Source organism: Bradyrhizobium sp. AS23.2 (assembly GCF_001908185.1).
Taxonomy (GTDB): Bacteria; Pseudomonadota; Alphaproteobacteria; order Rhizobiales; family Xanthobacteraceae; genus Bradyrhizobium.
On sequence record NZ_LGHM01000033.1, the window covers coordinates 57,672 to 105,230 of the forward strand.

Below are 47,559 nucleotides of genomic sequence, written 5' to 3' on the forward strand. Positions count from 1 at the left end.
CTGCTCGGGACTGCGGCCGGCGGTCTCGACCGCCTTGACGCCGCCTTCCTTGATCGCGGCGATATATTCGGGATAGGGCGGCGCGGTGAAGCTCGGCAGGAAGGTCAGATTCACGCCGAACGGCTTGTCGGTCATGTCGCGGCAGCGCGCGATTTCCTTGGCGAGCAGTTCCGGCGTCTTCTGGGTCAGGCCGGTGATGATGCCAAGGCCGCCGGCATTCGATACCGCGGCTGCAAGCTCCGCAAAGCCGACATAGTGCATGCCGCCCTGGATGATCGGATGCTGGATACCGAACAGTTCAGTGATTGCTGTCTTCACGTGTGCTCTCCGCCTTCCGATCAGTGGACGATTTCAAAAAGGCCCGCCGCGCCCATGCCGCCACCGATGCACATGGTCACCACGCCGTATTTGGCCTTGCGACGCCGGCCCTCGATCAGGAGGTGCCCGGTCAAGCGCGATCCAGTCATGCCATAGGGATGGCCGATCGCGATCGAGCCGCCGTTGACGTTCAGCTTGTCCGGATCGATGCCGAGCTTGTCGCGGCAATAGATCACCTGCACCGCGTAGGCCTCGTTGAGCTCCCAGAGATCGATATCGTCGATCCTGAGGTTGTGCCGCTTCAACAGCCGCGGGATCGCAGCGACGGGACCGACACCCATCTCGTCCGGTTCCACCCCGGCGGCGACGAAGCCGCGGAAGATCCCGAGCGGCTTCAGGCCCTTCTGCGCGGCGATCCTGTCGCTCATGATCACGCAAGCCGAGGCGCCGTCCGAGAGCTGGCTGGCATTGCCGGCGCTGATCGTCTTGCCCTCGAACACCGGCTTGATCTTGGCCAGGCCGTCGGCGGTCGTATCGGGACGCGGGCCCTCGTCTTTGGCCAGCGTCACCTGCTGATAGCTGACCGCCTTGGTGTCCTTGTCGACCACGGCCATTTTGGTCGTGATCGGCACGATCTCGTCGTTGAAGCGCCCGCCCTGCAGGGCGGCGCCGACGCGGTGCTGGCATTCGAGACTGTATTCGTCCTGCTTGTCCCGGCCGATCTTGTAGCGCTCGGCGACGACCTCAGCCGTCTCGAGCATCGACATGTACATTTCCGGCTTCATCGCCATCAGCTCTTCGTCGACCGCGTGGAACTTATTCATGTGGTCGTTCTGCACCAGACTGATCGACTCGATGCCGCCGCCGATCGCGATCTCGACGCCGTCGAGCATCACCGAGCGCGCGGCAACCGCGATCGCCTGCAGGCCGGAGGCGCATTGCCGATCGATGGTGGTGCCGGCAACCGTGACGGGGAGACCGGCACGGATCGCGCCCTTGCGGGCGACGTTCATCACCATGGTGCCCTGCTGCATGGCGCAGCCCATCACGACATCCTCGACCTCGCCGGGCGTGATGCCGGCACGCTTCACCGCTTCCGCGATCACATGGCCAGCCATGGTCGGACCGTCGGTGTTATTGAGCGCCCCGCGATAGGCCTTGCCGACGCCGGTGCGCGCGGTGGAAACGATAACTGCATCAATTGTCATGCTTGCCTCTCTGCTTAAGCCGCTGGGTCGAGCCGCGCGTAGCGCAGCAGGTGATAGGCGGGATCGCCGAACTGGATGTTGATGGAGGAAATGCGCTTGAAATAGTGACCAATATTGAGCTCGTCGGTCATGCCCATGCCGCCGTGCAGCTGCACGGCCTGGTCGGCGACGGACCTGCCGGCATAGCCGATCTTAGATTTAGCGCCTGACGCCAGCCGTGAAACGCCGGCCTCGCCCGCGCTGAGACTGAGATTGAGATGTTGCATCAGTGAGAGCGCCTCCTGATGCGCGATGAACATGTCGACCATCCGGTGCTGCAGCACCTGAAACGAGCCGATCGTGGCTCCGAACTGCTTTCGTGTCTTTGAATACTCCAGCGTAGCCGAGTTCAGCTCGCCGATCGCGCCGACGGCTTCGGCACAGAGTGCTCCGATAACTCGATCACGGCAGGCTTCGAGCGCGGCGACGCCCTCGCCGTCCCCGCCAAGCAGCTCACCGCGGACATTCTTGAAACTGACCTCAGCGGCGCGGCGTCCGTCGATGGTCTTGAAGCTTTGCAGATGCAGGTTGGCCGCGTGCCGATCGACCACGAACAGACTGACGCCGTCGCGATCATGGCGATGGTCCGAGGTGCGGGCGGAGACAATGAGATAGTCCGCCCAGGGCGCAGCGATCACCGCCGTCTTCTCGCCTGTGAGCACGTAGTCGTTGCCATCGCGCCGCGCCGTGGTGGTGACGGTGGCGAGATCGAAACGCGAGCCCTTTTCAGTCCAGGCCAGCGCCCAGATATTCTCTCCCGCGATGATGTCCGGAAGGAAGCTCTGCTTCTGTTCCTCGGAGCCCGCCTGCTCGATCAAGCCGCCGGCCAGAACGATCGTCTCGACGAACGGCTCGACCACGAGATGGCGGCCGAACTCCTGCATGATGACCATGGTCGACAGCACCCCGCCGCCGAGCCCGCCAACAGCTTCCGAGAACGGCGCAGCGAGCAGGCCGAGCTCGGCGAAGGCACCCCACTGCTTGCGGCTAAAGCCGCCCTCGCTGGCGACGATCTTGCGTCGCGCGTCGAAATCGTACTGGTCGCGCAGCAGCCGCTGAACGCTGGATCGCAACAATTCCTGCTCTTCCGTGAACTGGATATCCATCCGATCCTCTCGTACCGCCGTTGCTAGAGACCAAGCACTGCTTTCGCGATGATGTTGCGCTGGATCTCGTTCGATCCGCCGTAGATAGAGAGCTTGCGCGAATTGAGATATTTCTCCGACGCCGTGTGGCCATAGTCGGGGCCCGGCATGAAGTGGTTGGCGCTGACCGGATGCTCGCGGATCGCAAGTCCGTAATTGCCTATCGCGCGGTGCGTGAGTTCGGTGATGTTCTGAAAGATCTCGGTGCCGCGGATCTTGAACAGCGAGGCCGCCGGCCCCGGATCGATGCCGCGCGCCATCTGGGCGACGACACGAAGCTCGGTCGCTTCCAGCGCCAGCACGTCGAGCTCAACGCGGGCGATATCCCTGACGAATTCGAGATGGGCCGGGTCGTCCTCTGGGATCTCGGCCTTCACGATCCGCTTCAGTCGCTCGATGTAGCGCGTGGAGCGGCCGATGCCGGCCATGCTGGTGCGCTCATTGCCGAGCAGGAATTTGGCGTAGCTCCAGCCCTTGTTCTCCTCGCCGATCAGGTTCTCGACGGGGACGCGGACGTTTTCCAGGAAGACGTCGTTGACCTCGTGGGAGCCGTCAATGGTGATGATCGGCCGGACCGTGACACCGGGCGACTTCATGTCGATCAGCAGGAATGAGATGCCGGACTGTGGTTTGGCAGTCGGATCGGTCCGCACCAGGCAAAAGATCCAGTCGGCATGCTGGGCCAACGTGGTCCAGGTCTTGTAGCCGTTGACGATGTAATGGTCGCCATCGCGCACCGCCTTGGTGCGGACGGTGGCGAGGTCGGAGCCGGAGCCCGGCTCCGAATAGCCCTGGCACCACCAGTCATCGCCGGAGAGGATGCGCGGCAGAAACTTCTTCTTCTGCGCTTCGTTGCCGAACGTATAGATGACCGGGCCGACCATGGTGACGCTGAACGCCAACGGCGGCATCGTGCCGGCGCGGGTCGTCTCCTGCTCGAAGACGAAGCGGCGCGTGATCGACCAGCCGGGTCCGCCATACTCCTTCGGCCAGAGCGGCGCGATCCAGCCCTTCTTGTGCAGGATGCGATGCCACAGCAGCATCTGCTCCTTGGAGAGATCGGTCTCCGGATTCGGAACGCGCATCTCCGCCGGATAATTCCCGGCGATGAAGGCGCGCACTTCGTCGCGGAAGGCCGCGTCCTCCGGTGACAGCGCGAGCTCCATCGGACCTGCTCCTACCACTTCTCGCCGAAAGGACGGATTTCCAGCTCGAATGTCCAGGCGCTCTTCGGCTGCTGGTAGAGCTGCCAATAGGATGCCGCGACGGACGACGGAGGCATCAGAAGGTCAGGATTGTCGAGCGCGTTCGGGCCGAGTGCCTCGATCCGGCGCTGCCGCACCCACTCGGTGTCGACGCCGGAGTCGATGACGAGATGCGCGACGTGGATGTTCTTCGACCCCAGCTCGCGCGCCATCGCCTGCGCGACGGCACGCAAGCCAAACTTGGCACTGGCGAAAGCGGCATAGCCGCTGCCACCGCGCAAGGAGGCGGTCGCGCCAGTGAAAAAGATATTGCCACCGCCGCGCGGCAGCATCAGACGCGCCGCTTCACGTCCGGCCAGGAAGCCGGAATAGCAGGCCATTTCCCAGACTTTCCGGAACACGCGCTCGGTGGTGTCCAGGATCGGAAAGTTGACGTTGGCGCCGATGTTGAAGATGCAAACCTCAAGCGGCGCGAGCCTGTCGGCATCGCCGAGGAAGGAGATGATCTCCTCCTCCTTGCGCGCGTCGAGCGAGCGGGCGTGAATTTCGCCGCCGGCAGCCTCGATCTCCTGGACTAGCGGCGCCAGCTTGTCGCCATTGCGGCGGCCCGCAAAGATCGTAAAGCCTTCGGAGGCAAATTTCTTGGCGATCTCGCCGCCGATGTAATCGCCGGCACCAATGACAGCGACAGTCGCATTTCTCTTCTGCATGGTATCCTCCGGCCTCTGGTTTGACTGAACTCTTCGCTAATGGTGGCGGGCTGGCCCTCAGACTTGACCACGCAGCGACTCCGCCAGCTTGTGCTTTAGAATCTTGCCTGTCGATGTAGCCGGAAGGGCATCCAGCAGGATGATCTCCGAGGGACGCTTGTAGGAGGTGAGCTGCGGGGCGACGTGCGCCATCAGGTCCTGCACCGTGGCCTTCGAGCCCTTGATCAGCTGCACAAAGGCCACGACCTCCTCATTGCCCTCGACCGGCCGCCCGACCACGGCGCATTGCACCACCGCATCGTGCGTACTCAACACGGCCTCTATCTCGGCCGGATAGACGTTGAATCCGGAGCGGATGATCATCTCCTTGGTCCGCCCGACGATGTAGAGGCAATCGCCCTCGAAGCGAGCGAGGTCACCGGTGTTGAACCAGCCCTCGGCATCGATCGCCTTCGCCGTCAGGTCAGGGGCCCGGTAGTAGCCGCGCATCACATTTGGGCCACGAACGTGGAGCTCGCCGACCTCACCATTGGCGACGGTCTTGCCAGTCCGACCGACGAGCTTTGCCTCAAGGCCCGGAAGAACCGTACCCACTGCGTGGTCGTGCCTGGGGTTATCGGGCCGGACGCCGGAAATCCCCGGCGAGCACTCGGTGATGCCATAGCCGTTGAGCAGCGGCAGGCCGAGCTCCTGCTCGACGCGCGATTTGAGCTCCAGATCGAGCGGCGCTCCCGCCACCGCAATCAGGCGCAGCGCACCGCGCTCGAAGTTCGGCAGACCCGCGTTGCGCCGGTATTCAAGCAGGCGCTGGTAGGTCGCGGGCACGCCATTGAGGATGGTGATGCCCTCCTCCGCCATCGCCTTGACGAGTGCGGCGGGGTCGTACTTCGCGACCAGCCGCACCGTAGCGCCGACCATCAAAGTCATCGTAAGCAGCGAAATGCCGACGATATGCGAGATCGGCAGCACGCAATATTGCACGTCGGCCGATGTCATCTTCCGCCAGCCCGCCGTGCCCCTGGCGCTGAACAGGAGATTGCGGTGAGTCAGCATCACGCCCTTGGGCGTGCCCGTGGTTCCCGACGTGTAGATGAGAACCGCAACCTGGCGCGAACCATCGTTCTCGACCGGCTCCGCGAACGTCTCCTCGTTCAGCGCGGTCACGCCGACGCCACGGAACTGACCGACATCCTGCAAGGAGGCGCCATACCGCGTGGCATGGTCGGCAGCTTCCTGCGACACGGCGGCGGTCAGGAAAACCCGACGAGCCCCGCTGTGATCCCTGATCTGGTCAATCTCGCGAGGCGACAGCCGCGGATTGACGACGATCGCCCACGCGTCGAGGCGGCTCGCGGCGAGCAGCAGACAGGCGAGTGGAATGGAGTTTTCGCTGACGATCATCATGCGGTCGCCGGCCCGGATTCCGAGGGCTTGCAGCGCGGCCGCAACGCCGCTCACGCTCCGATCCAGCTCGCGATAGGTCAACTTTGCCGTGTCGTCGATCAGCGCGAGCCGGTCCGGCGTGGCATCGACGTACCGGTCGATCACGTCGTGGATCCGGTTTGGCAAACCTTCCAAATGCCCTGTCACCGTCTGCGTCACCACTGAAACCTCCCTGCAACGGCCCTTCGGGCTCGTTTCTTGCTTCGTGTGCGGTTCGGATCAGGCGCTCTTGCGCCGTTCCGTCGCCAGCTGCGCGACGATCTCGTCCTCCACCTCGCGCAATTTGTCCTTCCCAAAGAAAATCTCGCTCCCGACATAGAAGGTCGGCGATCCAAACGAGCCCCGCGCCACGGCGTCGCTGGTGTTCTCGATCAGCTTTTTCTTGACGTCGTCCTGCTGGGCGCGCGCGACAATGCGGTCGATATCGAGCCCAGAGGACAAGAACGCGTCGCGGAACACCTGCGGGTCATCCATCTTCTTGGGCTCGACCCACATGTGGTGATAGGCGGCACGGAAATAGGGCTCGAACAGTCCTTCGAACTGGGCCGCGACGACGCCTCGCATCAGCATCAGCGTGTTCACCGGGAAGGACGGGTTCGACTTGAAGTTCGTGATGCTGTGGCGCCGCAGAAAGCGCTCGGTTTCGAGCGCATTGTATTCGGGCTTGTTCTTGATGCCGTGCAGGGACTCGGCCGGTGACATGTTGCCGGTCGCCTTGTAGACGCCGCCGAGCAGCACCGGAACGTACTCGAACTTCACACCGGTCCTGCGCTCGATCTCGGGCAGCACGAGTTCGGCGAGAAAGGCATTGGGACTGCCGAAATCGAAGTGAAACTCGACCTTAAGCGGAGCAGCGGCCATGGAGCGCCCTTCCCTTCGATGGCGGCGCTTGCTTGCCGCCGCTGGTTGATGCGCTTAATCGATAAAGTTCTATTTTAGAACTGTCAATATGATGTTGATCATATAATGCAGCTAGAGGCTGGCCTTACCGGGCATCTCATTGATTTTCCGTTAGTTCTGATTTAGAATTTATTTGTGATGCCGCTGTAGATTCGCTGGAGAGGTCAATGAAATGGGATACCCTCGAGGAGGAGCCGTGCTCGCTGGCCCGCACAGTGGCGGTGATCGGCGACCGCTGGAGCCTGCTCATCCTCCGCGAATGTTTCCTGCGGATCCGCAGGTTCGATGAATTCCAGGCGTCGCTGGGAATTACCCGGCACCTTCTCGCCGACCGGCTCAAGAAGCTGGTGCGCTTTGGCGTGCTGAGACGGATTCCCTACCAGGAATCGCCAAAACGCTACGAATACATCCTGACGCAGAAGGGCCTCGACCTCTATCCAATCATCATGTCGATTGTGCACTGGGGCAACATCCACATGGTCGACTCGCGCGGAAGGCCGATGCTGCATGAGCACAAGAACTGCGGAAAGATGTTCGACCCCGTAATGGTGTGCTCGGAATGCGGAGAGCCTCTGACGGCCAAGGCCGTTCATGTGCATCCGGGCCCCGGCGCGCGGCAATCGTCCCCGGTGCAAGCAAAGGCGCAGGAAAGAGCCCGAAAAAGTTTTGCATCGACCTAGATCCATTTGCGGCAAGGGCCGGCTAAAGTCGCCGGCTTAAATTGCGGTTGCGCGACTGTGTGCCCCCCTAGCACGATCGTGCCGATGAGATCGAATTTCCTTGCCTGATTTACGTGAGATAACCAGAAAGTCCGTCCACAGTAGCTTCAATGCCGTGACGATCAGCAATCCGTAGCAGGCCCGATAGATTTGCCGCTGGGCTCGCAATGAACTAGTTGATTTCGAGCGGCGCGAGACGAATTCCGAAAAAAGGATCGCGACGAGCAGGCGGCAGAGTTGTGGCGTCTTCTGGAGGAGATCAAGATTCACTAGCGCATGCCGGTTACCCGCTACTCTTGCCCAGGCGCCGCCGCTGCAGCCCTCGCGCCCCCCATCCGCCCCACGGCTCCAGCCGACTGGATCGATTTTGCGGGCTCCGGATATGTCCCGCTCGCAGCGGCATTGCCCACGAAGCCACCGTCCTGCACTGGTTTGGGCTTGAGCTCGGCCACCGTTGCGTTGGGGCTGCCCGGCCGATCAACCATATCGGTGGTGACCAGATTGGTCAGTCGCAATTCGTCCCGTGACAATTCATGCAGATCTTCCCAGGGCGGCACATTCAGCGCAAGCGATAACAGATCGCCGGCACCCCCCATGTCGAAGGTGTATTTGGCGAGCCGCCCGATATCGCGTTCCACGATCGTCAGATCATCTGCGCTATAGGTCGCGGCCCTGGCGTCATTGGCGCGGTCCCCCATCCATATCTGATGCACACGAACATGGGCGGCCTCGGGCACGTAACGCGTCTTGCCCGACAGAAGCAGGAACACGCACATCGATTCGCAATAGGCCGCAGGCGCCATATTGATAGGATCGCCCTGCGCCGTATTGGTCTGAACGCCGACATCGACGGTGGTCAGCACCCCAAGATTGCGCCAGCGCCGTCCAAGCGCGATCGCATCGTTGACCGAACCGCCGCTGGAATCCAGCGCGATGGTGACGCCGTCGAGCTGTCGGCCGCGCGCGAATTCATCGAAATCTCTCGGAGTATCCGCAGTCACGATGCCGACAGCACTGATCCAGTCCCGACACTTCGGCTGGCAAGCGACCCAGCTGAACTTCATCGGCAATTTGCGCCCTTCGACCGCAACGCCGGCATGCGCCGAACCGCTCAGCAAGGCCACCAATGCGATGCAAAGCGCGGCGCCAATGAGCAGCATCCAACCTCGGATTTCCGCCCAAGGAGCCCGACCAGACGTTGGATCGAAGATGCGGGCACAATCCAAGGATCCGGCCCTCGAGACGGGCATGGTTCCGTAACCTCAGCTGACTATCGAGTGGGGCGGGCCGCGTCGCGGCGGCGCACATACAGTGGCGACAGCTGGTGCTGCTCGGTCGGCGGCACTGCTCGAGCATCGAATTTCAGCCAGGGTTGATGCTTGGCACGCCATTTCGGACCAGGGCCGCGCATATAGTGCAGCTCGGGCCGGTAACTGTCGCGCACGTCCAGAATCAGGTTGCGAACGACACCGGCGAAATCGCAGGCCGACTCGGCCGCCCTGTGAGCAAGATCCGACAATGCGCCTTCATCCATGATTCTCATCGCTGTGACTCCTCGATTGCCGCGCGATAGATCGGACAATTGACGCTCGGAGCGTAGTCCACGGGAGGAGAACCAAACCATTGCACAGAGGTCGATCGCGTACGGTACATTGGCTAACAAGAGCAAACCTAAGTTTAGGATCTGCCCGAGCCTGAGCCGGCCTTCAAACCGGCACTTACTCTGCCGCGATCCAACACGCCCCAACTCACCTGCCCTGCGGCGATACCGCGTCCTTTCGGCACCGACATAGTGATGCTAGGTACGACGTCGGCAGGAAGTACCTGCTTCCTGCTCCATACCGAACGGGAGAACAACATGGCTGAGAGCGTCTATAAGGTCATTGCTCATCGGGACCAGCGACACATCCGGGGAAAAGGCCGCCGCCAACGCAGTTGAGCAAGCCGCAAAATCCCTGCGAGATCTTCGAGTTGCAGAGGTCGTCAAGCTCGATATGCAACTGGACGCCCAGGGAAAAGTCGAAGTCTATCGTGCCAAACTCAACGTCTCATTCAAATTCGAGGGCTCCTGACCTGAAGTGATCTCGCTTCATGGCCGGATCGTCGACCGCCGATCGGCCTCGCATTGACATTTGAAGCGAGTCCTCCCGAAGTCACTCCTCCGCGAATGTTTTGCAGGTCGTAAGCCGGCCTATATCCGCTTGACCTGTTCGAGCCAGCTCACAAAGCGTGGGTGTCTTGCAAATCTGCTCTCCAAAGCTGCCAATTCTTGTCGAAAAATCGGGAGAGAAAGAGTTCTTTTGATATCGGGCTCTCTTATCTTCCAGACCTCCGACGGGAGGTACCCATGCACTTTGAGCTCATACAGCTCGAAGATCGAGTAGATGATTTCATGTGCTGCTCGACGTTGTTCCGGCGTCATCTCCAAATTGCCAGGCCCGTCCCGTCCATCGAAAGCAGCTATTGGGAGGTTGCGCCTCACGTCAGAGATTCGATCAGAATATTTGAGAAATATCTCGGCTCCCAAACGCCTATTGTTGGTGTAAAGCGCAGTGTAGATGGCAATACTGCCAACGATGACGGTGCCAAGCGTCATGAATCGCAGAATATGATCAAGCACCCGCATTCTCCTTCGCTCGTGCACGTGCGAGAGCCGGATTACATCGTTTGAGAACCTTGGCCATGCCGAGCGCATCACCACCACCGAACCTGCGATGAGCATGGGCGACAGTTCGCCAGGATCCGTCGGGACGCTCCAACATCCTCTCCAGAGCTCGAAGAAACAATTCGCCTTATCAGCCCGCGAACATCGATCCCGCGGGCTGCTGTCATTTGCAACAGCTTTGCGGTGATCCATACGACCTCTCGGCCGATGGCCTCATCACTGCTCCGGAGCGCCACGTCTACTGCGATGTCCGCGGACGGAGCCCTTGGTGTGGTTATCGTCGTAGGCGTAGTCGCCGTCGTAAGGCCTGTCGCCATCGGCGTAATCGCCGTAATTGAGCTGGCCGCCATAGTCGTAGCCGCCACCGTAGTAGGGCTGGCCGACATAGCCGTACCCACCACCGTAGAAAGGCGCACTGCGATAGGCGTAGCTGCGGTAAAAAGACCCGCCGCCATGAGCGTAGCGGTCGTGGGAGAGCCAGCCGCCAACGCGGCGGCCGCCAAGGCTGCCGCGGAGCTGGCCGAGGCGGTAGCCGCCGTTAGTGTGAGCGAGGCCGAAGCCAGGATGGACCAGACCGAAGCCAGGATGAACGAGGCCGAACCCGCCGAGATGGACGAGGCCGAAAGCGGATGCTGAGGTCGACAACGACGTGCACCCGACCGTGAGAACCGCGGTTGCCACAACGATCATGGTTTTGCGCATTCTAAGCTTCCTTTTGTAAACACGTGCGGTGTCCGACGCGATTTCTGAGCACCTATCTTGATGCAGTTTGAGTACATCGTGCTATTGCACCGGCGTATCTGCGAATAAGCTTTGGTAGAGCTGGGTTAAAGCGCACCACCGATGCTACCCTGCGACGGTGTTCACTCTGCCGCGAGCGCGCCGTAACGGAGAGTTAAACCGAGGTGCTCCCAGACGTGGACCAGCGCCTCGGCGAGCGCATTGATGAGAGCGTCATCGTGGTGTGGTGTCGGCGTGATCCGCAGCCGTTCGGTGCCGCGCGGAACGGTCGGATAGTTGATTGGCTGGACATAGATGCCGTGCTCGGTAAGCAGGAGATCGCTTGCCTCCTTGCACTTCTCGGGATCACCGACCATCAACGGCACGATGTGCGTCTCGCTGGGCATGAGCGGCAGACCTGCCTCATTGAGCACGGCCTTCACCCGCGCTGCGCGCTCCTGGTGGCGGTCGCGCTCCCATTGCGAAGTCTTGAGGTGCCGGATCGCCGCAGTGGCAGCGGCGCAGACCGCCGGTGGCAGCGCGGTGGTGAAAATGAATCCCGGCGCGTAAGAGCGCACCGCGTCGATGATGTCGGCACTCGCCGCGATGTAGCCGCCAACACAGCCGAATGCTTTGGCCAGCGTGCCTTCGATTACATCGATACGACGCTCGGCACCTTCCTTCGCGGCAATGCCAGCGCCGCGCGGGCCGTACATGCCCGCCGAGTGGACCTCGTCGATATAGGTCATGGCGCCGTAGCGCTCCGCGAGGTCGCAAATCTGGTTCACCGGCGCGACGTCGCCGTCCATCGAATAGAGCGCTTCGAACACGATCAGCTTCGGTCGCTCGGGCGCCTCCGCCACCAGCAGTTCTTCGAGATGACCGACATCGTTGTGGCGCCAGATCTTCTTGTCAACGCCGGCGCGGCGCACGCCCTCGATCATCGAATTGTGGTTCCAGGCGTCCGATAGAATCACACAGTTGGGCAGCAGCTTCGCAATGGTCGGGATGCCGGTCTCGTTGGAGACATAGCCCGAGGTGAAAACCAGCGCCGCCTCCTTGCCGTGGAGGTCGGCGAGCTCACGCTCCAGCTTCACCAGCGGATGATTGGTGCCGGAAATATTGCGGGTGCCGCCCGCGCCAGCACCCATGCGGGTAGCGGTTTCCACCATGGCGCCGATCACCTTCGGATGCTGGCCCATGCCGAGGTAGTCGTTCGAGCACCAGATCACGACCGGCTGCGGACCGTCCGGTGCATGCCATGTCGCGTGCGGAAAACGACCGGCGATGCGCTCGAGATCGGCAAAGACGCGGTACCGCCGTTCGGCGTGCAGACGGGCAAGCGCGGCCGAAAAGAAATGATCATAGGTCACGGAGCACGATCTCCGTCCGGCTTGCGCTCGACGATTGGAAACTCCCTTCTATGGAGGAGCCGCCGTGCCGACTCGATCCGGCGTCCTCGCATAATCGGGCCTTGTATAGCGGCCGGTCCTCCGGGAGGAAGAGGACCGGCCGCGAGGAGCAGCGGCGAAGGGACAAAACGCCGGGGCGAAGCACTTGGGAGTATCGCCTGCCTCCGCTGACCCAATTGGTACGGCGCGGGGAGCGCCGGGGCGAGTAAAGCAATCCAAATCTCGGCAAATCGGAGCGAATGCGTTAGCCAAGCGCATCGGCCCGGAGCAGCCTAGGAAAAGGCAACCTCGCTGATGTCGATCGATACCATCAGCATATCCAGGATCGGACGCCGGTCGGGGCCGCGCGTATAGGCACGGCGCTTGCTTGGCAGGCGCACGCCATTGGCGTCGGTGTATTCCAGCATCATTTGCGCGGCGGGGAAACCGCCGGCGATATTGACGCTGTAGTCGTGGCGGCGGAGCTCGAACTTCTCGTCAAAGAAGAAATCCTGGACCTGACAATGCGTCTCGATCGCGGCAGGAAAATAGACTCGCAGCACCCGCCATGTCTCCTTCCCTTCCTGCCAGGGCGCAGTCTCCTCGACCCGGAAGCCGTCCATCGCAAAGGCAAAGGGCGTCGCGAGATAGGTCCACAGCGCTTCACCATTGAAGTAGGCGCGATGCAGTGGGTCCCACGGGGTGTGCATCTGGTGCCCGGCAAACGAATCCCTGGGCATGCGCCGCTCGGCAACCACCCTGCCGTCGAGTTTCTCGATGGCGATTCGATCGGGCGTGAACATGGTGCGCTGATCGGGTGCGCCATAAGGCGCAACTGACGACCGCTCCTCATGCAGCCATACGGTCATACGGCGCGGATTTGGATCCTGCAAGACGCCCTTCAGGGGAAAGAAGCCGCCGCCGCTGACAATGGTGGCCTCAACCTTGTTGTAGTTGCGCCAGCGTTCCAGACCACCGTGCGCATCGAGAACCTTCGTCAACAGTTCGTTCATGGCTTTCCTTTCCAATCCTCAAGCGCGATTGCCGGCATCTCGAATCGCTCGCGCGTTCGCGTGTACCAGCCGCCTTCCATGCGGCCGATCAGGTCAAGCTTTTCGGCATCGACATGCTGGCGAGCCGCGTTGGTTACGGCGTCATCCTTGACATGCACCATCAGGATCCTGCCGAGCACCAGACTGAAGCTGCCAAGCGCGATTTCCTGCATGAAGGTGCATTCCATCGAAACCGGCGCTTCGGCGACGCGGGGAACTTCGATCCGCATCGACGGCGCCAGCGACAGGCCGGCCTCTTTCGGCTCTTCGACGCCCTTGGGGAATGCGATTGACGTGACCCGCATCTGCTCGGCCAGCGCGAACGGCACCAGATTGACGACGAATTGCTCGTTGCTGCGGATATTGGCGCGGGTGTCCTTTGGCTCAGCCGGCCCCTTGCTGCCGATGCCAATACCGACTGTCGCGGGGTCACTGCCGAAGACGTTGAAGAACGAGAACGGCGCGGCGTTGATTGCGCCGGCAGCATCACGCGTCGTCACCCATGCGATCGGCCGTGGCAAAACCGTTGCCAGCAGCAATTTGTAGCGCTCGGGCGCGTCCATCTTTTCAAAATCGAACTGCACGGCCTGTCCAATCCTCAGCATGAGTGTCCGGTCGGAGCTGAAGCGCGATGGGATCGCATTACCATCGCGCCTTCGCTCTGTGGCTGCGCACCAGTCGTCAGCTTTGTGGCTTGCTGCCGGGAAGCTGCTTGTGCGCCGTCAAGACCTGGATCTGACTGGGCGAGGCAGGCATGCCACCCAGCGTCAGCGAGGAGACGGAGGGAGCTTCCTCAACATGCGCCGCGCCAATCACGGAAACCTGGTGCGCTGTGATTGGGAAACCCGTTGATTCGTAAATCGGGCGTTCCGCAGCGACAGCCGCATCGATTCCGTTCGCGATTATGAGGGCAGCGGCGGCAAACAGCACCAGACGTTTCATGACACATCTCCTTTGGTTTGACTTTCCTTGGGTCACGGTGGTGATTGGGTTATTTCGCGGACACTCCGGCAGCCTTTGGCGTGCGGGCGTTTGCTCCGACGCTGTATCGAGGCGCCGGTACGGCGCTTGAGAGCTTGCCGGACATTGCTCGGCGCGCGGCCTCGTAGCTGTCCAACTCGGACTTGTCGGCGAGCGAGGGAATGGTGATCACCTCGCCCTGGTCGAGACCGGCCAGTGCGGCATCGACCATGTCATCAGCGGACATCACGATCGCCGCCGGAAGGTGGTGCAGCGGCACGCCGGCGGCGTCCCAGAAGTCCGTCGCGGTTGCGCCGGGCAGTACGGCCTGGACGCGCACGCCCTTCTCGGCGAGCTCGTGATGGAGTGAGAGGGAGAACGCCAACACGTAGGCTTTGCTGCCGCCGTAAACGCCATTGAGCGTTTCGGGAGAGATCGCGACGATCGACGAGATGTTGATGATCGTACCGGCGCCGCGTGCGACGAAGCCTGGGGCCGCCGCGTAGGTCAAACGGGTCAACGCACCAACGTTGAGACGGATCATATCGTCCATCTTTTCGACATCGGCGTTGAGCAACGGCGCTGTGGCCCCGACACCGGCGTTGTTGACCAAGAGCGTGATATCCGCGTTCGCGCGCAAGATCGCCTCGACCTTGGCAAGATCCGCCTTGACGTTGAGATCGGCTGCGACCGTGTCGATTGAGCGGCCCGTCGAGCTTCTCAGGCGTTGCGCCAGGCCAGCGAGACGGCCCTTGTCGCGGGCGACCAGGATCAGGTCATAACCACGTTTGGCCAGACGGTCGGCATAGATGGCGCCGATACCGGCGGATGCGCCAGTGATGAGGGCAGTGCCTTTCGTTGTGGTGCTCATGGACGTTCTCCTTTGCTGCCCCAACACCTAGGCCCTTCCAAAATCTGCGGCTATACGGCAAAGTTGAGATCTATCTTTCCAAAAGATGGAAGAGACTCCATGGATCGCCTTGAATCGATGTCCACCTTTCTGGCGGTGGTGGAGACTGGCAGCCTGTCGGCCGCAGCGCGGCGATTGAAAACGCCGCTTCCAACGGTCAGCCGCAAGGTCTCCGAACTGGAGTCCCACCTGCGGACGAAGCTGTTTAACCGTTCGAGCCGCAAGCTGGTCGTGACCGATGCCGGCAGCGCCTACTTCGCCGCCTGCAAGCGGATTTTGTCTGACATCACCGAGGCCGAGCGAGCCGCATCCGGTGAATATTCCGCGCCGACCGGAGAGCTGGTCATAACCGCACCGGTGGGGCTCGGCCGCGCCTACCTCATCCCGATCCTCGCGGATTTCCTCAAGGCCTACCCCGACATCAAAGCGAGCTTGCTCCTCGCCGACCGCGTGCAGAGTCTGTTTCAGGAGCAGATCGACTTAGGGCTGCGTATCGGTCCCCTGCCCGACAGCAGCTTGATTGCCGTACGCGTCGGCACGACACGCCGTATCGTTTGCGCCAGTCCAGCCTACCTCGCAGCCCACGGAACCCCGCGCACGCCGGACGAACTCGCCGGGCATGACTGCATCACCTATGCGGGCTTCATGTCGCCCGATGTCTGGACATTCTTCAAGGACAAGACGGCCGTCGCCGTGCCCGTACGCGCGCGGCTCGTGGTCGGCAGCGCGGAAGCGGCGTGTGACGCCGCATGCGCGGGCATCGGAGTCACCTCGGCCTTCGCCTATCACTTCCAGGCAGCTCTGAAGCGCGGAGCCATCACGAGCCTGCTCGATCAATTCCGGCCAGAACCGCTACCGGTCAATCTCGTGTACGCGGCCAACCGTTTTCTGCCGATCAAGGTCCGTGCTTTCCTCGATTTTGCGGCGCCGAGGCTGAAGACAGCTTTTGCGGAGCCGTCAGATTAAAGGTCAGCTGACTGCCTCCCGTTCGAGGTAACGAGTCCGCTGACACCCCGATCATCGAGAACGAAGTCGGGAATGCTCGCCCGGTTATCGAGAATGAGCCACTGACTATCGACCCTCACTGCCATCCAGCTAACGAAGGAATAAAATACTCATGACGTCGTCAGGGCCGCCTTCGCTGACTCAGCTCGCAATGGCATTGCTTTCCGCCGAACGGCCGAAGCGATCGGTGTAGATGTAGAGCGGGTGCGCGGTGCCCTCGACCACTTCGCGCGAGATGACGACCTCTTCGACTCCTCTGAGACCCGGAAGATCGAACATGGTCTCGAGCAGGATGCTCTCGAGGATCGAACGTAGGCCGCGCGCGCCGGTCTTGCGCTCGATCGCCTTGCGGGCGACCGCGCCAAGAGCCTCGTCGGCGAAGGTCAGCTCGATGTTCTCCATCTCGAACAGCCGCTGGTACTGCTTCACCAGCGCGTTCTTCGGCTCGGTGAGGATCTTCTTCAGCGAGGTCTCGTCCAGATCCTCCAGCGTCGCCACGACGGGCAGACGGCCGACGAATTCGGGGATGAGGCCGTACTTCAGCAGGTCCTCAGGCTCGACGTGACGGAAGATCTCGCCGGTCCGGCGGTCTTCCGGCGCCATCACCTGAGCGGCGAAACCGATCGAGGTCGAACGTCCCCGCGCGGAGATGACCTTCTCCAGCCCGGAGAACGCGCCGCCGCAGATGAACAGGATGTTCGTGGTATCGACCTGCAGGAGCTCCTGCTGCGGATGCTTGCGGCCGCCTTGGGGCGGGACCGAGGCCACCGTGCCTTCCATGATCTTGAGCAGCGCCTGCTGCACGCCCTCGCCCGAGACGTCGCGCGTGATCGACGGATTGTCGGACTTGCGGCTGATCTTGTCGATCTCGTCGATGTAGACGATGCCGCGCTGAGCGCGCTCGACATTGTAGTCGGCGGCCTGGAGCAGCTTCACGATGATGTTTTCGACGTCCTCGCCGACATAGCCGGCTTCGGTCAGCGTCGTCGCGTCTGCCATGGCGAAGGGCACATCGAGGATACGCGCAAGCGTCTGCGCGAGCAGCGTCTTGCCTGAACCGGTCGGACCGATCAGCAGGATGTTCGACTTCGCGAGCTCGACGTCGCTGTGCTTGGTCTGGTGGTTGAGGCGCTTGTAGTGGTTGTGCACCGCGACCGACAGGACCTTCTTCGCATGGCTTTGGCCGATGACGTAGTCGTCCAGCACCTTGCAGATTTCCTTCGGCGTCGGAATTCCCTCACGCGACTCAAGCAGCGAGGACTTATTGTCTTCGACGAGAATGTCCGCGCAGACGTCGACGCATTCGTCGCAGATGAAGACTGTCGGACCGGCGACCAGCTTGCGGACTTCGTGCTGGCTCTTGCCGCAGAAGGAGCAATACAACGTGTCTTTGGAAACTGACTGAACTGCCATGGCGACCTCAATGCGGCTTTCCGAGCACGAATGTGAATGGCACAACGAAGAGCTCCTCTCCCTGATCATCGCTGACATGAAGTACCCAGTCACGCCAGTCCTCGAGGGTTCGCTCATTGGTGAACGACTGCACAACGCGGGCCGCGCGATCGCGCGCCTCAGCGAGATCGTCGACCACGGCGCCGCGGTGGTCGACAAACACCTTTCTCGTGTTAGAGCAATGGAAATAGACCTGCGTCACGTTCAGCCTCCTTCAGATTGCTGTCGCCAAGAGATTGATTTCAGCGGGGCTTCCGTTCTCGACGGTTCGGAACGAAAGCCAGATTCGGTGAGGTTTTCAGGATCTGGAACCACATCCAGATGCTCATGAGAGGGAAGAGGATCATCTGCTCACCTCGCGAACTATTTGACTGTTACCAGTGAACCTTACCCGCTGCACTTCGTCGCGAGCAGGTCGTTGAACGCGTTGATCACGGAATCGAGTGCAATCAACACACGCGCGCCGTCGACGCGCTCGGCAGCGACCCTCCGCAACATAACGGACTCATAGAATGAGGCGGCGTAGGCGCGACAACTCTTATCCTTGCCGGCGAGATCTGCTGGCTGGGCCTGTACTGCCGTCCAACGTGCGCAGAAGTCTTTGTTCGAGGTGCATTCCGCGGCGAGCGCGGACATCGTAGATGCAATGATCGCCGCAGATACGACGACGACAGCGGTTCTCCTCATCGACGGACTCCATAGATCGAGTTGTTGCGAGGAGAATTACAGTTCTGCCGGTCATACTTCTATTGAGCGTGAGTTGCTTTACTGTACGGCTGTGGTTGCGCGATGTAAGCTTTGGCTTACTAGGGAATCGCCGTTCGAATCGTGCGTGCTGTCCGTGCTTCGCCGTCTTAAAGATATTTGGGACGATTGCAGACGCAGTCCGCCTACGCGGTAGCAGGCCGACTGCGTTCATAATTTTGATCAGGGCGGCTCAAGATGGATTAGGAATGCAGTCCGACCGCTCCGAAGCTCCGCCAAACAACCCGAAGAAGCTGGTCTCGACTTCGGCCCGGACTCTTTGCAGCCGCGTAGTGTTCTCGCGGCCTGCACCCTCCCGGATCGTGACGGTTGCGGTCAAGCCCGAGACCAGCGGCACGCCGGGCGGCACGTTGTCGATCGCTATCCGGACCGGGACGCGCTGAGCCAAGCGCACCCAGGTGTAGACGGGGTCTACATTCGGCAACCCCTGCGTGGAAGCCGCTGCATTCGATACGCTGACGCCACGCGTCACCGTTGCGATATGGCCCGTGATCGGTGCCGAGTACCCCATCAGCTTTGCCTCGGCGCGATCGCCAATGCACAGGCGCGCCAGCTTGGTCTCCTCGAAATAACCGTCGACCCAATAACTGTCCGTATCGATGACCGAAACATTGGCGGCACCTTGGCGCGCGTAGTCCCCCTCTCGAAGCAGGAGATTGGTGACAATCCCATTCACCGGACTGCGCACTTCAGTACGCTGCAAATTGATCGCCGCCTGACGCACCTGCTCCTGAGCCAAATCGACCGCGGCCTTTGCCTGAAGTGCGTTGCCCTCATAGACCTGCTTCTGTTCCGTGGAAACGGCTAAATCAGACAGACGGTTTCGTCGCTCAGCCTGCGACGCTTTCACGTTCAGATCGGCGATCCTTTGCTCCAGGCCTGCCTTGTTCGCCCGCAATGCTACCTCGAAATCGAACGGATCGATGACATACAAAACGTCGCCCTTGCGAACGAATTGATTGTCGACGATTCGTAGATCCTTGATCTTTCCGGAAATCTCGGGCGCAACGCTTGCGACCTGCACCCGCACTCGGCCGTCGCGCGTCCAGGGCCCGGCGTTGTACTGATCCCAGATCACAAGAGCAGCCGAGGCTGCAAGGACAGCTATTGCGACTGTGGCCAACGTGCGCACGGCATGCCGCAAGCCTTGCCAGGTCTCGCTGTGCCGCCCGGATCTGGACTTTACTGGAGCCGCCGCGATGTGTTTGCTGTCCCCAGGCCCCTCCGTGACCCTCAGTTTAACCGGATCAGTCTCGCCGGTACGACGGGCTGACGCTTGATCGCCGACCCGCAAAGAGCGCGCAGTCGCTACCGACATCTCACCTTGTTGAATAGCTTTATCTTCAACGATGCCATCCATGGCCACCTCCTTTAGAACAACAGGATCAATAGGCCGAGAACAGTCACATACAGACTGAGCTCTGCGATTGACGCGTGACTGAACATCTTCGCAAAGCCGGCGAGGTGCAGCAGCGGCCTCAGCACAATGATCACGGCAAGAGCCAGCACAAGGTAGATTACAAGCGGCGCCATAAAAACGCCTCCGACCACCAGTTCTGCAAAAGTGCGTACCATCAGGTTGCCTCCAGCAAATCGAGTTTTTGGTTTCGGTCCAAGATGTCGCTTGTGGACGCAAGGCATGCAGCGATGTCGGCCTCGATGGAGCCGGTGTGAGAAGCCTTCTCATGCAGTATTCGCGCAATGTCGCGGAGCATGGCGGTGTCCCTCTGAACAAGGGCTGCACGCGCTTGGTGTGCCAACGGCGCGAGAGGTCCACCATCGAGCATCATCAATTCCGAACCGCAAATCCGGACCATCGCCGATTGATCAAAGCAAGAGAGCAATAGCGTGAGGCGCTCGCTATCCTGCGCACCTCCAGCGGAAAGGAATTGGGCGATCCGTGACGCGTCCCGAAACGTTGCTACTTCTGGCGCTTCCCCGGCCTTGAAAGATGGCTCCGCTAGCTCGCCGCGGGCTTCCTTGAGCAGCCGAATTCTACGTTTTTCGTCGGAGATAGGCGGAATCAGCATCTGCGCCGCAAGCAGGAGCGACGCCGCCACGATGATGAACAGAGAGGTGAAGAGAAAAGCCTGGGGATTGTAGGTTTGCGGATTGCTTGGCGCCAAGATGAGCATCACAAACTGTAGATTGACGCGGCCAAGTCCCGACCACAGGAGATTCTTGGAGGTGATGAGGAGTGACGCCCCAAGCGTGAAAGGAGCGAGACCGATGGCCAGCAGAGGAAAGGCGTCGGCACCGTCGAGGACGATGAACTCGAGTATGCCGGCCATGACGGCCGCGATTGGCGTACCAACAAGTGCGAGCACGGTGAACGCGCGAGAATTCGGAGTTGTGGCTCCCAGCGCCGCAATCAATGCCACAAAGGACAGAGAAACACTCGCGGCGGGCCACCCGGCCCAAATGTAGATCGTCGAGGCGATTGCAAACCATGCGGCGGCGCGGACACCGCTTTCGGCAGCAACTCGATAGGACCGATACAAGGGCGCGCGCCAGACCCGCAGCGGCCATCTCGCCGACCGCAGCGCTGCCAGATCCTCGCGAACCTCGCGGTCCCGACGGAGGAATTCTTTGGCTGACCATGCCGAAGCCTCAATCTCAGGGCCAAGCGTGGCCCGCGCAGCCAGCAGTTGGGCGATCAGCGCGACCGCCGCGCTGCGAGCGGCAGCGCTCCTGACGGAGCCGCTGCTCGACTCCGCCGCGATACTCGCGATCTCTGGCCTGAGTGCCACAAGTTCCCGCAACAGCCCAACGAATGTGGTCGAGTTGCCCGGTTCGCCGCGGAAGGTTGCGCTCGCATACGCGCGGACCCTACGATGAATCGCCCCGAGTTGCGTCATCAGCCGAGGTTGACGGTCCGGAGCAGACATCAGCGTATTGACCACTGCTATCGACACGATGCCGACCGCAATCGCCGCACCGCGCGCCATGCCGGACTCAAAGACGTGCTGCGGTTTATCGATCTGCTGAATGGCAATCAGTGCGACGGTGTAGCCGGATAGCACGGCTGCGTACGCGCGATCGCCGTCAAAAAGCTTCGCCGCAAAGACGCAAATGCCGAGCCATACCGCAAAAGCTGCGAGCATGAGGTCTCTCGACTGCGGGAAGAGGCCAGCGATAGCGAGCGACACCGTCACGCCGATCAATGTGGCGAACAATCGGAAAGCTGCTTTTTCTAGTGCCTGACCGCGGGTCGGCTCGGCAAGAACTCCAACAGTCAGAGCGGCGGTCGTCGGCGCTTCAAGCTGGAGCCAAAAGCCCACGAACAGTGCCAGGATTGTCGCCAGCCAAATGCGAACGGCGAAGCTCCAGGAGCTGATGGGGATTTTCGCTACGGTGAGCGGCGGCTTTGCTGTTGTCGCGACCACGGTCTTGCCTCTGCGGATACTTCGCCAATTGCGTTCAGTTCCCGCTTCCTGATGCTTCCACTGAGGCGACGAAGCGGTAGCCGCGTCCGGGAATATTGACGATGAAACGGCGCCCGTCCTGGCCGTCGCGCAGTGCCCGACGGAGCGCAGACATATGAACGGTGAGGTTCGCGGGTTCGACAAAGACTTTGGGCCAGACACGGGCCATCAAGTCCTGCTTGCTGACCAGCTCACCACGGCGTTCGAGCAAAGCAATCAGGAGTTCAAGCGCGCGGCTTCCGAGCGGCACGGGTTTGTCCCCTTCCAGCAGAAGGAACTGCGTCGAAAGCAAGCGAAACGGTCCGAATGAAACGTCGGTCGATGCAGCGCTGGCCGTCTCGGTCCGCTTTGCAAAGAAAGACTTATCCGAATCTGTGTGCTCGACGGGGCGTCTCGGACCGACTTCCGAATCGGGAGGAAATTGCGTCGAGCTTTCAAACTGTGCAGTCGATCCTAGTGCGCGCATTGCAACCTCGCGTGCTTTAGCAGGGCTCATCCCGGCAAAGATGCTCGTGAGGCGCAATTTGAAGGCTGGCAGTGCGGCGGGCTATTGGACGCGGGTGGCGCGCAACGGCAGATTTGGTTGCGTTGCCTAAACCTAGATTTACATGCCGGTGACGGTGTCAACCGGGCAATGGATCGTGAGTGCGATGGCAGGATCGAGGACGCTACGGCCTCGATCATTTCGCGATGGCATCGCGCAACGCATATCAAACAATGATGCCCCACCCCTGCGTCTGTGCAAGCTTCGGGCTCGATAAACCAATGTATATTTGACGTAATGCGACGTGGGTAACACTGACCACCGTCAGCACATCCGCGCCATACCTGCGCACGATAGTGTCAGCGATCCCTCTGCGATAACTATTCAATCGATGCGGACCGCCTCGGTTTCGGTTCCAGCAGCCCGCTCCTTGTTTACTACGGCACGCAGTGCCGATAATCGCAGCGGAACCGGACCTGCGAGCCGGCAGTTGCAAAAAAAGGTCGGCGGCGTAATGCCCGCCGGCCTTTTTATTTGGAGAAAGATCGCGCAACTGGGAGCTAACTAGTGCGCCATGTAAGGAGGCAGCTCAGGAGCGTTGCGACGTGTCGGGCACCAGCTTGAGCTTGTCGGCCATTCGGCCCAGCTCCGGAAGCGAGCCGGCCTGCATCTTTTGCATCGCCCTGCTACGATGCACCTTCACCGTGGCCTCGGCGATGCCGATCTCGTGCGCAATTTGTTTGCTGAGACGGCCGCGCGCCACTTGAATCACAATCTCACGCTCCCTGGGGCTTAGTGAGGCGAACCGCTCCCTGAGAGCCGCCAGGTCCTTGTCATTCTCCCGCCGTGCACGATCGCGAGAGAGGCCGAGCTCGATGGCGTCGAGGAGATCCTGATCGCGGAACGGCTTGGTGAGGAACTCGATGGCCCCCCTTTTCATGGCCTGCACGGACATCGGTATGTCCCCATGTCCCGTGACGAAGATGATCGGGATTTCCCTGTTTGCCGCAGCGAGTTCGCGCTGAAGATCGAGGCCGCTTTGTCCGGGCATTCTGATGTCGAGCACCAGACAGGTGGGGCAATCCGGCAGATCGGACTTCATGAACTCGGAAATGGAGCCAAATAGTTGAGCGTTGATGCCCAGCGATCGCAACAGCCGCCCGACCGACGCTCGGAGGTCCGGATCGTCGTCGATGACCAACACCGTCGAGGTCGCGTCAGACATCGCTGCCACTCGGAAGAGATCGCGAAAATCAGCGTGTGCGTCTTGGTCTGCAAGTTTGGCCGGACCCCGCATTTCTAGTCCTAATCCTGGAACCTGAACAGTCCCATTTATTCCCAGGGTGCGTGTGGGTACACCAAGTTTAGGTGATGCTGGCACCGCGCACCACCATCCGGCGCAGGTCGTGTTTTTGAGTGCCGGTTCCCTCCGACAACTGCCGGGTGGGGCCGCCCCACGGTTATACAAGCCACTCGCTTTCTGCCCTGGCGGCCGACGGCGCCAAGGCCTTGGCCGCGTCGTCGCGCGATGCCTTCTCCGCTCGCTGCTGGTAATCGTCAGCCAGGGCCCTTAGTTGGCTCGCAATCGCTAGGTCAGTCATGGTCTTGGCGGTGCGTAACAATGTCTGCGCTGTCTTCAGATATTGCTTGCCGCGTCGTGAGATTTGAAGGGTCAGGAGGCTCTCGCACGGTTCTCGGACGACTGGTCGAACGCGATTTGAAGCCAACCCATCCAGCTGCCGTCGCTTTGGCGGCGAGCCCTGAAGCGATCGACGCATCTGCTGGAGCAAAGCGCGGTTCGCCACGAATAATGCCGGACGAGGCCAAACTTGCGATCACAGATCGCGCATCGTGTGGCGTTCTCAGATCCGTGACTTTCCAAACGGTAAGGCATTGTCCTCTCCCTAGCCTGTGCGCATTTCGGACGAATGCAGACTAGGAGTCGTCACCAGCGGCTCAATTGAGCGCGAGTCGACGACAGGCATCCAAAGGAGGCGGGACGACGATACGAAGGCTTATGGCGCGCGGATTTGGTCCCGGAAGTCGCCCCTGATCCCGACGACCAACTTCGTTCAGCCGAAGTTCCCGATTACCCGCCATGGCTGACTCAGCTTCGCAATCATCATCTAGATAAGCCAAAGTTTACGGGGCGCCGCCACCGCACCGGTGGCATTCTTGACCCAAATCAACCGATCCACGCGGAGCTACGACATTGTCAGATTGCCTGCATGACGGGTCAAGCGAATAGCCATAGGCGGCACGATGAAAAAAGTATTGGTTTCGGTCGTCGATGATAATCGGTTCTTTCGTGAGTCCATGTGCAGGCTCATGAGATCGCTGGGCCATACGGTCGACGCCTTCTCGTCCGCCGCCGAGTTTCTCGCGTCCCCGCGCCTCCCCGAGACGGCCTGCCTCGTCGCCGATATCCAAATGCCTGCGATGACCGGCTTCGAGCTCTATCGACGGCTCATCGATACGGACCAAGCCATTCCGACGATCCTCGTGACAGCCTTTCCCAATGACGTTGATCGGGCTCGTGCCCTGAACGACGGGGTCGTTTGTTACTTGGGCAAGCCGGTGAATGAGGACCATCTCACACGATGTGTTAGCGCGGTCCTCCGGTCCGGTGGCTCGCCTGAAGAGACGACGTGAGATCTCTTTCGGCATCAGGTAAGGTGAACTGAAGTGCAGCACCACGAGGTTCGTTTGCTCCCGCCCACAGCTGGCCCCCATGAGCATGGATGATGGAGCGGCAAATCGACAACCCCATGCCTGTTCCGCTGGACTTCGTGGTGTAGAAGGCGTCGAAGACCCGGTCGAGATGCGCCCGATCAATGCCCGGCCCGGAATCGCGCACGGCCACGAGGACGCCTGCCTGGTACTGCTCGGTACTGATCAACAGCTCTCTTGCTCCCTCTTCAACCGAGCCCATTGCTTCAGCCGCGTTGAGAACCAGGTTCAACAAGACTTGTTGCAGCTGGACGCGATCCCCCAGAACCGGAGGCAATCCTTCCGCAAGCCGGGTCTGGACCGAAACGCCATTCCTGACGGTCACGCTTTGCGCTAATATAATCACTTCGTTGATTGCCGCGTTGAGATCAAAGCGCTCCTTTCGCGGCGGCGCTTTCTTGATTTGCTCTCGGATGCGGTCGATGATTTCTCCGGATCGATCTGCGTCCGCAACCACACAGGAGAGCGCTTCCCTGACCTCGCTCAGGTCCGGCGGCTGCATTTTCAGAAAATTCTGGGCTGCCCGGGCGTTGTTGCGCGCGCTGGCGATCGGTTGTGTGATTTCGTGAGACAGCGAAGCGGCCAATTCTCCCATCATGCTCACGCGGTTTATGTGGGCGAAATCCGCTTCCATCTGCTGCAACCGCGCCAATGCTTGTGTGCGATCCTCGATGTCCGTATTGGTGCCGTACCACGCAACGACCCTTCCTGTGTCGTCGCGCGAAGGCTCCGCACGAGCCAGGAACCAACGATACGATCCGTCATAGCAGCGCATGCGGGCTTCTACTTCACCCGGCTTTTCAGATGCAAGCAGTTGCAGCCAGACATCATTCACGCGCGGAAGGTCTTCGGGATGGAACGACGCAACCCATTGCCAACCCAGCGCTTGATCAAGGGAAACCCCCGCGTAGTCGAGCCATCGCTTGTTGAAATACTCGACGAAGCCGTCGGCTCTGGCGCGCCAGGCAGCAACCGGAATTGACTCAAGGGTCTGTTGCACGTGCCTGACGTTGGCCAATTCCGCCTCGCTTTGTCGCAAGGCACTTTCGGCAGTCTTCAGGTCCTGGATATCCGTGTGGGTGCCGTACCATGCGACAATCGCTCCTGCCTCGTCGCGCGAAGGCTCGGCACGAATGAGGAACCAGCGATACGAACCATCGGAGCCGCGCACGCGGGCTTCGGATTCACCCGGTTTTTTGGACGCCAACGTTTGTAGCCAGGCATCCCGCAGGCGCGGAGCGTCGTCGGGATGGATCAAAGCAAGCCACTGCCAACCCAGCGCTTGATCAAGCGAGACCCCCCGTGTAGTCGAGCCAACGTTTGTTGATGTACTCGGTGAAGCCGTCAGCCCTGGAGCGCCAAGCTAACGCCGGAATCGAATCGAGCGTTGCCTGTAGCTGGAGCGCCTGTTCCGCGCGCTTGCGTTCGCTCAAATCGAGCACGAATGCGACGCCCTCGTCGCCTCCCTCCTTGAACAGCGCGGCGCCAACAAGCACGGGAACTCGGCTGCCATCCTTCCGGAAATATTCTTTCTCGAAGGGCTGAACGATTCCGGTGGAGCTCAGTTCGGCCCAGATACGCTTGTCGAGCTCAACCCACTCTGGCGGAGTCAGCTCGGCCAAGCGCAGGCGGCCCGAAACCAGATCCTCACGGTCATATCCCATGATACGTAGAAACGCGTCATTGGCTTCAACAATCCGCCGTTCGCGGGCGTCGCCGATGAATATCCCGATGATGTTGGCATCGACCAAACGCCTAATCTTCCCTTCCCGATCCGCGAGATCGTCATAAAGCCGCGAATTGTCGAGCGAAATTGCCGCTTGCGACGCCAGCACCTTCAATAAAGCGACTCGGTCAGGTGTGAAAACGTTCGGCGTCAGGTTGTTCTCAAGGTAGATAATGCCGAGGAGTTTTCCCTGATTGATCAACGGTAAACAGAGAATAGAACGGACACGACCGTGAACGATGTAGGGATCGGCAGAAAACGCATTCTGAGATGATGCGTCCTCGAGAATCACGGCCTCCTGGGTACGTGTTGAATAACGAACCAGCGACTCCGGCAGCGCGGCTGCAATGTGCTGCCCGTCCCGCAGATGCACGGTTACATTCTCTCCACTGGCGATCGCCTCCGCCTGTATCTGCAGCTCATCACCTCGCGGGACAATCAGAAGACCTCGTTCGGCGCCGGCGTGCTCGAGGGTTACGCGCATAAGTTTGTCGATGAGTTTTTCCAGCACTATCTCGCCAGACAGCGCTTGCGAGACTTCGATCATTGTTGCGAGATCAAGGTGTTCGACAGGCGTTTCGATCGTACCCGTTGGACCCCGCGCACGTCCGTCCTGCCTCAGCCGCGGATGGACCTGGTCGAGTTGCCGCACCTTTCCGTCGGCGCCCCATCGGAGATAACCATCCCGTGCGTTTTTTAGGTAGAGGTGCGCGATCTCCTGGAAGCCGCGCGCCGCGTAAAAGCGGGCAGCCAGTTCGTATGCGAGCGCCTCGTTGTGGACAAAGCCGTTTGCGCGTGCCGACACGATGGCCCGCTCGTACAGGTCCATGGCCTCGAGCGGACGTTCCTCGATACGGGCAATCTCGGCGCCGAGCAGTGCGGCGCGATCCTCAAAATTCTGAGGACAATTCGCCGCCCAGGTCCGTAGGTTTCGTTCATGCGAGCCAAGTGCTTCTTGATGGTTGGCGTAGGCGTTGGGCCCCCCGGGCTCGCACTGCGCGGCGCGGGACAGGCCGGCATAGAAATGCCACTCGGCGGTCTCCGCGGGAAAGAGCGACAGTGCAGGCGATGTCTCGTACCATGTCTGCACCTTTTCCGCGGCCTCGATCGCTGACACGTAATCGCCGGCGAAGAAGCGCGCCTGGAGCTTTCGGATCCAGTAGTAACATTCCAGGAAGGCGCGGGCGGGTTGACCCGTGATACGCTCCTCGAAGGAACGTTCTGTGAATTCACCATCGTCGAGGGAACCGAACTTCGCAGTTTTTCCGCGCAGGGTCCGGGCAAGCGCGATGGGCGCCGAGAGTCTGTCGAGGAAGAATCCGTACCTCTGCACGAACTCCAATGCCTCCTGGGCCTCACGTTCGAATTGGTCGAGTGGATGGCCTGCGGCAAAAAGAATGGTACTGAGGCCGCGGGCTGCTAGTGCGGCATATGTCGGGTCGCCGTGATCCTTCGCCATCTGGAACGCACGACGTGATGGATCGATCCCCTCCCTGAGTGGTCGTGTCCACGGAACTATAATCGCGAAGGCGACATAGGCTCGCGCCCCAAAGTGCGTAAATCCTCGACGTTCGAGCAGGTCGCAAGCCATTTTTCCAAATCGATAGCCTTCAATGTACTGACCGAAGCGAGGGCCCGCGAGCATCGCCGTTGCCACATAGTTGAACGGAACTGCGTCGCTGATGCCGTGCTCCAGGCTAAGATTCGTAGCCGCACAGACGCTGAGTGCGTGCAAGTTCTTGTTGGTGTACATGGCTGGTAAAGACAGACTAGTGAGCAGGTCGAGCGTCGCTCGGGCCACCGGATCCTGGATCAGCGGCAACTCAACAAGATCCTCGATCCTGCGATTTCCGAGCAATGACCAGATGCGCTCATACTCACGGCGCGCATCCATCTCCGTGGGATGGGCTGACCAATCGATGCCCACATGCCGCAAGCATTCCAGGGCAACCGTCACGGCGTTTTCCGCCGCGCCATGCATTACACATAAATCCACACGTCGGTAGGCCACGAGGCATTTTTGGACTGTGCTGAGCGCGCGCTGTGCGAGCGACGCGAGACGCTGGTCGGCGAGCTGCGCCGCGCCGGCATAGACCTCGCAGTCAGCCGCATGCAGTTCGAGTTCAAAAGACAAATCGTGCCGGCGCTCCCATGCGTCCTCCAACAGCAACTCCGCGCCGGCGGTAAGATAGGTCAGCGCGGAGGCATAGGCCGACGCCGCCTTGGCGCGCTTGCCGGCGGCCAGGTTCAGCTCAGCGAGCTGTTCGCGTTCGTCCCGTGACGTGATCAGTGCCGCGCCGCGGTTGAGCTGGTTGACAATCTCGAAGATTGCTTCGTCGCGCTCTTCTGGTGGTGTCTGCGCCAGCAGGAGCCGACCGATTGTCAAATGGGACTCCGCACGAGACTTTTCCGGAGTCAGCGCATAGGCGGCTTCTTGCACCCGATCGTGAATGAACTTGTAGGAGCGCACGAGGCGATCGACCAATTGCTGGTGCATGGCTTCCGAGAGAGCCGCGTGCACCTGCTCCTCGGACGTTCCGAGGACGACCGAAAGCATATTGAAATCGGCAATATTGCCGAGGCACGCGAGCTGCCGCAACGCATCCTGCGTCTCGAGCGGTAGCCGTGTCAGTTTCCCGGCCAGCAGATCCACCACATTATCCGTGTACCCTTTGGCATGGATGCCGCCGAGATCCCAGGACCATCGCCCACGCGCGTGATCAAGGGCCAGGAGCCCTTCGTCGGCGAGCACGTGGAGAAACTGTATGACGAAGAACGGATTGCCGTCGGTTTTCGCGTGCACCAGGCTTGCAAGCGGATTGGCCTGGTCCGCGTCGCAGCGGAGCGCGTCCGCGACAAGGTTTCCGAGATCATTCGGTGTAAGGGGCGCCAGCTTGATATCTTGCACCCTTCCGGTTGTGCGGATCGATTCCAGCTTGCGCATCAGCGGATGCGCTGCGGTAACCTCATTGTCGCGGTAGGCGCCGATGATCAAGAGGTTGCGGAGACCGGACCGACTCAACAGGTCTTCTAAAAGGTCGAGCGTCGCCGCATCGAGCCATTGCAAATCATCAAGGAACAGCGCGAGGGGATGTTCCGGCCGAGCGAAGACACCGATCAGCTGCCGAAGCACCATCTGGAAGCGCCGCCGCGCGTCCTGCGGTGGAAGCTCAGGGACCGGCGGCGGCTCTCCGATGAAGACCCTCAGCTCAGGAACGAGATCTACCATCAGTCCTGCGTTAGCTCCCAGCGCCTCGCGCAAGGCGTCGCGCCATGGCGCAAGGTCGGCGTCGGCCTTGCCGAGCAGCGGCCGGATCAGGCTTTGAAGCGCCTGCGCCAGCGTGGCATAGGGAATGTCGCGTTTGAGCTGATCGAATTTGCCGGACGCGAACAGGCCACGCGGCGGCACCAGCACCGGCTGCAACTCGTTCACGACCGAGGATTTGCCCACGCCGGAATAGCCCGAGACCAGGACTAATTCCGGGGCGCCGCCGTTGATGACGCGATCGAAGGCGGCGAGCAAGGTCTCGACCTCGCGTCGTCGCCCGTAAAGTTTCTCGGGGATCAGGAGCCGGTCGGACGTGTCATGTTCGCCGAGTGAAAAATCGCCAATCCGGCCCTGCGCTCCCCATTCGCTCTGACAGCGGCGAAGATCGCTTTCGAGGCCGGCCGTCGTTTGATAACGATCTTCGGCCCGCTTCGCGAGCAGCTTCATGACAATGGCCGAAACCGCGAGCGGGATCTCCTTCAGCCGCTCGGCAGGCGGCACCGGTCGTCTGGCGAGATGGCAGTGCACCCATTCCATCGGCTCCGCGGCGGTAAACGGCAAAGCACCGGTGAGCATCTGGTAGAAGGTGACGCCAAGCGCGTAAAGATCGCTCCGGGAATCGATTGACCGATTCATCCGTCCGGTCTGTTCCGGCGCCATGTAGGCGAGCGTACCGGCGATCGTCTCGGGAGGGTGAGGCGACTGACGTTCGCGTGCGAACCGCGAAGCGATGCCGAACCCCGTCAGGCGCACCTCGCCGGTCGCCTCGTTGAAAAGGATGTTGGCTGGCTTGATATCTTTGTGAACGAGCCCGCCCTGGTGAAGTTTGCCCACCGCCGAGGTGACAGCGATGGCAAGGCGCAAGAAGGCTCCCACCTCCATGGGCACCCCGAGCGAGAGCGGCACGCCGCCAGCATCCTCGAGCACCAGCATGGTTCGATTCGTGTCGCGCACGAGCTCCAGCGGCCGCGCTGCCCACGCCCCATCGAGCTCATCCTTCAGTTCGTATTCATGCGTTAGGCGATCGAGGTCTGAACGAGACGGGTGATCGGCGGCAGGAGCGACGAGCAGCATGGCGCGCCGCTTGCCCTCATCGTCTAGCCGCCAGCCACGCCGAAAGACGCGTTCGCTGTCCTCCCACAAGACCTGAGAGCCACCGTCCGAGTACGTGACGTTCTGCGAATGCGGCAACACCTATCAGACTCCGACGCGTTGCTTCGGCTTCCGAATTGAGTGCGGCTAGCCAAGCCTTAGTGCGCGATGCGCGTGCCCGCTCTCCGACAAGCAGAAATCGTACCTCATCGCCAGGGAAACGCCAGCGGTCCGTTGACCCTACCCGGTCGGACGCACGCAGATCCGGCGTTCTCGTTAGCAGCAATTTGGCGCGATTTGCCGGGCTTTACTCGCGACGACGGCACACTTGGGTCAAATAGCGGTCAACCAAAGCAATGCGAGACGACGCAACCGCGACACCGAAGGAATGACCATGACAGTACTTGAAGCGACCAAAAAGAACTCATCGGGCGTCATCCGCTCGGGCCGGCTGTTCGTTCTGGAACTGAGCGGCGACCGCATTCACTCGATGAATCCCGATGGTTCCGACCGCAAGACCATCGTCACCGATGGCCGTCTCCCCGACGGCATCGCCGTGGATGTCGAGGCTGGTCACATCTATTGGACCAACATGGGCATCCCCAATCTCGATGACGGCTCGATCGAGCGCGCCGATCTCGACGGCGGGAATCGCAAGGTCATCGTTCCGCAAGGCGTCACGCATACGCCGAAGCAGCTCCAGCTCGATACGGAAAACGGCAAGCTCTATTGGTGCGACCGGGAGGGCATGCGCGTGATGCGCGCGAACCTTGATGGCTCGAAGGTCGAAACACTGGTCGAGACCGGCCGCGGCGACAAGGATGCGCTCGATCAGACCAGGTGGTGCGTCGGCATCACTTTCGATCTGAAGCTCGGCAAAATCTACTGGACGCAAAAAGGCGCGACGAAAGGCGGACTGGGCCGTATCCTCCGCGCCAACATCGAGATCCCGAAGGGCGAAACCCCGACAAACCGCTCCGACATCGAGGTGCTTTTCGATCACTTGCCCGAGCCGGTCGACCTCGAACTCGATGTGGCGAACCGTGTCCTCTATTGGACCGATCGCGGCGATCCTCCGCGCGGCAATACCGTCAATCGTGCGCCGATCGACACAAAAGCTGACCCAGAGGTCGTGGTCACGCATTTGATGGAGGCCATCGGCATCGCGCTCGATGTTCCCGGCAACCGGATGTTCGTCACCGACTTCGCCGGCTCGCTCTATTCCGCCGATCTCGATGGCAAGAACGAGCGCAACTTCCTCTACGCCCAGGGCAATCTCACCGGCATCGCCTACGCCGAAGTCTGAAAACCGATCAGGAGAATTGAACCATGACCAACAACAAACCCACCCGCCGCGTTGCCATTGTCGGTACCGGTCTCATCGGTGCCAGCTGGGCGGCCCTATTCCTCGCCAAGGGACTAGACGTCGTGGCGACTGACCCTGCGCCCAACGCGGAAGCCAGGCTTAAGGAATTCGTGGCAAGCGCCTGGCCGGCACTTGCCCGCCTGGGCCTCTCGCCCGGCGCGTCGCAGTTGAATCTGAAATTCACTACTGATCTCGCTGAGGCGTTGGCGAACGTCGACATCGTCCAGGAGAACGGGCCCGAACGGATTGATTTCAAGCAGAAGCTCTACGAGCAACTCGACGAGCTACTAGCTCCCGAGGTGATCATTGCATCGAGCTCATCGGGGCTCACCATGAGCGAAATCCAGAAGGGCGCCAAGACCCATCCGGAGCGCTGTGTCATCGGCCATCCGTTCAATCCGCCGCACCTGATCCCGCTGACCGAGATCGTCGGCGGAGCCAAGACGTCGGAAGCGACAATCCAGCGCGTGGAGGAATTCTACACGTCGATCGGACAAAAGACGGTGCGCGTCAAGAAGGAGCTGCCCGGCCACGTCGCCAACCGCCTGCAGTCCGCCGTGGCGCGCGAGGTCTACTACCTTGTCGCCGAGGGCGTGGTGAGCGCCGCCGACGTCGACACCGCCCTCTGCTGGGGCCCGGGCCTGCGCTGGGGAATCATGGGTAACATGATGCTCAATCACCTCGGCGGCGGGCCGGGCGGAATCGAGCACTTCTTCCAGCAGTTCGCCGGTCCAATGACAGCTTGGTGGAAGACGCTCGGTGCGCCGGCGCTGACTGCGGACGTGCAGAAGATGCTCATCGACAGCGTCCATGCCGAAGTCGGCTCGCGAAGCATCGAAGAGCTGGAAACAGAGCGCGACGAGCTCCTGATCAGCCTCGTGGAACTGCGCAACAAGCGAGCGCAGATCGCCGCCTCGCACAAAGCCGCGGCCGAGTAACCGGGCGGCTGCACCAAGCTAACGCCTCTAACGAAACGGAGTCTGCAAATGAATATCGCGACCACCATCCAGCCGGCAGAAGAGCTCAAGCCGGATCTGCTCACCGAGAAAATCGTATCGAAGCTCGCCAATCCGGTGACCAATTCGGATTTCGACTTTCACGGCACCGTCAACGACGTCCTGAAGGACGTTGGACTATCGACCGCGGACAGCGGCGGCAAACTTACCTTCTACGGCCGAGACCCGATCATTCCCAGCGCGTTTCGGTTCGGCACGATGGCCGCGATCGCTCTCGCTGCCAAGGCGGTAGCAATCTCGGCGCTGTGGCGCGACCGGACCGGTGAAGGACAGGACATCGAGGTCGATGTCCGCAAGGCACTCCGGCGCTTCTCCGGCTTCTTCGACCGTAAATGGGAGACGATCAATGGCCGGCCGCCGGCGCTGACCGACCCCATCAATCCGTTCCTCGAAATGCCGTTGTTCCGCGAGACGCGGGATGGACGGCATATCGTCGCCCTGAATATCTATCCCAAGTCCGGTTCGCGCGCGCTCAACTTCCTGAGGTGCGGCGTCAGCGTCGAATCTCTCAACAACGCGATCCTGCAATGGAAGGCTGACGAGCTGGAGAACGCGGCTTCAGAAGCGGGGCTCGTCTTTGCGAAAGTGCGCACCTTCGATGAATTCCGGAAGGAGGTGCAATACACCGACTTCCTGTCCAGAATGCCGCTGATTTCGGTGGAGAAGATCGGCGAAAGCCAGCCGATTCCTTTCAAGAAAAATGGAAAGAGCCCACTGGATGGTATTCGCGCGTTCGGCATGGGGCATGTGATTGCCGGAGCCGCCCTCGGTAGAGACCTTGCCTGTTACGGCGCCGATGTCCTCAATATCTGGCGGCCCGACGACACCGAGATTGAAGCTTTCGCCTGGGACACGCAGGTCGGGATGCGTTCAACAATCCTGGATACGTCCAAGGAGGATCGCGCTAAATTCGACGAGCTGCTGGAGGACGCCGATATCTTCTTTGTCAACAGGCGCCCGGGATATCTGGAGCGCCACGGCCTCGGTGCCGAAACGCTCGCCGCGAAGAAGCCTGGCCTGATTCACGTTGACGTCCTGCTTCACGGCAATAAGGGTCCGTGGAAGAATCGTCCCGGATTTGATGAAATCGGTGCAGCGGTAGCGGGCCTGTTCGCCATCGAAGGCACGCCCACACATCCCAAATCGCCGCCCATCATCCCCATTGTCGACAATATCGTGGGCTGGATGGGGACGATCGGAGTTCTCGCCGCGCTGCGTCGGCGAGCGGTGGAGGGCGGCAGCTATCGGGTGACCGTCTCCCTAACGCGAACCGTGCTGTGGCTGCTTTCACTCGGCATTTTCGACAAGGCATACGCACGCGCGACGGCTGGTTCATCCGACGAGCACGCCAATATCGCGCCTGATCTGTTCACGGCGGAGACGCCGCTGGGAACGTATCAGGGCATGACCGACCAAGTGGTCCTGTCGCGGACTCCTGGCTCCTTCAGGACGGTGCTTGTGCCACGCGGCTCGAGCAAGCCCGAATGGCTGGAGCGCTGAGATTGGTCCTGCGAAGCAGGAAATGCGCAGGATTATGAAACACACCTTGACCGTGATCACGTTCGTCGTGGGAGCCCTGTGCTTCGCGATGTTCATGATCACGGTGAAGCCAGACCCGCTCAGTGCAGTCCCCTCACCGGGCAAGCCCGCGCATTGCAAACTAGCGGTTTCTCGTGAGCCGGTATGCCGTAGCGAACCTGAAGGGCGGGAGCGCTGAGTGCATCGTTCCCGACAGAAGTATCCTGAAGCCGTCAATGACAATGAGTACCGACGAGGTGAACCTATGAGTGCGATCTTCGCTGAGACCCGGCCTGACGAGGCAAGCGCTGTTGTCGAGGCTCCCCGCCGGGAACGAAAGCGTGTTGTCGTCATCGGCGCCGGCTTTGCCGGAATCGCCGCAGCACGCGCGCTTCGGCACGCTGATGTCGATGTCGCCCTGATCGACCGCCGCAACCACCACATCTTTCAGCCGCTGCTCTATCAGGTGGCGACGGCGGTGCTCTCGCCTGCCGAGATCGCTGCGCCGATCCGTCAGCTCGAGGTCAAGCAGCGGAACCTGAGCGTGCTGCTGGCCGAGGTCACCGGCGTCGACGTTGCTACCCGCACGATCGAGGCGTCCTCGCCTGGCGTGGGCGTCCGCAAGATCGCCTACGACTACATGGTGATCGCGACCGGCGCGCGCCCGAGCTATTTCGGGCACGACGAGTTCGCGCAATTTGCCCCCGGACTCAAGAACCTCAGCGACGCCGAGACGATCCGGGCCAAGATCCTGGGCGCGTTTGAACTGGCCGCAACGACTGAGGACGAAAGCGAACGCGCGCGGCAGATGACGTTCGTGCTGGTCGGCGCAGGTCCCACAGGGGTCGAACTTGCGGCGTCCCTGGCGCAGATGGTGAGGGTTACGCTGCGCGGAAATTTCCGTCGCATCGATCCGGCGCAGGCCAGCATCATCCTGCTCGACGCAGGCAAGCGGGTTCTCCCTAGCTTTGCCGAGTCGCTATCCGCCAAGGTGACCCGACGGCTCACGAAGCTCGGTGTGAAGGTCCTGACCGGCGTGAAGGTCGAGACCGTCGACGCCGAGGGCGTGGTCGCCGGCGGAAACAGAATCCCGAGCGCCACTGTGCTGTGGACCGCAGGCGTTGCGGCATCGCCCATTCCAAAGATGCTCGGGACCAAGACCGACCGCGCCGGGCGTGCACTCGTCGATCCCTTCCTGGAGGTCGCTGACGCGCCCGGCGTGTTCGTCGTCGGCGATGCGGCATCGGTGTTCCAGAACGAACACCCGGTGCCCGGCGTTGCGCAGGCTGCGATCCAGCAGGGTCACTATGTTGGGCGGCTGATCGCGAGGGAGCTGAAAGGACGAAAAGTCAAACGTCCGTTCCGCTACTTCGACAGGGGCAATATGGCGGTCGTCGGCAAGAACTACGCCGTGCTTGAGCGCGGCTGGGTACGGACAAGCGGTTTCCTCACGTGGCTGGTGTGGGCGCTCGTTCACATCCTCGCGCTGCCGCAGCTACAGAACCGCCTGCGCGTGCAGCGCCAGTGGCTCTGGTCGTACGTCACCGGCCAACGCAGTTCGCGCCTGATCCCCGAGCCGCCGAGGGGAGCTGGTTCGGGACCCGACCTGCCGCGTGCGCCATGAATACTCCCTACCTTCCCGCCTTGGCTGCGTTAGCGGGGTCAGCGATCGGCGGCTTTACGTCGTTCGCGTCAGCCTGGCTCACGCAGCGCCATCAAGATCGCGCCAAGCGGCTGTCGGGGGAAAAGACCCGACGGCAAGAGCTATACAGGCAGTTCATCGATGAAGCATCGAGGCTCTACGCGGACGCGCTGGCCCACGATCGAGCGGAGGTCTCGGCGCTGGTTAGCGTTTATGCGCTGATCAACCGCATGCGTGTCGTATCGAGCCCCGCCGTGATCGAAAGGGCGGAGGCAGTCGTTCATTTGATCATCGACACGTATTTCACGCCCAATAAGACCTTCTCAGAGCTTCGCGAACTGATGAACGGCCACGCCGTCAATCCGCTGCGCGCTTTCAGCGAGGAATGTCGGGCCGCACTGCAGGCGTTCAATGACCGCTGAGCATGTGCTCGATACGAGGCTACAACCCCGAGCCCGCAACAAGGATATGCGCTCGACGCTTCACGGTGACAATGCTCCCGCACGGGTTTCGGAGTCGATTCCGACGCTTAGGAAGAATTTGCCGTATTTTGGCGCTCTTCACTCACGCTCTCGGCACCCATCAGCTTACCTATCAGAGAAGCCGCAATATCCTTGCGACGGCGAAATAGTGGATCTCACAAACAACTCTCTGGCTTGAGGAATCGACCACCATGAACACCACCGCGATTCCATTGTCGCGCCTTGCGTTGGCCTCACGGTCCAGCCTGGTGGCACGGCTGCCCCACTTCATCGCATTGATGAAACCACGCGTCATGGCGCTCGCGCTGTTCACCGCGCTCGTCGGATTGATCATCGCGCCGACGCGCCTAGATCCGATCAGCGGCGCTGTCGCAATTCTCGCAATCGCAGCCGGCGCTGGAGCCGCCGGTGCACTGAACATGTGGTACGACGCCGATATTGACGCAGTCATGGCTCGGACCGCGATGCGGCCCATTCCCCGCGGCAAAATCTCGAAGGTCGAGGCCCTGGTCTTTGGACTCATCCTTGGTGTTGTCGCAGTCACCGCCCTCGCTTTGGCGACCAACCTCGGGGCGGCCGCACTGCTGGCCTGCACGATCATCTTTTATGCTGCTGTGTACACAGCGTGGCTGAAGCGGATCACATCCCAGAACATCGTCATCGGCGGTGCCGCCGGCGCGGTGCCCCCCGTGATCGGATGGGTCGCTGCGACCGGACAGGTCGGACTCGAGCCGCTGACGCTCTTCCTCATTACCTTCCTTTGGACGCCGCCCCATTTCTGGGCCCTCGCGCTCAATCGCGCAGATGATTATGCCCGCGCCCGAATCCCTATGCTGCCGGTTGTTGCGGGGCGAGCTGCAACAGCGCGCCAGATCCTGGCCTACAGCAGCCTCCTCGTTCCTGCATCGGAGCTGCCGTGGTGGCTCGGGTTTGCGGGTTCGATGTATGGCGTGATCACAGTGATCTGCGGCGCACTTTTCATGCTGCTTGCGCATCGGCTGAACAAGAGCAGTGGAGCCGATCGTCCTGCCGCTCACAAGCTGTTCCTGTTCTCCGTCTCCTATCTGTTCGTGCTGTTTGCAGTTCTCCTAATCGACCACGGTGCTGGTTCGTTCTCCCGCATGCCTGCCGCGCCCGGTCGCAGCATCGCACCTGCACAGGCCGAGGCCTCGCCCGGCGCCGTTCTCGGCGGAGGCGCCACCCTCATCACACTCAGCACGCGCGAGGTCTGACATGCGATACGTTCCTCTTGCCGCCGTCCTGATCGGCGCCTCCATGCTCGGCGGCTGTGACGGCGGCGTACTCGATCCGAAGGGCCCCATCGCCTTTGCGGAACGGCAGATTCTGTTCAACGCGACGGGCATCATGCTGGCAATCGTCATCCCGGTGGTCATTGCGACTCTTGCCGTTGCGTTCTGGTTCCGTGCATCGAATGACCGAGCGCGCTACCGGCCGGACTTCGTCTATTCCGGCCGCCTCGAGATGCTCGTCTGGTCGATCCCGCTGATGACCATTTTGCTCACCGGCACCGTGGCCTGGATCGGTTCATACGATCTCGATCCACCCAAGCCGATCGCTTCTTCGGCGAAGCCCATCAAGGTTCAGGCCATCTCGCTCGACTGGAAATGGCTGTTCATCTATCCGGAATTGGGGGTCGCGAGCGTCAATCACCTGACTATCCCCGTCGGCACGCCCGTGAGCTTCGAGCTGACCTCCTCGGGAGTCATGAACAGCTTCTTCGTGCCGCAGCTCGCTGGACAGATCTACACTATGGCCGGAATGGCGACGCGCCTGAACCTGCGGGCCGACTATTCCGGAACCTACCGCGGTATGTCCGCGAATTTCAGCGGTGACGGCTTCGCGGATATGTACTTCAACGTCGACGCGATACCACCCGAACGCTTTGCGCAGTGGGTCGCTATGACCCGCCGCGCCGGTCCGGTGCTGGATTCGAAGACCTATGCCGATCTCGCCAAGCCGAGCGCCGCTGTAACGCCGTTCACCTATCACTCGGTCGCGTCCGACCTGTTTGAGAGCATCCGGATGTCCTCCGTGCAGTCCGACGATGCGTTGTGCCGCAGCTATCCCACATCGATGAGGGCAGAGAAATGACTATACTTGGCAAACTGGACTGGAGCGCTGTTCCCTTCGATCAGCCGATCATCATGGGCACGGTAGGCGGCATGGTCGTCGCCATCGTCTCCGTCCTCTCTTGGGTCACGCTCAAAGGTTACGTTCCCTACCTCTGGCGCGAGTGGATCACCTCTGTCGACCACAAGCGCATCGGCGTCATGTATATTGTGCTGGCGCTGGTCATGCTGCTGCGCGGCTTTGCGGACGGGATCATGATGCGCACGCAGCAGGCAGTCGCAGCCGGCGGTGCGCAAGGATTTCTGCCGCCCGAGCATTTCGATCAGATTTTCTCAGCACATGGCACGATCATGATCTTCTTCGTGGCTATGCCGCTTGTGATCGGATTGATGAACTTTGCCGTTCCGCTGCAACTCGGCGCCCGCGATGTCGCGTTCCCGACGATGAATTCGGTCAGCTTTTGGCTTACCGCGTCCGGCGTTCTCCTCATTAACGTATCGCTCGCCGTCGGCGAGTTCGCAAAGACCGGCTGGTTCGCCTACCCGCCGCTCAGCGAGCTGCAATTCTCGCCCGGCGTCGGCGTCGACTACTATCTCTGGTCGCTGCAAATCTCAGGCATTGGGACCTTGTTGAGCGGCGTAAATTTCGTCACCACGATTCTAAAGATGCGAGCTCCTGGCATGAGTTACATGCGCATGCCGGTTTTCTGCTGGACATCGCTCGCCTCGAACCTGCTGATTGTGGCGGCGTTCCCGGTGCTCACCGCGCTTTTCGCAATGCTTCTCCTCGATCGCTACCTTGGCTTTCACTTCTTTACCGTGGACGCCGGCGGCAACGTGATGATGTATGTGAACCTGTTCTGGATTTGGGGCCATCCCGAAGTCTACATCCTGGTCCTGCCTGCATTTGGCGTCTATTCCGAGGTGGCCGCCACGTTTTCCGGAAAGTCGCTGTTCGGCTATCGCTCGATGGTGCTCGCCACTATGGCAATCTGCGTGCTCTCCTACACGGTCTGGCTGCATCATTTCTTCACCATGGGCGCCAGCGCGAGTGTCAACGCCTTCTTCGGCATAACAAGCATGATCATCGGGGTGCCGACGGGCGTCAAAGTCTTCAATTGGCTGTTCGCAATGTACGGCGGTCGAGTCCGGTTTACGGTGCCGGTGTTGTGGACGATCGGCTTCATGGTGACGTTCGTGTTCGGCGGCTTGACCGGCGTGCTGTTGGCGTTGCCGCCGGTCGATTGGCAGGTCCACAACAGCCTCTTCCTGGTTGCCCATTTCCATCACGTCATTATCCCGGGCGTGCTGTTCGGGGCGATCGCCGGCTACAATTACTGGTTTCCCAAGGCATTCGGTTTCAAGCTGGATGAGCGCTGGGGTAAGGCGGCGTTCTGGTGCTGGTTCATCGGCTTCCATCTCGCTTTCATGCCGCTCTACGTGACAGGGCTGATGGGTATGCCCCGCCGTATGCAGCACTACGACGTGCTTTCCTGGCAGCCCTGGCTCCTGATCGCCGAAGTGGGCGCAATCATCATCTTTGCCGGAATCATCTGTCAGATCATCCAGCTCGTGGTGTCTATTCGCCACCGTGAGCAGCTCCGCGATGCGACGGGCGATCCGTGGAACGGCCGCACATTGGAATGGTCCACGGCATCGCCACCGCCGGCTTGGAATTTTGCGGTGGTGCCCCGCGTCGGCGAGCTCGATGCCTTCTGGGCCAAAAAACAGCGCGTCCTCGCGAAGCAAGAGCTGCCCTTGCAGCGGCCCGCGTACCAGCCAATCGAAGTGCCCAGGAACAGTCCGACCGGTGTCGTGACCGCGTTCTTTGCAGTGATCACCGGTTTCGCTCTGATATGGCACATCTGGTGGATGGCTGGCTTCGGACTTCTAGGCGCGGCCGTGACATTGCTTGCCTTCATGTTCCGCACAAGGGACGAAGTTGAGATTCCCGCGGAACAGGTCGGCCTGTTCGATCGCGCGCACCCGGTGGAGGTATCGCTATGAACGTCGCAGTTGAGATGGATGCAGTCCGCCAAGGCGAACTGCTTGATATCAGTGAGGCCGGCCCCGCACCCAAGCGGATCATCGCTGGCTTTGGGTTCTGGATTTTCCTGCTGAGTGACATCGTGATGTTCTCGGCGCTGTTCGCGAGCTATGCCGTGCTCGCAAAAGCGAGTGCGGGCGGTCTGACCGGTGTTCAGCTGTTTGACCAGCGCAACGTCGCGATGGAGACCGCCCTTCTCCTGCTCTCCAGCTACACCTGTGGAATGATGTCCTTGGCCATCAACTCGCGGCGATATTTCGCTACCTTCCTTGGCGCCGTGGTGACATTCCTCCTGGGAGCGGCATTCCTTGCTCTCGAGCTTCGCGAATTCCAGGGCATGATTGCGTTGGGAGCGACGCCCCAACGTAGCGCATTTCTTTCCGCGTTCTTCACGCTGGTCGGCAGTCACGGGCTGCATGTGACGGTCGGACTGGCATGGCTGGTTCTCATGATGGTCCAGCTGTCGCTGCGAGGCTTTCAGGAAGTCGTGGTTCGCCGCCTGCACTGCTTCTCATTGTTCTGGCATGCGCTCGACATCATCTGGGTTCTGATATTCACCGTTGTCTATCTGATGGGAGTCCTTCCATGACTGAAATGCGTTGGGATGTTGCACCGGGAGACAGGCCGACAGTCCCGGTCTCGGAGCAGAAAGCATCTTCCGGCTTTCTTGTGTACACGCTCGGCTTGCTGCTGGCCGTGATCCTGACGGCCACATCCTTCTGGGTGGCAAACACCTCCGCTATCTGGGCGCCTGGTGTGCCGGCGGGGCTGGCCGTTCTTGCGATCGCCCAGATGGGCGTACATCTGGTGTTCTTTCTTCACATCACGACAGGACCGGACAGCAGCCACAACGTTTTGGCACTCGCGTTCGGCGTGCTGATCGTCTTCCTGGTTCTCGCAGGGTCGCTCGTGATCATGGCAAACCTGAATGAGAACATGATGGCCCATACGGAGTTGATGAACCTGCAGATGCAACGCTGACACGAACATGGCCTAAACCGCAAGCTTTGGAGAATGACCATGAACAAGCTCACGCTTTGCGCGACGATGATGGTTTCCCTTGCCTTGACTTCAGTCGCGCAGGCTCGCTCGGCCTACGATGGATCGTGGGACCTTGTTTTTGTTACGCAAAGAGGTGCGTGCGACCCGACCTATAACTTTTCCGTCAACGTCACCGACGAAATTGTCACGCATCCGAATCTAGTGCGGTTCAAAGGCTACGTAGCGCGATCGGGTGTTGTTCGCGCTTCAGTGACCGTTCAGGACAAGTACGCATCCGGTTCGGGCAGACTCGCAGGCAATTCTGGCCGTGGTAAATGGAGCGGTTATTCGGGAGAGGCGCGCTGTTCAGGCTATTGGGCCGCGCAGCGGAACTAGCGCACACCGACTGCAACCACGCGAGATCTGGACGGCGATTGGTCAAGGGCCGCAACGGATGAGGTCTCCGTCTACAATGTTACTTGCTGGGACGAAGCCTCGACCTCGCCTTCCGGAGGCGCAGGGACTATTTCGGAGACATTACCGCGAGAGGATCCATATCGGAACGAATTTTAGAGGCGGGCCAGAGAAGCCTTAGGCATTCTGGCGCCTCGAAAGGCCAGGCAGTTCATGCATTCACTCCGATGACCCATCGTTCCGCGTCGCCCCCACGGATGAGGCAGAACTGCTCTAGGCCGCTATCGGATATTACGTCGCCGGCATTGCGCTCATAGATCACTTCACTGGTGTCTTTTTTCGTTTGGCGGCTCGGCAAGCTGCCATGCTCCCCAGCGCTCGGGCATTCGGATTCGCCACAAACATCGCGGCGTACCGGTGGCCGCTATCTTGCAATCAGCCGACTCGCTCGGTGCCGTGACTGCACTGAGGTAAGTCGGTTGTATCGTGATCATGAACAGCACGAAGCAAGGGTGTTCATGACGAACATGAGCACGTTCAAGACGTCCTTCGTGAGAGATTCCGATGCATTTTCTGGTTCGCAGGATCGCCATGGTCTCAACGTTCGACTTTTGAGCGGATAGCAAGCGTCGCTCTCGAGTCGAGCAGCGGCTCTGTCAGGAGCTTCGCCGCCCAGAGCGCCGCCGTCGGATTGGTAGCTGAACTGCAAGTCCCCCGGATGTTGAATACTGGCTCTGTTGTCGCTCACGACAGGACATCCGCAGAGATCGGCCGGATTGATGGTTCCAGCTCGTAAACGCATCTGCCGGTGAACTCCGTCGGCGGTGCGTCGCACCTGACGTCGTGGCCGAAGCCTCGGCATGGGAATTCCGAGAGTTGCTGCGGCGCGACGACAGCATTGCAAGAATCTGTCAGCCCTGCACTCAATCGAATGGCCGTCACAGTTGTGGCGCGCGCCCTTATACCGCTCGTATCGCAGCCGAAAGCGGTTTGCGCGCCGCTTTATCGTTCGCAATCGCTTCGACATTGTTCGTCTGGGCTGGGTGGTCTGCTGCAAGCGTTTCGTATCTTGTCGTGGCGGTTGCCGGATTGGACGCTACAACGTGTAGACTAATCCGCGCGGTTTCACCACGGTCGCACTGATTGGTACGCCGATCGCGGCTGTCCTGGCCGGCATACTCGAGTTCATCGTGCTCGACGGTATCGACTTCTTTCCCATTCTGGCGATTGCCCTGGCTCCCTTCACGATCGGCGCGGCACTTCTCACCACATCGCAAAACCCTCTGTGGGCCGCGCTCGGTCGCGTCAATCTAATCGCCATCACAACTATCCTGGCGCCAAGCAATCCCCAAAGCTGCAATCCGCAAGATTTCCTTTTCATATCCTTCTTCCTTGTGCGGTTTCCCAGGACAGCCAGGCGTTTGGCAGAAGCCGCTCGGGAGGAGATCAGGAAGCCTTCGCCCGCGCCCGCTCGCGGGCAGCTCGGCGGCGCTGACGGCGTTGATCCCGGGCGAGCCGAGTCGAGGCAGGAAGACGAGCCTCGGGCACGGTGGGGGACCACTCAGTTTCTGTCTGTCTTTCCGACCCCGCTTCAGAAGGCCGAGCTGCCATGGGCCCCAGCACCGCCCGCCCCTTTTCGGTGATACGCCAGCAGCAGTTCAAGCGCTCGACCAGCGCTTGTGAGAAGATATCGAGATCCGCCACCCGCGCGGCGAGCCGCTTGGTCCGCTCAGCCCAGTGCCGTCCGCTCGTTGCGAGGATGGCCATGTCCCGCTTGAGGTCCTCCATGGCGCCAAAACCGTCCGGATAACTCACCAGGATCTTGAGAACCGTGACCTGGAAGTTCACGCCCCCGCTCCCCTCCCCCCGCTAACGCCACATCGTCAGTGCCTCGTGGAGAGCCTTGCGACCGATCCGCTTTAGCCTGTCCGGCGAAGTATCACCTTTCGTGGCGGCTTCCAGAATTCTGGACGCCACGTGGGCGCGTGTGCCGGCTTCGAGCCGCGAAACGCCTTCGCAGACCTTCTCGAGTACGGCGGCAGGAGCGCGGTCGTTGCTCAACTGGCCGGACGCACGCCGACAGCCGCCCTACTGCCTCGACGATAGCGTAGCACAGGCTCGTCGTTCGTTTGGCAGGTATCTCAGGCCTGTGCCGTTGGTCGAACGACGATGTCTCCGACCTCCACGTCTTCGGGCTGCTCGATGGCGAAGGCGATGGCGCGAGCGACCGCCTCCGGCTTCATGCCGATCTCGTCCATGGCCGCGTTTGTCTTCGCTCTGACGTCGGGATCGGTCATCGAGGCTGCAAAGTCGGTTCTGACGATCCCGGGCGAGATGCCGGTGATGCGCAGACTGGGTCCGGATTCCAGCCGCAAGCCTTCGGAGACGGTACGAACCGCATTCTTCGTGGCGGCATAGACCGACTGGTTCGGCACGATCTTAAGGCCGGCCGTCGAAATGACCGTGACGAAATGGCCGCAGCCCTGCCGCCGGAAGACTGGAAGCGCCGCCGCGACACCATGGAGAAAGCCTCGGAGATTGATGTCGATCATTCGCTCCCAGTCGTCCACGCGTAGTTCGTCCAGGGGTGAGATCGGCCCAATGCCGGCATTGCCGACGAGCACGTCGAGCCGGCCGTAACGCCCGCAGGCGAGAGCGACCAAATCAGCGAGATCCTGCCGACGTGAAACGTCGGTCGCCACACAACCCGCCTCTCCACCAGCGCCGGCGATTTCCGCGGTGAGCGACTGCAACGGCTCCGTCCTTCGTGCTGCCAGAATGAGCCTCGCGCCACGTCTCGCGAGAAGCCGAGCGGTTGCCGCGCCGATGCCGCTGCTCGCGCCCGTGATCGCGATCACCTTTCCTTCGACCCCCTGCATCGCAGCCTCCTTCAGCTTGCCGGTCGCTCGTAGGATTGCACACGTTCCTTGGATGATCTATGCGGGATCATCGTCATTTTCATCGTGATCGTCTAAATCATGGTCGATGCGCTCTCGGATCTCTTCTCGCTGATCGATGTCCGCAGCGCCCGCTGCACGCGGTTCGAGGCCGGCGGCAGCTGGTCGTTCAGCTTTCCCGCGAAGCCCGCCCTTAAATTCGTGGCAGTCCTGCGCGGCGAGTGCTGGATCATGCTCCCCGGCGAAAGCCCCCAGCAGCTTGCGGCCGGCGACACTTTCCTTCTGGCCGAGGCCCCTTCCTATGTGCTGGCGAGCGACCCGCAGCAGAGGCCGGAAGACGGGCTGTCGGCCTTCGATTGGGAGCATTCGGACGTTGCCCGTCATGGCAAGGTGGAGACGGTGCTCGTCGCGGGCGCCTTCGTCTTCGAGGCGCTCCATGCGCGCCTGCTACTCGATTCCCTGCCCTCCTTCACGCTCATTCCTGCGCAGGACCCGACATCGGCCGTTCTGCGCAGCCTGCTCGCGCTTCTCGATCGCGAAATGCGGGCGGAGCAGATGGGCGCCGCCATGGTCACGGAACGGCTCGCCGAGATCTTGCTGGTCCAGGTTCTGCGCGGCCATGTCGCGCGGCAAGATGGCTCCGCCGCAGGCTGGATCGGCGCCGCGGCCGATCCCCGTATCGGCAAGGCTCTCAATCTCGTGCATGACGACATCGCACATGGTTGGCGCGTCGACGAACTGGCACGGGCCGTCGGAATGTCCCGTTCGGCTTTTGCGGCCGAGTTCAAGACCAGGACCGGCTCTCCGCCGCTGGACTATCTCCTGCGATGGCGCATGCAGGTCGCGCGCGATGCTCTTCGCAAGGGCGGAACGGTGGCGGCCATTGCGGCTAAGATCGGCTACGCATCCGAGAGCGCCTTTAGTACCGCGTTCAAGCGAGTCTATGGCAGCGCGCCGAAGCGATACTGGTCCGAGGATGTGGGCCGAAGCTGAGCGGTAGTTTGCGAACTAAACCCTCTGCAGCTGATCGCGGTTGCAGTGGCACATGTAACTCAGAGCAGCCCCTACTGCATCAAGGGACACACCAAGGCCGCACTGCGCCAGGACGCCACGCGCGAGGAGTTGATGGAGGCAATCTGGATCGCGGCCGAGATGCCGGCCGGCGGCGTCTATGCCCACAGCACGCGCGCGTTAACGACCACGGACCAAGCGGAGGATGTGCCGAAGGGCTGCGTACCGGCGCCGGACCGAGCAGAGCCGGTTCGATTGACCACCCCGTATCCGTCGGGACCGAGGGCCGCCACCATCTTGCTGTTATGAGACACGCGAAGACGAGGGACATTTTTCATCGTAGATCGCGGTGTGTAAGCCCGCGTGAATTAGATCCCGACTTGGTCAAATTTGTTGAAGCCCTTGCAATCGCCGATGCGAGGCTCGATCATCTCTTCGAGAATGAGCGGCTAATGAAAACTCATATTGGCGCCGCCAGCAAGAAACACATCAGCGGTGGTGTTCAAGATGAAGCCCGCGGCAGTTTATGCTCGGTTCTCGACCGAGCTTCAAAACGAAAAGTCGACTGAAGATCAGATTGCTCTGTGCAGGGCCTATGCGGCCCGTCATCAACTCGACGTCGTTGCGACTTTCGCGGACAAAGCTCGTTCTGGGGCCTCTGTAATCGGGCGCGATGGCTTGATGCAGCTTATGGATGCTGCACGCCAACAACGTTTCACCGTTGTCATTGTGGAAGCGCTGGATCGGCTTTCTCGTGACATGG

At 61.0% G+C, this 47,559-nt stretch carries 45 protein-coding genes and 3 pseudogenes (1 of these 48 cut by a window edge); 19 read left to right on the forward strand and 29 right to left on the reverse strand.

The annotated features are described in order from the left end of the window. The 7 genes in view from AC630_RS07085 to AC630_RS07115 are tightly spaced (at most 57 nt apart) and all read right to left on the reverse strand, a layout consistent with a single transcriptional unit that may run on beyond the window. Positions 1-318, reverse strand: the 5' portion of a protein-coding gene (locus AC630_RS07085; protein WP_074117774.1) for an NAD(P)H-dependent flavin oxidoreductase. The gene continues 693 nt to the left of window position 1, outside the view; the window shows 318 of its 1,011 coding nt (coding positions 1-318); the start codon lies at positions 316-318; its stop codon lies beyond the left edge, outside the window. Positions 319-338: 20 nt separating this feature from the next. Further along, positions 339-1,526 carry an acetyl-CoA C-acyltransferase gene (locus AC630_RS07090; protein WP_074117775.1) on the reverse strand — a complete coding sequence of 396 codons (1,188 nt, stop codon included), beginning with the start codon at positions 1,524-1,526 and terminating at the stop codon, positions 339-341. Positions 1,527-1,540: 14 nt separating this feature from the next. After that, positions 1,541-2,671 carry an acyl-CoA dehydrogenase family protein gene (locus AC630_RS07095; RefSeq protein ID WP_074117776.1) on the reverse strand — a complete coding sequence of 377 codons (1,131 nt, stop codon included), beginning with the start codon at positions 2,669-2,671 and terminating at the stop codon, positions 1,541-1,543. 23 nt (positions 2,672-2,694) lie between these two features. Then, on the reverse strand, positions 2,695-3,876 hold the full coding sequence (locus AC630_RS07100; RefSeq protein WP_074117777.1) for an acyl-CoA dehydrogenase family protein: 1,182 nt from the start codon (positions 3,874-3,876) through the stop codon (positions 2,695-2,697). 11 nt (positions 3,877-3,887) lie between these two features. After that, positions 3,888-4,625 (reverse strand): SDR family oxidoreductase, encoded by a 738-nt coding sequence (locus AC630_RS07105; RefSeq protein ID WP_074117778.1) that lies wholly within the window; start codon positions 4,623-4,625, stop codon positions 3,888-3,890. A 57-nt stretch (positions 4,626-4,682) separates the two neighbouring features. Next, the gene (locus AC630_RS07110) at positions 4,683-6,230 is read right to left on the reverse strand and encodes a class I adenylate-forming enzyme family protein (protein WP_245330291.1); all 1,548 of its coding nucleotides are present in this window, start codon (positions 6,228-6,230) and stop codon (positions 4,683-4,685) included. A gap of 57 nt (positions 6,231-6,287) precedes the next feature. Then, positions 6,288-6,929, reverse strand: coding sequence for a 2-hydroxychromene-2-carboxylate isomerase (locus AC630_RS07115; RefSeq protein ID WP_074117780.1), 642 nt, complete (start codon positions 6,927-6,929; stop codon positions 6,288-6,290). A 206-nt stretch (positions 6,930-7,135) separates the two neighbouring features. Between AC630_RS07115 and AC630_RS07120 the strand changes: the two genes are divergently transcribed. Next, entirely contained in the window at positions 7,136-7,648 is a 513-nt protein-coding gene (locus AC630_RS07120; RefSeq protein WP_074117781.1) for a winged helix-turn-helix transcriptional regulator, read from the forward strand. Between the two features lie 109 nt (positions 7,649-7,757). Here the strand turns inward: AC630_RS07120 and AC630_RS48220 are convergent. The 3 genes and pseudogenes from AC630_RS48220 to AC630_RS07130 form a co-directional block, all read right to left on the reverse strand. After that, positions 7,758-7,846: pseudogene (locus AC630_RS48220) on the reverse strand (sulfite exporter TauE/SafE family protein); the annotation flags it as partial. 131 nt (positions 7,847-7,977) lie between these two features. Then, positions 7,978-8,847 (reverse strand): COG3904 family protein, encoded by an 870-nt coding sequence (locus tag AC630_RS07125; RefSeq protein WP_074117782.1) that lies wholly within the window; start codon positions 8,845-8,847, stop codon positions 7,978-7,980. 110 nt (positions 8,848-8,957) lie between these two features. Further along, a complete protein-coding gene (locus AC630_RS07130; protein ID WP_143197872.1) occupies positions 8,958-9,230 on the reverse strand; it encodes a hypothetical protein in 273 nt (90 codons plus the stop codon). Positions 9,231-9,570: 340 nt separating this feature from the next. On the opposite strand from AC630_RS07130, the gene AC630_RS07135 reads away from it, so the two are divergent. Then, positions 9,571-9,759: a dodecin domain-containing protein gene (locus AC630_RS07135; RefSeq protein WP_245330292.1), complete on the forward strand. Its 189-nt coding sequence runs from the start codon at positions 9,571-9,573 to the stop codon at positions 9,757-9,759. Between the two features lie 119 nt (positions 9,760-9,878). Here the strand turns inward: AC630_RS07135 and AC630_RS07140 are convergent, their stop codons facing one another. The 7 genes from AC630_RS07140 to AC630_RS07170 form a co-directional block, all read right to left on the reverse strand. Next, positions 9,879-10,307, reverse strand: coding sequence for a hypothetical protein (locus tag AC630_RS07140; protein WP_143197873.1), 429 nt, complete (start codon positions 10,305-10,307; stop codon positions 9,879-9,881). 261 nt (positions 10,308-10,568) lie between these two features. Continuing rightward, positions 10,569-11,054, reverse strand: coding sequence for a hypothetical protein (locus tag AC630_RS07145; protein ID WP_074117785.1), 486 nt, complete (start codon positions 11,052-11,054; stop codon positions 10,569-10,571). A 161-nt stretch (positions 11,055-11,215) separates the two neighbouring features. Next, the gene (gene hemA, locus AC630_RS07150; RefSeq protein ID WP_074117786.1) at positions 11,216-12,445 is read right to left on the reverse strand and encodes a 5-aminolevulinate synthase; all 1,230 of its coding nucleotides are present in this window, start codon (positions 12,443-12,445) and stop codon (positions 11,216-11,218) included. 311 nt (positions 12,446-12,756) lie between these two features. Then, complete coding sequence (locus AC630_RS07155; protein WP_074117787.1) at positions 12,757-13,476, reverse strand: hypothetical protein; 720 nt, start codon at positions 13,474-13,476, stop codon at positions 12,757-12,759. Further along, on the reverse strand, positions 13,473-14,120 hold the full coding sequence (locus AC630_RS07160; RefSeq protein ID WP_245330293.1) for a flavin reductase family protein: 648 nt from the start codon (positions 14,118-14,120) through the stop codon (positions 13,473-13,475). Before AC630_RS07160 ends, AC630_RS07155 begins: the two co-directional genes overlap by 4 nt. Positions 14,121-14,196: 76 nt before the next feature. Further along, on the reverse strand, positions 14,197-14,457 hold the full coding sequence (locus AC630_RS07165) for a hypothetical protein (RefSeq protein ID WP_074117788.1): 261 nt from the start codon (positions 14,455-14,457) through the stop codon (positions 14,197-14,199). A 49-nt stretch (positions 14,458-14,506) separates the two neighbouring features. After that, a complete protein-coding gene (locus AC630_RS07170; RefSeq protein WP_074117789.1) occupies positions 14,507-15,346 on the reverse strand; it encodes an SDR family NAD(P)-dependent oxidoreductase in 840 nt (279 codons plus the stop codon). Positions 15,347-15,445: 99 nt separating this feature from the next. Here AC630_RS07170 and AC630_RS07175 point away from each other — a divergent pair, with 99 nt between their 5' ends. Next, positions 15,446-16,351, forward strand: coding sequence for a LysR family transcriptional regulator (locus tag AC630_RS07175; RefSeq protein ID WP_074117790.1), 906 nt, complete (start codon positions 15,446-15,448; stop codon positions 16,349-16,351). A 180-nt stretch (positions 16,352-16,531) separates the two neighbouring features. Here AC630_RS07175 and clpX read toward each other — a convergent pair whose 3' ends face one another. The 8 genes from clpX to AC630_RS07215 all read right to left on the reverse strand — a co-directional run bounded on the left by clpX (position 16,532) and on the right by AC630_RS07215 (position 23,741). After that, positions 16,532-17,803: an ATP-dependent Clp protease ATP-binding subunit ClpX gene (clpX, locus tag AC630_RS07180; protein WP_074117791.1), complete on the reverse strand. Its 1,272-nt coding sequence runs from the start codon at positions 17,801-17,803 to the stop codon at positions 16,532-16,534. A gap of 7 nt (positions 17,804-17,810) precedes the next feature. Then, entirely contained in the window at positions 17,811-18,044 is a 234-nt protein-coding gene (locus AC630_RS07185) for a DUF6894 family protein (RefSeq protein WP_074117792.1), read from the reverse strand. A 185-nt stretch (positions 18,045-18,229) separates the two neighbouring features. Continuing rightward, positions 18,230-18,478, reverse strand: a complete 249-nt coding sequence (locus AC630_RS07190) for a hypothetical protein (protein WP_143197874.1) — start codon at positions 18,476-18,478, stop codon at positions 18,230-18,232. Positions 18,479-18,779: 301 nt separating this feature from the next. After that, positions 18,780-19,967 carry an HlyD family secretion protein gene (locus AC630_RS07195; protein ID WP_245330294.1) on the reverse strand — a complete coding sequence of 396 codons (1,188 nt, stop codon included), beginning with the start codon at positions 19,965-19,967 and terminating at the stop codon, positions 18,780-18,782. An 11-nt stretch (positions 19,968-19,978) separates the two neighbouring features. Continuing rightward, positions 19,979-20,182 (reverse strand): DUF1656 domain-containing protein, encoded by a 204-nt coding sequence (locus tag AC630_RS07200; protein ID WP_074117795.1) that lies wholly within the window; start codon positions 20,180-20,182, stop codon positions 19,979-19,981. Next, entirely contained in the window at positions 20,182-21,993 is a 1,812-nt protein-coding gene (locus AC630_RS07205) for an FUSC family protein (RefSeq protein WP_074117796.1), read from the reverse strand. Before AC630_RS07205 ends, AC630_RS07200 begins: the two co-directional genes overlap by 1 nt. A 34-nt stretch (positions 21,994-22,027) precedes the next feature. Further along, complete coding sequence (locus tag AC630_RS07210; RefSeq protein ID WP_074117797.1) at positions 22,028-22,498, reverse strand: winged helix-turn-helix domain-containing protein; 471 nt, start codon at positions 22,496-22,498, stop codon at positions 22,028-22,030. Between the two features lie 607 nt (positions 22,499-23,105). Then, positions 23,106-23,741: a response regulator transcription factor gene (locus AC630_RS07215; RefSeq protein ID WP_074117798.1), complete on the reverse strand. Its 636-nt coding sequence runs from the start codon at positions 23,739-23,741 to the stop codon at positions 23,106-23,108. 1,037 nt (positions 23,742-24,778) lie between these two features. Between AC630_RS07215 and AC630_RS07230 the strand changes: the two genes are divergently transcribed. Then, complete coding sequence (locus tag AC630_RS07230) at positions 24,779-25,168, forward strand: response regulator transcription factor (RefSeq protein WP_074117800.1); 390 nt, start codon at positions 24,779-24,781, stop codon at positions 25,166-25,168. Here AC630_RS07230 and AC630_RS07235 read toward each other — a convergent pair. Together AC630_RS07235 and AC630_RS07240 are read right to left on the reverse strand one after the other, a co-directional pair. Further along, the gene (locus tag AC630_RS07235; RefSeq protein WP_074117801.1) at positions 25,122-26,504 is read right to left on the reverse strand and encodes a PAS domain-containing sensor histidine kinase; all 1,383 of its coding nucleotides are present in this window, start codon (positions 26,502-26,504) and stop codon (positions 25,122-25,124) included. The genes AC630_RS07230 and AC630_RS07235 overlap by 47 nt on opposite strands. Positions 26,505-26,532: 28 nt before the next feature. Then, positions 26,533-31,434, reverse strand: coding sequence for an AAA family ATPase (locus AC630_RS07240; RefSeq protein ID WP_074117802.1), 4,902 nt, complete (start codon positions 31,432-31,434; stop codon positions 26,533-26,535). 292 nt (positions 31,435-31,726) lie between these two features. Between AC630_RS07240 and AC630_RS07245 the strand changes: the two genes are divergently transcribed. The 12 genes and pseudogenes from AC630_RS07245 to AC630_RS48225 form a co-directional block, all read left to right on the forward strand. After that, a complete protein-coding gene (locus tag AC630_RS07245) occupies positions 31,727-32,638 on the forward strand; it encodes a 3-hydroxyacyl-CoA dehydrogenase (protein WP_074117832.1) in 912 nt (303 codons plus the stop codon). Positions 32,639-32,661: 23 nt separating this feature from the next. Continuing rightward, positions 32,662-33,636 (forward strand): 3-hydroxyacyl-CoA dehydrogenase NAD-binding domain-containing protein, encoded by a 975-nt coding sequence (locus AC630_RS07250; protein ID WP_074117803.1) that lies wholly within the window; start codon positions 32,662-32,664, stop codon positions 33,634-33,636. A 48-nt stretch (positions 33,637-33,684) separates the two neighbouring features. After that, complete coding sequence (locus tag AC630_RS07255; RefSeq protein WP_074117804.1) at positions 33,685-35,214, forward strand: CoA transferase; 1,530 nt, start codon at positions 33,685-33,687, stop codon at positions 35,212-35,214. A gap of 283 nt (positions 35,215-35,497) precedes the next feature. Next, on the forward strand, positions 35,498-36,856 hold the full coding sequence (locus AC630_RS07265) for an NAD(P)/FAD-dependent oxidoreductase (RefSeq protein WP_074117806.1): 1,359 nt from the start codon (positions 35,498-35,500) through the stop codon (positions 36,854-36,856). After that, positions 36,853-37,296, forward strand: a complete 444-nt coding sequence (locus AC630_RS07270) for a hypothetical protein (RefSeq protein ID WP_074117807.1) — start codon at positions 36,853-36,855, stop codon at positions 37,294-37,296. Before AC630_RS07265 ends, AC630_RS07270 begins: the two co-directional genes overlap by 4 nt. Before the next feature lie 251 nt (positions 37,297-37,547). Next, a pseudogene (locus AC630_RS07275) lies at positions 37,548-38,480 on the forward strand (heme o synthase); the annotation flags it as partial. Between the two features lie 109 nt (positions 38,481-38,589). Next, complete coding sequence (gene cyoA, locus AC630_RS07280; RefSeq protein WP_074117809.1) at positions 38,590-39,468, forward strand: ubiquinol oxidase subunit II; 879 nt, start codon at positions 38,590-38,592, stop codon at positions 39,466-39,468. 2 nt (positions 39,469-39,470) lie between these two features. After that, positions 39,471-41,453: a cytochrome o ubiquinol oxidase subunit I gene (gene cyoB, locus AC630_RS07285; RefSeq protein ID WP_074117833.1), complete on the forward strand. Its 1,983-nt coding sequence runs from the start codon at positions 39,471-39,473 to the stop codon at positions 41,451-41,453. A gap of 14 nt (positions 41,454-41,467) precedes the next feature. Beyond that, positions 41,468-42,082: a cytochrome (ubi)quinol oxidase subunit III gene (locus tag AC630_RS07290; protein ID WP_349538128.1), complete on the forward strand. Its 615-nt coding sequence runs from the start codon at positions 41,468-41,470 to the stop codon at positions 42,080-42,082. Further along, positions 42,079-42,474: a cytochrome o ubiquinol oxidase subunit IV gene (gene cyoD, locus AC630_RS07295; protein WP_074117811.1), complete on the forward strand. Its 396-nt coding sequence runs from the start codon at positions 42,079-42,081 to the stop codon at positions 42,472-42,474. Before AC630_RS07290 ends, cyoD begins: the two co-directional genes overlap by 4 nt. Before the next feature lie 39 nt (positions 42,475-42,513). Next, positions 42,514-42,870: a hypothetical protein gene (locus AC630_RS07300; RefSeq protein WP_245330295.1), complete on the forward strand. Its 357-nt coding sequence runs from the start codon at positions 42,514-42,516 to the stop codon at positions 42,868-42,870. A 1,142-nt stretch (positions 42,871-44,012) separates the two neighbouring features. Next, positions 44,013-44,255, forward strand: a pseudogene (locus tag AC630_RS48225) (FUSC family protein); the annotation flags it as partial. 79 nt (positions 44,256-44,334) lie between these two features. On the opposite strand, the gene AC630_RS45260 reads toward AC630_RS48225, so the two are convergent. Both AC630_RS45260 and AC630_RS07320 read right to left on the reverse strand, forming a co-directional pair. Then, positions 44,335-44,736, reverse strand: a complete 402-nt coding sequence (locus AC630_RS45260; protein ID WP_074117814.1) for a hypothetical protein — start codon at positions 44,734-44,736, stop codon at positions 44,335-44,337. Between the two features lie 293 nt (positions 44,737-45,029). Beyond that, positions 45,030-45,767, reverse strand: coding sequence for an SDR family oxidoreductase (locus tag AC630_RS07320; RefSeq protein WP_074117816.1), 738 nt, complete (start codon positions 45,765-45,767; stop codon positions 45,030-45,032). Positions 45,768-45,866: 99 nt separating this feature from the next. Between AC630_RS07320 and AC630_RS07325 the strand changes: the two genes are divergently transcribed. From AC630_RS07325 to AC630_RS07335, 3 genes are all read left to right on the forward strand, one after another. Then, positions 45,867-46,778, forward strand: coding sequence for an AraC family transcriptional regulator (locus AC630_RS07325; protein ID WP_074117817.1), 912 nt, complete (start codon positions 45,867-45,869; stop codon positions 46,776-46,778). A gap of 45 nt (positions 46,779-46,823) precedes the next feature. Further along, on the forward strand, positions 46,824-47,105 hold the full coding sequence (locus tag AC630_RS42790) for a carboxymuconolactone decarboxylase family protein (protein ID WP_245330296.1): 282 nt from the start codon (positions 46,824-46,826) through the stop codon (positions 47,103-47,105). 198 nt (positions 47,106-47,303) lie between these two features. Then, positions 47,304-47,559, forward strand: a 256-nt coding sequence (locus AC630_RS07335) for a recombinase family protein (protein WP_143197876.1), incomplete at its 3' end; no start/stop codon positions are given.

What these genes read in the sequence shown, in the direction of transcription:
- AC630_RS07090 (WP_074117775.1), bottom strand. Translation starts at nt 1,526, where the DNA reads ATGACAATTGATGCAGTTATCGTTTCCACCGCGCGCACCGGCGTCGGC.
- AC630_RS07095 (WP_074117776.1), bottom strand. Translation starts at nt 2,671, where the DNA reads ATGGATATCCAGTTCACGGAAGAGCAGGAATTGTTGCGATCCAGCGTT.
- AC630_RS07100 (WP_074117777.1), bottom strand. Translation starts at nt 3,876, where the DNA reads ATGGAGCTCGCGCTGTCACCGGAGGACGCGGCCTTCCGCGACGAAGTG.
- AC630_RS07105 (WP_074117778.1), bottom strand. Translation starts at nt 4,625, where the DNA reads ATGCAGAAGAGAAATGCGACTGTCGCTGTCATTGGTGCCGGCGATTAC.
- AC630_RS07115 (WP_074117780.1), bottom strand. Translation starts at nt 6,929, where the DNA reads ATGGCCGCTGCTCCGCTTAAGGTCGAGTTTCACTTCGATTTCGGCAGT.
- AC630_RS07120 (WP_074117781.1), top strand. Translation starts at nt 7,136, where the DNA reads ATGAAATGGGATACCCTCGAGGAGGAGCCGTGCTCGCTGGCCCGCACA.
- AC630_RS07125 (WP_074117782.1), bottom strand. Translation starts at nt 8,847, where the DNA reads ATGCTGCTCATTGGCGCCGCGCTTTGCATCGCATTGGTGGCCTTGCTG.
- AC630_RS07130 (WP_143197872.1), bottom strand. Translation starts at nt 9,230, where the DNA reads ATGAGAATCATGGATGAAGGCGCATTGTCGGATCTTGCTCACAGGGCG.
- AC630_RS07145 (WP_074117785.1), bottom strand. Translation starts at nt 11,054, where the DNA reads ATGCGCAAAACCATGATCGTTGTGGCAACCGCGGTTCTCACGGTCGGG.
- AC630_RS07155 (WP_074117787.1), bottom strand. Translation starts at nt 13,476, where the DNA reads ATGAACGAACTGTTGACGAAGGTTCTCGATGCGCACGGTGGTCTGGAA.
- AC630_RS07160 (WP_245330293.1), bottom strand. Translation starts at nt 14,120, where the DNA reads ATGCTGAGGATTGGACAGGCCGTGCAGTTCGATTTTGAAAAGATGGAC.
- AC630_RS07165 (WP_074117788.1), bottom strand. Translation starts at nt 14,457, where the DNA reads ATGAAACGTCTGGTGCTGTTTGCCGCCGCTGCCCTCATAATCGCGAAC.
- AC630_RS07170 (WP_074117789.1), bottom strand. Translation starts at nt 15,346, where the DNA reads ATGAGCACCACAACGAAAGGCACTGCCCTCATCACTGGCGCATCCGCC.
- AC630_RS07175 (WP_074117790.1), top strand. Translation starts at nt 15,446, where the DNA reads ATGGATCGCCTTGAATCGATGTCCACCTTTCTGGCGGTGGTGGAGACT.
- clpX (WP_074117791.1), bottom strand. Translation starts at nt 17,803, where the DNA reads ATGGCAGTTCAGTCAGTTTCCAAAGACACGTTGTATTGCTCCTTCTGC.
- AC630_RS07190 (WP_143197874.1), bottom strand. Translation starts at nt 18,478, where the DNA reads ATGTCCGCGCTCGCCGCGGAATGCACCTCGAACAAAGACTTCTGCGCA.
- AC630_RS07195 (WP_245330294.1), bottom strand. Translation starts at nt 19,967, where the DNA reads ATGGATGGCATCGTTGAAGATAAAGCTATTCAACAAGGTGAGATGTCG.
- AC630_RS07200 (WP_074117795.1), bottom strand. Translation starts at nt 20,182, where the DNA reads ATGGTACGCACTTTTGCAGAACTGGTGGTCGGAGGCGTTTTTATGGCG.
- AC630_RS07210 (WP_074117797.1), bottom strand. Translation starts at nt 22,498, where the DNA reads ATGCGCGCACTAGGATCGACTGCACAGTTTGAAAGCTCGACGCAATTT.
- AC630_RS07215 (WP_074117798.1), bottom strand. Translation starts at nt 23,741, where the DNA reads ATGTCTGACGCGACCTCGACGGTGTTGGTCATCGACGACGATCCGGAC.
- AC630_RS07230 (WP_074117800.1), top strand. Translation starts at nt 24,779, where the DNA reads ATGAAAAAAGTATTGGTTTCGGTCGTCGATGATAATCGGTTCTTTCGT.
- AC630_RS07245 (WP_074117832.1), top strand. Translation starts at nt 31,727, where the DNA reads ATGACAGTACTTGAAGCGACCAAAAAGAACTCATCGGGCGTCATCCGC.
- AC630_RS07250 (WP_074117803.1), top strand. Translation starts at nt 32,662, where the DNA reads ATGACCAACAACAAACCCACCCGCCGCGTTGCCATTGTCGGTACCGGT.
- AC630_RS07255 (WP_074117804.1), top strand. Translation starts at nt 33,685, where the DNA reads ATGAATATCGCGACCACCATCCAGCCGGCAGAAGAGCTCAAGCCGGAT.
- AC630_RS07265 (WP_074117806.1), top strand. Translation starts at nt 35,498, where the DNA reads ATGAGTGCGATCTTCGCTGAGACCCGGCCTGACGAGGCAAGCGCTGTT.
- AC630_RS07270 (WP_074117807.1), top strand. Translation starts at nt 36,853, where the DNA reads ATGAATACTCCCTACCTTCCCGCCTTGGCTGCGTTAGCGGGGTCAGCG.
- cyoA (WP_074117809.1), top strand. Translation starts at nt 38,590, where the DNA reads ATGCGATACGTTCCTCTTGCCGCCGTCCTGATCGGCGCCTCCATGCTC.
- AC630_RS07290 (WP_349538128.1), top strand. Translation starts at nt 41,468, where the DNA reads ATGGATGCAGTCCGCCAAGGCGAACTGCTTGATATCAGTGAGGCCGGC.
- cyoD (WP_074117811.1), top strand. Translation starts at nt 42,079, where the DNA reads ATGACTGAAATGCGTTGGGATGTTGCACCGGGAGACAGGCCGACAGTC.
- AC630_RS07300 (WP_245330295.1), top strand. Translation starts at nt 42,514, where the DNA reads ATGAACAAGCTCACGCTTTGCGCGACGATGATGGTTTCCCTTGCCTTG.
- AC630_RS07320 (WP_074117816.1), bottom strand. Translation starts at nt 45,767, where the DNA reads ATGCAGGGGGTCGAAGGAAAGGTGATCGCGATCACGGGCGCGAGCAGC.
- AC630_RS07325 (WP_074117817.1), top strand. Translation starts at nt 45,867, where the DNA reads ATGGTCGATGCGCTCTCGGATCTCTTCTCGCTGATCGATGTCCGCAGC.